Here is a 57,671-nt window from a genome sequence, read left to right as displayed (position 1 = left end):
TTGCCCCTTATTTCTGTTATTAGTCACAAATTGTCAGAATCCTTTATTTTTTTAGTGGATTTGATATTCAAGGAAATAATAATTTTTTTAAATCCCTATATCCTTCTATAATGAAAATATGGATAATAATATATAGGTAGTACTTATATTACTTATAAAAAGGGGGAAAGAAGAGATGGAAAAAGAAAGGAAGGCATTTTCCTTTGGCTTACGTACACAACTTATGCTATTCACTACAGTTTTAGCTTTAATTACATATTCAACAAGTATATTTTTTATTTATGTGATATATGATTATTTTCAAAGTTATGTAAGTCAAACTGCATATAATATTATCGTTATGTTATTAGGGGTAGTATGGTCTGGAATTTTAGCATATGGAGCAGCGGTATTTTTAATTAAACCGCTTCGAAAGTTAGAGGAGGCGGCGAGAAAAGCAGCTGAAGGAGATATTCGTGAAGATGTTCCATTACCAAAGACTGATGATGAAATTAAATCTTTAAGTGTTGCATTTAATATGATGCTAGGGAACTTAAGGGGCATGGTAAAAAATATTGATACAACATTTTCGTATACAAATAATCAAGTACAGCAAATTAGAAAACAAACAGGCGAAGCAACGAAACAAGCACAAGGTGTTTCTGAAACACTTGCAGAGATTTCTTCTGGAGCTGAGCAATCAGCGGCGTCCATTCAGGCAATTGTTTCTGCTGTTGATACCACAACTTCTATTGCAAGTGAAGTAGAAGAGAAAGCGAAACAGTCTGATGAGTTGTCTTCAGAAATGGTTCAAGCTTTAGGGCATAGTACGCGTGTCTTTACGTCTTTAATTCAAGGTATTCAAACATTGGCGAAAGAAAATGAAGATTCAATGCAAAATGTACAGAAGTTAGAGGAAAGAATGAAACAAGTAGAACATATTGTATCTGTTGTGAGTGAGATTGCTAGCCAAACGAATTTATTAGCACTTAATGCTTCTATTGAGGCTGCTCGTGCTGGAGAGCATGGACGGGGCTTTGCCGTTGTAGCTGAAGAAGTACGTAAACTTGCAGATGAAAGTGACCATTCTGCAAGAAATATATCGCAGTTATTACGAAATATGCAAGAGGAAGTGCAACAAGTTGCAACGAAAATGACAGAACAAGTGAAAATAGCTAAAGAAGAGGCGAAACGTGGGGAAGCTACCGAATTAATTTTAAAAGAAATGTCATCAAGTGTTATGGAAGTAGCGGATGCAACGAAGCAAATTAGTAGCTATATGAATGAACAAGTGAGTCACATTCATCAAACAGGTGCACAGACGAAGGCTGTAGCAGCAATTGCTGAGGAAACATCAGCTGGTTCACAAGAAGTGGCGCGTGTGACGTTGCAACAATCTAAAAATATGGTAGTAATTGATCAATTATTAAAGGATTTAGAGCAACAAGCAGAGAACTTGAAACAAACAATTGAACGATTTTCAATGTAAAAAGGAAGAACAGCATTTTGTTCTTCCTTTTTCGTATTTATTTAACCTACCTAAGTATTAAATAAATTAGTGTGTGTAACGTGCGTGGACAAGAGCCGTTGAGGAATGAGATTTGCCTTTGCGAGAAATAAATAAAGCATAAGAATGAAGAAACTACATAGAGTTCAATGAAAACAGTTGCAAACTATTCATATTTTGTTATGATAGTGTTACGAAAACGTTTGCATAAAATTATGATGAGATGCAAAAGGAGAGAATGACTATGAATAAGACATGGTGGAAAGAAGCGGTTGCTTATCAAATTTATCCACGTAGCTTTATGGATTCAAATGGCGATGGTATTGGAGATTTACAAGGTATTATTGCGAAACTGGATTATTTAAAAGATTTAGGAATAGATGTAATTTGGATTTGTCCAATGTATAAGTCACCTAATGATGATAATGGTTATGACATTAGTGATTATCAAGATATTATGGATGAGTTTGGTACGATGGAAGACTTTGATGCTTTACTAGATGAAGTTCATAAACGTGATATGAAGCTTATTATTGATTTAGTTATTAATCATACAAGTGATGAACATCCATGGTTTATTGAGTCTCGTTCATCTAAAGACAATCCGAAGCGTGATTGGTATATTTGGCATGATGGTAAAGATGGTGCGGAACCAAACAACTGGGAAAGTATTTTTAATGGTTCGGCATGGGAATATGATGAAGTAACAGGACAATATTATTTACACTTATTCTCGCGTAAACAACCAGATTTAAACTGGGAGAATAAAGAAGTTCGCGAAGTGTTATACGACACAGTTAATTGGTGGCTTGATAAAGGAATTGATGGTTTCCGTGTGGATGCGATCAGTCATATAAAAAAAGAAGACGGCTTTAAAGATATGCCAAATCCAAAAGAACTAAAGTATGTACCATCTTTTGATAAACATATGAATGTGGATGGTATTCAACCGTTATTAGAAGAGTTAAAAGAAAATACATTTTCTAAGTACGATATTATGACTGTTGGTGAAGCGAATGGCGTTAAGATTGAAGATGCTGAGCTTTGGGTTGGAGAAGAGCAAGGTAAGTTCAATATGGTATTCCAATTCGAACATTTAAGCTTATGGGATGCTGAAAAGAAGAAAGACCTTGATGTTGTAGGACTGAAAAAGGTATTAACGAAATGGCAAAAAGGGTTAGAAAATAAAGGGTGGAATGCTTTATATATTGAGAATCACGATAAACCACGTATCGTTTCAACTTGGGGGGATGATAAACAATATTGGCGTGAAAGTGCAACGGCTCTAGGCGCAATGTACTTCTTTATGCATGGTACACCGTTTATTTATCAAGGGCAAGAAATTGGGATGACAAATGTCCAATTACCAAAAGTTGAAGATTACGATGATGTTGCAACTAAAAATTTATATCGTGAGAAAATTGCAGAGGGCGTATCACATCAAGATATGATGGAAATTATATGGGCTTCTTGCCGCGATAATTCACGTACACCTATGCAGTGGAACGATGAGATGAATGCTGGCTTCACAACAGGTGCACCTTGGTTTAGTATAAATCAAAACTACAAAGAGATTAATGTTGAAAAGCAGAAAAATGAAGAAAACTCTATTTTCAATTTCTATAAGAAAATGATTGCCTTGAAAAAAGAGCACGATGTACTGAATTACGGTACGTACGATTTACTTTTAGAAGATGATTTGCAAATTTATGCATATACTCGTACATTAAGCGATGAAAAAATCGTTGTAATTAGTAATATCTCAAAAGAGGAAGCTGTATATAATGAGGGTTCATTCGCACTAGAACGCAAACGTTTGCTTTTAAATAACTACGAAGTTGCGGAACATGAACCAGTAACTACAATCACGTTAAAGCCTTATGAAACAAGGGTTTATCGCATTTCATAATAAAAAAGGATGCTCCTAGAGCATCTTTTTTTATGAAAAAAAATAAATTTCTATTGCAAAGTGAAAACGCTTTTATTAAAATAGATTTATGAAAACGGTTGCGTAAAGGATAAAAACAAATTAAAATGAGGAATCGTTTTCATAAAGGGAACAGAAATTATAATTTAAATCATTATGTTGTTATAAATAAAGGGGAGGAAGAACAGATGAAAATTACGTCTTTTGATTTTTGGCAAAAGTTCGGGAAAGCGTTATTAGTTGTTGTAGCTGTAATGCCAGCAGCTGGTTTAATGATTTCTATCGGTAAGTTAATTGGAATGTCTGCTGGGGATATTAACGCAGTTCATACAATCGCTCGCGTAATGGAAGACATCGGTTGGGCAATTATTACTAATCTACACATCTTATTCGCAGTAGCAATTGGGGGATCTTGGGCGAAAGATCGCGCAGGTGGTGCATTTGCAGCGCTATTAGCATTCGTCTTAACAAACAGAATTACAGGAGCTATATTTGGCGTAAACGCTGAAATGTTAGCGGATTCAAAAGCGAAAGTTTCTTCAGTATTAGCAGGGGACTTAATTGTAAAAGATTACTTTACTTCTGTACTTGGTGCACCAGCATTAAACATGGGGGTTTTCGTAGGGATTATCACAGGTTTCTTAGGAGCTACTTTATATAACAAATATTATAACTATAACAAACTGCCACAAGCATTAGCATTCTTTAACGGAAAACGATTCGTACCATTCGTTGTAATTGTTTGGTCTACAGTAACTGCAATTGTATTATCACTTTTATGGCCATTCATCCAAAGTGGATTAAATGAATTTGGTCGCTGGATTGCAGCTTCAAAAGATAGTGCACCAATTGTTGCACCATTTGTATATGGAACGTTAGAACGTTTACTATTACCATTCGGTTTACACCATATGTTAACAATTCCGATGAACTATACTGAGCTAGGTGGAACATATACGATGTTAACTGGTTCGAAAATTGGACAAGTTGTAGCAGGACAAGATCCTTTATGGCTTGCATGGATTACAGATTTAAATAACTTATTAGCAAATGGAGATACAAAAGCATATAACGATTTATTAAATAATGTTGTACCAGCCCGATTCAAAGCTGGACAAGTTATCGGTTCATCAGCAGCGTTAATGGGTATTGCTTTCGCAATGTTCCGTAATGTTGATAAAGAAAAACGTGCAAAATATAAACCAATGTTCTTATCAGCAGCGTTAGCAGTATTCTTAACAGGTGTAACAGAACCAATTGAATTCATGTTCATGTTTATTGCTCCAGTATTATATGTTGTATATGCAATTACAACAGGACTTGCATTCGCATTAGCAGATTTAATTAACTTACGTGTTCACGCATTTGGATTTATTGAATTAATTACTCGTACACCGATGATGGTTAATGCAGGACTAACAAGAGATTTAATCAATTTCGTTATCGTTTCATTAGTATTCTTCGGTCTGAACTTTACATTATTCAATTTCTTAATTAAAAAGTTCAACTTACCAACACCAGGACGTGCAGGTAACTACATTGATAATGAAGATGAGTCATCAGAGGGAACAGGAAATGTACAAGATGGTTCATTAGCAACAAAAGTTATTGATTTATTAGGTGGAAAAGAAAATATTGCTGACGTAGATGCTTGTATGACTCGTTTACGTGTAACAGTAAAAGATTTAGATGTTGTTGCACCAGAAGCGCAATGGAAACAAAATGGTGCTTTAGGACTGATCGTAAAAGATAAAGGTGTACAAGCGGTATATGGCCCGAAAGCTGACGTATTAAAGTCAGACATTCAAGATATGTTAGGTGCGTAATAATATGAAATTGCTAACTTTAAACTGTCACTCTTGGCAAGAAGAAAATCAAATAGAAAAGATAAAATATCTTGCTAAAGTCATTCAAGAAGAAGAGTACGATGTTATCGCATTGCAAGAAGTAAGTCAGTCGATAGGAGCTAAAAATGTATGCGGTAACAAGAAAGAAGATAATTTTGGACTTTTACTATTAGAAGAGTTAAAAGCGTTACATGTAAAAGATTACAATATTACTTGGGATTTCTCTCATATTGGTTATGATGTGTATGAAGAAGGATTAGCGATTATAACGAAGCATAATGTTGTAAAAGAAGATACGTTCTTTATTTCAGAAAATAAGGATACAACGTATTGGAAAACACGCAAAATTGTAAGTGCAACAATTGCTTACAATGGTAAGAACATCACGTTTTACTCTTGCCACCTCGGTTGGTGGAATGATGAAGAAGAATCATTTAAAAATCAAGTGAATCGTTTGATGGAGCGTGTAGATAGCAATGAACTTTCCTTCTTAATGGGTGATTTTAATAATAACGCTCGTTTGCAAGGGGAGGGTTATGAATATATGATGCAAAAAGGTTTGTACGACACATATGAACTAGCAATAGAGAAGGATGAGGGAACAACTGTCCAAGGTGAGATTGCTGGTTGGGATGGAAATAAACATAATTTACGAATCGATCTAATATTGTGTAACCGAAGTGAAAAAGTTCGTTCTTCAAAAGTTATTTTTAATGGTACAAACCGAAATGTAATTTCAGATCATTTCGGTGTAGAAGTACAAGTAGATATATAATAGAAGAAATCCTCACAGATGATAAAAAGCTGTGAGGATTTTTTTGAGGAATACAAGTATTTCCAAGAGAAAATACTTGTATTTTTTATGACATTTCCTATATATTTGTTATTATTGAATGTAAAACCGATTTGGTCATTTTGTATTCATACTTTGACTTACTTCGTTATATAATGTAGTAAGTCAAAGTTAATGGGAAAAAATAGTTCGTTTTTGGTTAATCCACGATGTAGAAAGTGATATAATTGCAAAATGTATGTATCATTTTCTAAAGAAGGAAAAATATATAATTAGGTGATAACTTCTATGAAACAAATTTGGCGTATTTATAAGACAGATTTACGGAATGTAGCAAAACATTGGGCTGCAATTGTTATTGTTGTAGGGTTAATGATTTTACCATCGTTATATGCATGGTTTAACATTAAAGCTTCTTGGGATCCGTATGGAAATACAAAAGAGGTTCCCATTGCAGTTTCTAACCAAGATGCAGGCTCTAATTTAAGAGGGAAAGATATTAATATCGGGGACGAGATTGTAGATTCCCTTAAGAAAAACAAAAATCTTGGCTGGAAATTTGTAGATGAAAAACAAGCAATTTACGGAGTTGAACGTGGGGATTACTATGCAAGCATTACAATCCCAAAAGACTTCTCTGAAAAGATTGCAACTGTTCTGGATGAAAATCCACAGAAACCAGAACTTGATTACTATGTAAATGAAAAGGTAAACGCGATTGCACCGAAAATTACAGCAAAAGGTGCATCAGGTATTACAGAAGAAATTAGTAAAAACTTTGTTAAAACAGCGAACGGTGAGATTTTTAAAATCTTCAATGACCTTGGAATCGATTTAGAAACAAACTTACCAAGTATTGAGAAAGTAAAAGATCTTGTATTTAAGTTAGAAGCGCAGTTCCCAGAAATGAATACACTGATGGATAAGGCGTTAGATGATGCGACTCGAGCAGAGGATGTTGTGAAAGTAGCACAGAAAGAATTGCCGGTTGTGGAAAGTGTTATTAATGATGGGCAGGATACACTTAAGAGTTTAGATGCGTTCTTTGCGAGAAATGATGAAACATTGAATCGTGCTCCGGGAACTATTAAGAATAATTTAATTGTAACGAAGCAGGGCTTGGATGCTGCAGCGAAAATTACGGATTACTTAAAAAATCCTTCATTTGATTTTAATCTGACACTTCCAGATCCAGCTAAATTCCCAGTGTTACCTAATATAACTCTTCCACAAATACCGCAAATACCAGAAATTCCAGCGTTACCGCAAGTGAATGGTGATGGGTATAAGAATATTGCTAAAAATATTGATCAAACTGTAAATAATGTTTTCAGCTCAATACGTGTTGGAACAACTTATGCACAAGGTGTTGTAAACGGGTTACAAAATGGTAATTTTGATCCAGAAAAAGCGAAACAAGATCTTAATAATGTTTCTGAGACGCTGCAAGGACGTGCGGATAGTGTTTCATATGTAATTGATGTCTTTACTAAATTTAAAGAGTCGGCATCAACTGATTTTGGAAAAGAATTCTTCCAAAAGAGAATAGAAAGATTAACAAACCTTAAATCAGCTATCGAAAATGCAAATGGTGGCGTTAAAGATATTGCTAATATTATTGGTACAGGGCAAGAAGTGAAAAAAGATGTAAGAGATGCTACTAATAAAAAGTTAGATGCAATAAATAACTTGGTAAATCAAGCAGAAGCAGATTATAATGCAACATTCGTAACTGATTTTGAAAAAGCAGTAAGTACAGCCGAGCAATTGAAAGATAAGGCTGAAGGTGTAAAAGAAGATGCGCAACAACTTAGAGGTAATTTAAATCAAGATATAAAAAAAGCGAATGAGTTAGTAAATCAAACAAATGAGGCATTAGACAGTGGTAGAGAAAAGTACGATAAGGCTGTAAGTGATTACAGCAGAGTAAAAACAGAACTTGGAAAAGCAAGAGAAGACTTAAGCAACGCAGGTGTTAATGGATTAGACTCTACAAAAGTAGCCTTAAATGATTTAAATGGACAGTTCAAAGCAGCATGGAATTTAGTTAATGATATGATTCCAGTTCTGGAAAATACAAATAAAGTTTTAGCAGATGTAAATAGTGATAAGAACACGAATAACACTATTTCTAAATTAAATAAAGTAAAAGATGGTCTTCAAAAAGGAATCAATTTAACTGATAAAGGAATTGACTCTATTAATAAAGGGCAAAAACCAGCAGCAGATGTTATTGAGAGTATTAATGAAGTATCTAAGAGTGTTTCGGGTCAAATTGGTGACATTTTAGCTAAATATGATTCAGAAATCACTCCAAATTTCAATGCGGCTATTGCTCGTACGAAAGAGATGTCTAAAAACACATCTCAAATTTTAAAAGAAGCAGACAAAAAGCTTCCAGATGTTAAAAAAATACTAGAAGATTCATCAAAAGGCTTAGTAGATGGTAAAAAGAAATTAGCAGACATTAAAGCTGAAATGCCAGCTACTGAGAAAAAGATTAAAGAATTGGCAGATAAAATTCGTGATTTTGAATCTGAAGAGGATTTAAAAGATATCATACGCTTATTGAAAAACGATGTTGAGAAGCAAAGTGATTATTTTGCGAATCCAGTAAATTTAAAAGAGAATAAATTATTTGCAATGCCGAACTATGGTTCAGCAATGTCACCATTCTATACAGTGCTTGCATTATGGGTAGGCGCATTATTAATGGTTTCATTATTAACAGTAGAAGTACATGAAGAGGGCGCGAATTATAAGAGCCATGAAATTTACTTCGGACGTTTATTAACATTCTTAACGATAGGTCTTTCACAAGCGTTTATCGTATCAATGGGAGATATATTCTTACTCGGTACGTACGTAGTCGATAAGTTCTGGTTTGTATTATTTAGTTTATTTATTGGTGGAGTCTTCGTTTGTATCGTATACTCACTCGTTTCTATTTTCGGAAACGTAGGGAAATCGATGGCGATCATTTTACTTGTACTACAAGTAGCAGGGTCGGGCGGAACATTCCCAATTCAAATGACACCGAAATTCTTCCAAGCAATTTATCCGTTCTTACCGTTCACATATGCAATTAGTGCAATTCGTGAAACAGTAGGCGGAATGCTGTGGGATATTGTAACGCGAGATTTACTTGTATTAAGTGCTTTCGTAGTAGTTATGATTGTTGCTGCGTTATTACTGAAAACACCAATTAACAAATCAAGCGAAAAATTCGTTGAGAACGCAAAAGGAAGTAAAATCATTCACTAACATAAAAGGTTCCTACCGATAGAGGTAGGAACCTTTTTGTTTAATCAAATTTTAATTTCTTTAATGCTTCTGCAAATGGGTTATTTAATGGTTCTTCTTCTTTTTTCTGTTGTTTCATATATTTTTGAACGTCACGCTTATCAGCTTTGTTTCCAGATTCTTTTTTACGTCTTTCTTGGAATGTGGATAATTTTTCGCGATAGCCACATTTACATGCAAAGATTTGTCCTGCACCTTCACCACGTAATTCTAACTTCTTCTTACACTGAGGGCAACGAGCGTTTGTTGTACGAGATACATTTTTACGATGACCACATTCACGGTCTTGGCAAACGAGCATTTTTCCTTTTTTGCCGTTTACCTCTAGCATTGGTTTACCGCAATCTGGACAAGACTTCGTTGAAATATTGTCATGTTTATATTTTTTATCACTCGATTTAATTTCAGAAACAATTTCTTTCGTATAGTTCTTCATTTCGGAAATGAATACTTCTTTTTTCAGTTTACCCTTTGCAATTGCCTCTAGCTTTTGTTCCCACTCACCAGTTAGTGTAGGTGATTTTAACTCTTCTGGTACTAAATCAAGTAACTGACGGCCTTTTGAAGTAATGTGAATATCTTTACCACGTTTTTCAATTAAGAATGAATTGAATAGCTTGTCGATAATATCAGCACGCGTTGCTACAGTACCTAATCCACCAGTTGATTTTAACGTATCAGCAAGTTGTTTATTTTGCGTATCCATATATTTTGTAGGGTTTTCCATTGCTGAAAGTAAAGTCGCTTCGTTAAAACGTGCCGGTGCTTTCGTTTGACCTGATGTTTGCATAATTAACTTTACAGTCAATGTATCGCCTTTTTCAATGCGAGGTAAAAGTTGCTCTTTTACGTCATCAGTTACATCATCATCTTCAAAGCGATTTTCATATACTTCCTTCCAACCTGCATGTAAAATTGTTTTTCCGCGTGCAATGAACGTTTCATTGCCGACTTTTGTGCGTAACGTTAGTTGTTCGTATTCGAATGCTGGGAATAAAACAGCTAAGAAACGTTTTACAACTAAATCATAAATTTTACGTTCTTTATCTGTGAAGGCGGAGAAGTTAACGTATCCTTCTGTCGGAATAATTGCGTGATGATCACTTACTTTACTATCATCAACAAATGATTTATTAGCCTTGATAGGCTTTTGTAATACTTTATGTGCTAAGGAACGGTACTCTCCAACACCACATGCTTTTAGACGTTCTGGAAGTGTTCCAACGATATCAGATGAAATATAGCGTGAATCTGTACGAGGGTATGTTAGGACTTTATGTTGCTCATACAATTTCTGCATAATGTTCAATGTTTCTTTCGCAGAGTAACCGAACTTTTTATTGGCATCACGTTGTAATTCAGTTAAATCGTAAAGACCAGGAGAGAATGATTTCTTCTGTTTTTTATCAATTTCCACAACAGTAGCATTATGCTTATCTAAACCTTTTACAATACCATCAATTTTTTCTTTATTGAAGCTGCGGCTATTGCCGTTTGCATCTTGCCAAGTTAGTTTTAACTGATTTGTCGTTTGAGCCTCGATGCCGTAGTAAGTTTGAGCTTTGAAATTCTTTATTTCATCTTCACGATTAGCGATCATTGCGACAGTAGGTGTTTGCACACGGCCGCAATTCAGTTGGGCATTAAAGCGAGTCGTTAAAGCTCGAGTCGCGTTAAGACCGATATACCAGTCAGCTTCTGAACGTGCGACAGCTGAAGCGTATAAATTGTCATATGCTTTACCTGGTTTTAAATTTGCGAAACCATCTTTAATTGCTTTATCAGTAACAGATGAAATCCATAGACGTTTGATTGGTTTATTAACTCGAACTTTATCAATAATCCAGCGAGCAACTAATTCTCCTTCACGTCCAGCGTCTGTCGCTACAATAATTTCATTTACATCTTTTCTAAGAAGCTGACTTTTTACAGCATTAAATTGTTTCCCAGTTTGTTTAATAACTGTTAATTTCAAACGCTCAGGTAGCATCGGTAAATCTTCTAAATTCCACTTTTTATATTTCACATCATAGCTTTCTGGATCTGCTAATGTAACAAGATGACCTAAAGCCCAAGTTACAATATATTTACTACCTTCAAGGTAGCCATTTCCTTTTTTATCGCACTTCAGTACACGTGCAATATCTCGTGCAACGGAAGGCTTTTCAGCGATTACAACGCTTTTTGACATATTTAAAACATCCTTTCAAATTTCCATACGTTAACTATAGCATACATCTTCTTGAGATTCAGTTTCGCTCCATATTTGAACGGTTTTTAATGGGATAACATCTGTTTGAAATTGAATGATCGTGACAGAACATAATATGCACCATGATGAGACTGTGAGAAATAGATAGTTATTATGCGTATTGTTTTATTAGTTGCTTCTATATTAAATAGAAAAGTAAAGAACTTGTTATTTTACTAGAATAAGAGTAGACTTTGAAGTAGAAGAATACTAAACACATGGGAGTTTGTGGATACAAACTGAGAGTATGGCTAGTCTGTCATTGACCATTTGAACCTGTTGGATAATGCCAGCGTAGGGAGAGTGTAAAAGCACATGTTCAGGCACTTTGCGTACGCGCAAAGTGCCTTTTTGTGTATCTCCCATAACTATAGTTAGGAGATGAGAAGGATGAATAGGAAAGAAATTAGTAAAGTAGTGGATTTGGTGAGAGAATCTAGTCCGCTCGTTCATAATATTACAAATGTTGTTGTAACAAATTTTACAGCTAACGGTTTGTTAGCGTTAGGGGCATCGCCTGTAATGGCGTATGCAAAAGAAGAAGTGGCAGAAATGGCTAGCATTGCTGGAGCGTTAGTATTAAATATGGGAACACTTCGTCCGGAAGAAGTAGAAGCGATGTTACTTGCCGGTAAATCAGCAAATGTGAACAATGTACCAGTACTGTTTGATCCAGTTGGTGCAGGAGCAACATCGTATCGAACAGAAGTTGCGAGACATATTCCGGCTGAAATTGAATTAGCGATTATTCGCGGAAATGCAGCTGAAATAGCGAACGTTATTAATGAGAGATGGGAAATTAAAGGGGTAGACGCTGGTGCTGGAAATGGTAATGTCGTAAGTATTGCAAAACAGGCAGCGGATGAATTGAATACAGTTGCGGTGATTACTGGAAAAGAAGATGTTGTTACAGATGGAGAGCGAACTGTTCTCATTCGAAACGGTCATCCTATTTTAACGAAAGTTACGGGAACAGGTTGTTTACTAACTTCTGTAATAGGAGCATTTGTAGCGGTAGAAAAGGATTATGTAAAGGCAGCGGTAGCGGCATTAACGTTTTATGGGGTAGCTGCGGAACTGGCAGCTGCCAAGACGGTGGAAAAAGGACCTGGTAGTTTTCAAATTGAATTTTTGAATCAATTAGCGAATACGACTTCAGGTGATATAGAGAAGTATGGGAAAATTGAGGTTATATAGTAAGGAGGGAAAATAAATGTCACGTATTTCAAAGGCAGAAATGTCTAAGTTATTATCAGTATATTTTATTATGGGAAGTAACAATTGTACGAAGGATCCACTACAAATATTGAAAGATGCACTTGAAGGTGGTATAACAATTTTTCAATTTCGTGAAAAGGGGGAAGGCGCTTTAACGGAAGAGAAACGCATTTGTTTTGCAAAAGAACTACAAGCAATTTGTAAGGAGTACGGTGTACCGTTCATTGTAAATGATGATGTGGAACTAGCTCTCAAGTTAGATGCAGATGGCGTGCATGTTGGGCAAGATGATGAAGGAATTACCTCTGTTCGTGAAAAAATGGGTGATAAGATTGTTGGTGTATCTACACATACAATTGAAGAAGCACGCTGGGCAATTGAAAATGGGGCTGACTATTTAGGTGTAGGACCTATCTTTCCAACGAGTACGAAAAAAGATACGAAAGCAGTGCAAGGAACGAAAGGGTTAGCTCATTTTAGAGAACAAGGAATTACAATACCGATTGTCGGAATTGGAGGCATTTCAATTGAAAATACCGCTTCGGTTATAGAAGCAGGTGCGGACGGTGTTTCAGTTATTTCAGCGATTAGTTTAGCTGAATCTGCGTATGAAAGTACGAAGAGGCTAGTAGAGGAAGTGAGTAACAGTTTGTAGAAGAAGGCTATGTAGTATTAAAACGCTACATAGCTTTTTATGTTTTGATATCGATAGTTAGAAAAAGGGGGAGGATTGTTTGAAAAGGAAACAGTTTATAGAGTTGCAAAATGAGTTGTTTCGTTTATTCGAAAAAAGAGAATTCGAAGCGATTTATAGATGCATAGATAAAGCAAAAAGGGAGTTTCCTGAAAGAATAGAAAAAACTAGTTTCTGGGAAGTGTGTGCACTTTCGGCAGAAGGTAAGTATGAGGAAGCGATTGTTAGTTTAAACGAAGCTTTAGAAAAGGGGATTTGGTGGAATCCACATACACTTATGGGGGATGAAGATTTAAAGGGATTACGAGAGAATGCAGCTTTTAAAATGATAGTGAAAAAGTGTGAAGAAATCTTTAAGAAACAGCAGCTAACAGCCGAACCGAAATTATTTACTTATGGAAATAAAGAGGCGAAGATAGGGTTATTTTCTTTGCATTGGAGAGGATCAAATATAAATGATTTTGCACCATATTGGTGTGAAGAAGAAATACTAAATGAGTATATATTAGGTTTTCCCCGGTCCTCACAAATACATGGAATGAAGTCGTATAGCTGGGATAATCATGAAATAGCTATAAAAGACGTTATGAAAACTTTTAATGATTTTGTAAATAAATATAACTTGGAGGACATAATCATCGCGGGAGCTTCTCAAGGGGGAAATATAGCGATAGAGTTAGCGTTAAAGAATATGTCAGCGACTCAAAAATTTATTGCAGTTATACCTGCTATTCGAGATGTTAAGGAAATTGAAAGTATAGTTGTATCAAATGATATAACGAATGTAGAAGGATATATTGTTACGGGAGACAAAGATCCATTTTATGAAAACACACTTCAATTAATGTCTATGTTTGAGGAATATAATGTGGACTGTAAATTAATTGTGAGAGAAGGTTTGGGGCATCTTTTCCCAGCGGATTTTACACAAATATTAAAGAACATAATGGAAGAATGGACAGTTAAAAATATTTAAACAAACGTTTGATTAAAAAAGCACAAACCCTTTAAAACTTTGGGTTTGTGCTTTTTCTTTAAAACATAATTGAAATTAAGAGCATTCCAATTCCGATAGAAGTGAATGTTGCGATTAGGCCTGGAATCATAAAGCTATGATTTAAAACATATTTACCAATGCCAGTTGTACCAGTACGATCAAAGTTAATGGCAGCAACGATTGTTCCGTAGTTTGGAATGAAGAAATATCCATTTACTGCAGGGAACATCGCGATCAGTAGTGCTGGTGGAATACCGAGTGATAATCCAAGAGGCATTAAAGCACGTACTGTTGCGGCTTGGCTATATAGTAAAATAGATAGAATGAATAATGCGATGGCAAATAGCCATGGCGCACTTGTTACTAGATGCTGAATTGATCCTTGAATCATATTTAAGTTTCCGTTAAAGAAAGTATCTCCCATCCAAGCGATACCGAAAATAGCAACAACTGCTGTTGCCCCCGCTTTAAAGACGTTACCAGACACGATGCTTTCTACATTTGGTTTACAGAAAATAATAATAAGAGCTGCAATCGTTAACATAACCATTTCAATTGTGTTTGGCATGGAAAGACGGGCTAACTTCCCATCAACTATCCATCCTGGACGAAGTACTTCAAATGAACCGAGAAGTACGACAAGAAAAGTTCCTACTAGGAAAAGGATAACTGATAATTTAGCGCCTTTTACACCAACAAATTCTTTTTTCTCTTCAATCTTAGGAATCATTCCTTCTTTTAATCGTTTTAAGTATTCAGGGTCTTCATTTAATTCTTTCCCCATTTTGCTAGCAACAAATGCAGCTACCATACAAGCGATGAAAGTAGAAGGGATACTTACTTTTAAAATATCTAATAAAGTGATTTTATAGTCAGCTAACATTGCTAAAAGTGCAACTGTTGCAGCTGATATAGGACTAGCTGTAATTGCTTGTTGGGAAGCAATTACGGCAATTGACATTGGTCGTTCTGGTCTAATTCCGGATTCGCGAGAGACTTCTGCGATAACAGGAAGTACAGAATAAGCAACGTGACCAGTTCCCGCACAAAGTGTGAATAAATAAGTAACAATTGGAGCAAAGAATGTAATGCGTTTTGGATTTTTTCGTAATGCTTTCTCAGCCAGATGAACAAGGTATTCCATTCCTCCAGCGGCTTGGAGTGCACCAGCAGCTGTAATTACTGCTAAAATCATAAGCATTACATCAATAGGAGGAGCTGTAGGTTGTAAGTGGAAGACGAAAACAAGTATTGCCATACCAACGCCACCCATTACCCCTAGACCAACTCCGCCTAGGCGTGCGCCAATAAAGATGCAGAGTAGTAACGTAAGAAATTGTAGCCAAAACATGATAAACTACCTCCGAAATTCATTAGTTAAGATATATTCGAATAATTTAATTTAAATGAAAATTAAAATAAATACTCAAAACAATCCTTGTGTTATATACATTTTTTATTATATAACACAAGAAATGTAACATTCACGTACTTTGTTAAATTATTTCGAAAAAATAATACATTAAAACTTTGCATTTGCATCTCTAAATAGGTAGACATTTTAATTTTTATGTTGTAATCTTTGATAGAGAATAATGTAATTCTCATAGAACTCCCATATCGTTCAACTCGTTCAGCGAGAAAGGCAAACTGGTGGAAACATTAGGACGCAAAACTACAGGAGCTAAGGCCGAAAGGCTACGCTAGCCAGTTACCGGACGGATAGGGTTGGTCTTGACCAATGCTTTTTCATTGGTCTTTTTTTATTTGCAAACAAATGAGAAACCTTATCAGTTGTTGATAAGGTTTTTATTTTAATAGTTTTCCTTTATATTAAGTTAATTAAGAAAGGTGATGTTGATGAAAAAATATTGGCACAAGCTATCATTTCTTCAAAAGAATGTATTGTTAACTGTGTTAGTTATTTTGACGCTTGTTGGTACTATGGGAGCGTTAAGTTTTAACATGTTTCAAAATAGCATGATGTCTATATTTGAAAGGCATTCTTTTGAAACAGGAGATACGGTATTACATAAATTAGACGAAGAAATAGTGAGAGATGTTACAAAGGATCCAGTGGCACAAAGAGAAAAGAGAGAGAAGTTAACAGAGAAATTAGATGAAGCAACGGAAGAATTGAATAGCGTTGGACAAATCTATATTGTTGGAGCAAAAGAAAATGAAAAAGGTGAGTTACTAATCGTCGACTTGTCTACAGAGTTAGCAAATGTTGTTGAAGTAAGGCCGGGAGAATATTATAAACAACCAGATCTTTGGATGAAAGCATACGATAAGGTAATGAGCACGAAAAAAGCAAACATGACAGTAGTATATGAAGATCTATTAGGATCATGGGTAACGATATTAGAGCCAATTAAAGATGGAGACGGAAATATTGTGGCAATTGTTGCAGCCGATGTAGATGCTTCTATTGTTCCTATTACAAAGGAAAAATTCATTATACAAGGTTTAATGTTTATTTGTATTTCTGTTTTAATTGCAACTGTTATTCAATTCTTAATCGTACGTAACGCACTTGCTCCATTGCGGGATTTACGTGAAGGATTACGCAGAGTTGGTGAAGGTGATTTAAGTATTAAATTAGAGGAAAGACCAGATGATATTGGTATTATTAATGCGTATTTTAATAATAACATCGAGAAGTTTAAAGGAATTATAGATAAAGTGAAGCAGACAGCAGAACAGGTTTCCTCATCTTCACAAGAATTGTCAGTGAGTACGAAAGAAAATAGCATGGCAGTCCAAGGAATCGTAAGTTCTATAGTTGAGTTAAGGGCTGGCGTTCAATTGCAAGAAACGTCAGTACCAAAGTATTTAGATATTGTATATGAAATGGAAGATAGGATGGAAGAGATAACTAATATTGCAAAACAAATGACGAAAGAGTCTGAAGGTACGAAGCATCATTCAGAAAAAGGAAATGGTATTATTGAACAGACGATGAATCAAATGAACATAATACAAAATGCAGTACAAGATTTATCTTCTATCATTTATTCTTTGGAAGTAAGATCAAAAGAAATTAGTGATATTGTAACTGTAATTACAAGTATTTCAAATCAAGCGAATTCGCTAGCTTTACATGCTACTATTGAAGCTTCACGTGCTGAGGAAACTGGAGAGGAATTTGCCGTTGTTGCTGATGAAGTGCGTAAATTAGCAGAGCAGACGGAAGCATCAGCAAAAGATATAGCAAAATTAATAGGGGAAACACAAGCAGGAACGGAAGAAGCTGTTGTTTTAATGCAAAAAACCTCAAAAGAAGTAGAGTCTGGAATGAAACTTGTTGAAAGTAGTGGTGCTTTCTTTGAAAAAATTTCGAAATCAGCACAAACTGTTACCAATCAAGTTGGAGTTGTTTCTAGCAATTCAAATAATATATTGCAAAATAGCCAAAATATTGTTCGTGTTGTAAATGAACTATCACTTATTGCAAATAAGTATGCGAATAGTAGTAGTAATGTTGAAGAAATCATGAAAGAACAGGAAATGTCTGTACAGGATATTGCTGAATTAGCCAGTTCTTTAAGCTGGCTCTCACAGGAGTTACAAGAGTTAATTGGGGAATTCAAAAGTTAAATGAAATGATTATACATGCTTTTGTTTGTTCAATAAAATAAATCATGCTACAATGAAAACGAATTAAGGACCGGGGAGCCAATTGGCTGAGAGGATGTGAGCAAACATCGACCCTCAACCTGATCTGGATAATGCCAGCGTAGGGAGTTACTTAAAGTGATGTAGCATATGTTATTCTATAATAACTTGCATACAAGGCTTTCCTACGCAGTAGGAAAGCCTTTTCTTGTTTTAAAATTTAATTTCATAAGGGGGATTTTATTATGTCACAACAAGTTACAATTTCGTTTTCAGTAGTACCACAAGCAAAGAACAAAGATGTGTATTCTGTTGTTGATAAAGCGATTGAGGTTGTACAACAATCGGGAGTTCGTTATGAAGTAGGGGCAATGGAAACGACGCTGGAAGGAGAATTAGATGTACTTCTTGATATCATTAAACGTGCACAACAAGCTTGTGTGGACGCTGGAGCAGAAGAAGTGATTACTTCTATTAAAATCCATTATCGTCCAAGCACTGGTGTAACGATAGATGAAAAAGTTTGGAAGTACCGTGATGAATATGCAAAACCAGAAGCAATCTAAAATAATTACAGCAATTTGGCTTATCCTTCTCATTGCGATATGGGAAGGATCTGTTTCATTATTTAAAATTGAACCGTGGATTTTACCGAAGCCTTCTGCCATTGTTCAAGAATTAATTGGAATGAAAGATTTACTATTACCGAATACGATGCAGACGCTGCAAGAGGTTATAATTGGACTGTTCTTTGCGATTTTAATTGGGACAAGCATTGCAATTCTTATGGACGTTATCCCTTTATTTCGTATTTTAATAAATCCGTTGCTTGTTATTTCGCAAACGATTCCAATCGTTGTACTTGCACCGTTATTTATTATTTGGTTTGGATATGGAATGCTACCGAAAGTAATGGTAGTCATACTCGTTTGTTTCTTCCCGATTGCGCTTAGCATTTTAGAAGGTTTTCAAACGGTAGATAAAAATATGTTGAAGTTGTTGCAAACGATGAAGGCAACGAAATGGCAAGTTTACCAGAAAGTAAAGTTTCCAGCAGTGCTTCCATACTTTTTCTCCGGTTTAAAAATTGCAGTTACATATAGCGTAATGGGAGCGATTATTGGAGAATGGCTCGGTGCCAGTGAAGGATTAGGAGTTATGCTTACAAGGGCTACGAAATCCTTTTTAACAGCCCGAGTATTTGGTGTTGCAGCAATTATTGTAATGGTGACATTATGTCTGTATTTTATCGTGGAGTTTATGGCAAGAATAACAGCACCATGGATATATAGAAAGGACGGCAGAAAATGAAAAAAGGTTTAAAAGTTATGTTGGCTGCCTTATTAGCAGTAGGTGTAGCTGGATGTAATCCGGCGAAGAAAGAAGAAAGTGCAAGTAAAGATCAAAAAGTAAAAGTCGTATTAGATTGGTTTCCGAATACGAATCATACTGGCTTATATGTAGCACAAGCGAAAGATTATTATGAAAAACAAGGATTAGATGTAGAAATTATTCAGCCTGGTGATAATGTGACGGCGGAGCAAATGATAGCTTCAGGAAAAGCTGACTTCGCAATAAGCGCACAAGAAAATGTAACGTTGGCTCGTGTGGAAGGTATTCCTGTTGTATCTGTAGGTGCGATTATTCAGCATAACACTTCAGCTTTTGCATCGCTTAAGAAAGATAATATGACGTCACCGAAAGATTTTGAAGGGAAACGTTACGGTGGCTGGGGAGGACCAGCGGAAGAAGCGACATTAAAGACAATTATGGATAAGCACCAAGCCGATTTTAATAAAGTTGAAAAAATCATTTTAGGACAAACAGATTTCTTTAAATCAATTGGTCGTGATGCAGACTTTGAATGGATTTATTACGGATGGGATGGAATTGAAGCGAAGCGCCAAGGAAAAGAGTTAAATACGATTATGGTGAAAGACTTAGATCCAGCACTTGATTTCTATAGTCCTGTTATGATTACGAGTGAAAAACATACGAAGCAAGATAAAGACTTTGTGAAAAAGTTTATGAGTGCAACGGCAGAGGGTTATAATTTTGCAATTAAAGAACCGAAAGAAGCTGCCGATATTTTAATTAAAGCTGTTCCAGATGTAAATAAAGATTTAGTACAAGAAAGTCAAAAATGGCTAAGTACGAAGTATCAAGATGATGCAAAAGCGTGGGGAGTACAGAAGGAAGAAGTTTGGACGAATTACATGAATTTCTTATATGATAACAAAGTTATTAAGAAGAAAATTGATGTGAAAGATGCCTTTACAAATGAGTTCCTTCCAAGTGAAAAATGAGTGGATTACAAATAAAAGATATTGTGAAATCTTTCGATGGCAAGAATGTATTAGCAAATATTAGTGCTTCTATACGAGAGGGAGAGTTCGTTTCCTTTGTAGGACCGAGTGGTTGTGGGAAAAGCACACTATTAAATATGATCGCAAATATTGAAAATCCAACAAGTGGAAGTGTAACGTATAACGATAAGCAAATTCAAGAGCAAGATGTTGTAAGTTATATGCCGCAACAGGATTTATTACTACCGTGGCGATCAGCTTTACAAAATATCGTTCTTCCGTTAGAAATTGAAGGGAAGCCGAAAAAACAAAGGCTGACAGAAGGAATGGAAGCATTAAAGCAGTTTGAACTAGATGAATATGCAGACCATTATCCAGATGAATTGTCTGGAGGGATGCGTCAAAGAATTAGTTTTCTGCGCACATATTTATGTGAAAAGCCAATTATGCTACTTGATGAGCCTTTTGGTAAGTTAGATGCTTTTACAAAAATGGAAGTACATAGCTGGCTTTTAAACTCTTGGCACCAAGAGAAGCAAACAATCGTTATGGTTACACACGACTTAGATGAGGCAATCTTGCTTTCGGATCGCGTATTTATTTTATCTCAAAGACCAGCATCAATAGTTGGCGAGGTACAAGTGAAATTACCTAGACCGAGAACGATGGATATGTTAACATCACTTGAGTTAAAGAAGGATAAGGAAGAAATTTTGAGAGTATTAGCTCCTTATATGAAAAAATAGAAAAAGTCTTTTAACAGTTTTTGGTATAATTACTGTTAAGAGGCTTTTTTTTAGGGGGAGAAAGATGAAATCTATAGAGCAAATAGTTGATTCGTTAACAGCTGATAATCTTGAAGAAGGAAAGTCCTTATTAAAAAATTATATTTTATTAATGAAGTATGGTATGGAACATCATGAATTAAAAGAAGAAGAAATGATAGAAGTTTTAAAGTGGGTTCAAGGCCGGGATCAATTGAGAAAAGGTGTACCAGAATTATGTGATTTACATTTAGTTAAAAAGTTTCAAGCATTATTAGATGAATTTATTCATTCTATAATTACAAATGGTTATGTGGAAGATGCGGTAGAAATTCTAGAGAGTGTATTAAAAAGTATGGGAGCAGTCGCTCATATTGTAAAAATTATGTTTGTTGGCAAAAGGAAAGTTAATAGAAATTCTTTAGAAATGGTAGAAGAGTTAAAACGAGAGTGCTACAACTTAATGGAAAAGCGTGCTGCTGTCGGGTTGCATGCTCAAATCTTTCACGTTTTAGGTTTCGTTCATTCGATTCAGTTTGATTTAGAAGAAAGGTCACAGGAACATGGGCGAAGTGTAATAGGATTTTTAACAGATTTTAAAACGAATGAATTGAAGTCTGTGCAACAATTTCAAACTGAAGATCATATCCCAGAAGTGAAAAATATAGTGAGTAAAGAGTATGGGATAGAATTACAAAGAAGAATTTATATGTGGAAATCGTTAACAATTATCTTTACAAGTCCATATGCATTAGAAAAGATGTATAAAGAAATTTATGCAGAGAACGATAAAACGGAGAAGGAACAAAAAGAACAATAGAGAATAGAATATAAAAGAGTAGTTTATACTCTTAATATAACAAATGTTAAAGGAGTGAAAGGATAAAATGACTTTATCAACTGTTCTTCAAATGGTTTTAGCTTGATATGGGAGAAGTCTGCCCATTTTTATCGATTAAGCTAAATTGAAGACAGCAGGTAAAGAACCTTAATCCTTTCTTACGATAATATGTAATGGGTAAGGTGTATTCACCTTACCCATTTTTTATATGCACAATTAAATAAGGCTTTATACTGTTGCTCTCTCTATTTAGCTTATGAATCATAAGTAAAGGAGAGAAAATAATGAGTATATTAACGGTAGAAAATTTAAGTCATTCGTATGGTGAGAAAACCATTTTATATAATGCATGTTTTCGAATATTGAAGGGCGAGCATGTTGGGGTAGTAGGGCAAAATGGAATTGGAAAATCAACATTGCTAAGGATTTTAACAGGAGAACTTATACATGATGATGGGAACATTGAATGGTTTCCGCATGTGAAGGTAGGTTTCTTGCAGCAGCATATGGATTTACAAGAAGGGATGACAATTGAGGGATACTTGCAAAGTGCATTTGCTGATTTGTATGCGATTGAATACGAAATGTTAAAAATTGCTGAAGAAATGAATGGAGCAGGAGAAGTAGAAAAACTGTTAGTAAAGTATGGAGAATTACAAACTATATTGGAAAGCTCTAATTTCTATCACATTCATACAGAAGTTGAAGAAGTAGCAATCGGTTTAGGATTATTTGAAATAGGGCTTAAAAAGGATGTTTCAAAGTTAAGTGGAGGGCAGCGAACAAAGTTATTACTTGGGAAGCTCCTTTTAGAAAAAGCTGATGTTTTATTGTTAGATGAGCCAACAAACTATTTAGATACAGCTCATATAGAATGGCTGCAATCGTATTTGAGACTGTATGAAAAAGCTTATGTAATCATTTCGCATGATGAACTATTTTTGAACAGTATTACAAATGTTATTTTTCATCTAGAAGGAGGAAAAGTGCAGCGATACGTAGGAAACTATGAAAAGTTTGTGCAAAGTTACCAATTGCAAAAGAAACAATTACAATCGGCGTATGCGAAACAACAAAAAGAAATCTCTCAGTTAGAAATATTTATTCAAAAAAATAAAATTCGAAAAGCGAAACAGGCTAAAAGTCGAGAGAAAGTATTAGAGAAAATGCAAAGGATTGAAAAGATTCATTCTGTAACTCGATCCCGTTTTGATTTCAATGTTTATGAGGAGCCGGTGAGTCGTATATTGCAAGCTGAGAAACTAAGGATAGGTTATAGTGATCCTTTATGTCCAGAGTTGAATTTACAAGTGAAAAAAGGAGAAAAGATAGCGATTATTGGTCATAATGGAATTGGAAAAACGACGATGTTAAAAACATTATTAGGTCAAATTAAGCCGCTAAGCGGTTCAATTTCTGTTGGAGAACGAGTAAATCCTGCGTATTTTGCCCAGGAAGAGTTTGCTTCAGAAACAACACCCTTAGAGAAAGTTTGGGCAGAACGACCAGATATGACAAAGAAAGAAGTGCGCCAAGCATTAGCAAAGTGTGGATTGCAAGAAGAACATGTATTAAAACCTATTCGTTTATTAAGCGGAGGAGAACAAACGAAAGTACGTTTATGTGAACTTATCGTAAAGAAAAGTAATGTTTTAATTTTAGATGAACCAACTAATCATTTGGATCTAGAAACAAAGAAGGCGTTGCAGGAAGCGCTACAACGATATAAAGGAACCGTTTTACTTGTATCACATGAGCCTTCTTTTTATGAAGCATGGATAACAAAAGTGTGGAATATAGAAGAATGGAACGCTGAACAATATGAATAAAGAAAAGGCATTAGCTTGTATAAGCTAATGCCTTTTCTTTGTGATTAACATGATTTTCGAGAACTCTTACATGAGAATTGTATGAAGAAGCACTCTTATGGTGCGCTTATAAGCGTGCTTTTTCTTTTGTTATGTTTATATTTATAATAATACTAGATGCCTTTCCCTAATAGGCGACTATCCTTCTTTATGTATATATAGATAGTTTGAAATGGAATGAAAATAATTCCTATATGTAAAGGATAATGTGATTAGTATAGGAAGACAATAGAGCTTAAAGGAAATTCATGTAAAATTCAGGTGAACTTCACACGAACTTCATATTGTAAACTAAATATAGTTATAATAGGTTATTATAATGTTGATTTGTGATTTTTCATAAAATTAAAAGTTTGAATTTAGGAGAGAGGAATCAAACCTAAATTCAAACTTTAGTGAAATAATTATTGGAAGTTACGTTTAGTTTTCGCTAATGGATGGATTTACAAGTTCAGCAGGAGTGCCTGTTCCTGCTCCTCCGATTGTAATCGATCCACCAGGAGGAATTTCACCATTCCATCCTGCATTCGTAATTACGTAATGATTATTTATTTTACTACTAATTTTAGAATCCCAAACTTGTGTTAAATTGCCGTTATAATCAAATTCTAATTTCCAGTTTTTAATAGAGGTCGTTCCACTATTTTTAATTACAATCGAGAAGTTGTAACCACTTCCCCAATTTGAAGTGACTGAAAAGGTAGCATTGCTATTTCCACCAGGAGGTGTTGTGTTAGCATCATCTGTTTTTACAATAATAGAAGTAGGCTGTGATTTATTCCCAGCAGCATCTTTTGCTAGTATTGAAAATGTGTATTCTGTATTAGGTTTTAAGTTTTTAATTGCAATGCTATTTGTTGTTGTACTCCACTTCTCTTCTCCAGCAGTAATTTCATATTCCGTAACTCCTACGTTATCAGTAGATGCCGTCCAGTTTAATTGAACTGAGTTTGAATTTTTATTTGTTACAGCAATATTTTTTACGTTTGTTGGTGGCTCAATATCTTTTTGAGTAATAGGTCCACCTAGTAATTCTTTTACTAACGTATCAAGTAATTTTGGTCCACTACAACTATATTTTGGACTTGTGCGACAGTCACCACTAAGCTCCCAAAACATTGCACCACTTAAACCTTTTGTCTTTATATAGTCTGTTTTATATTTCATAGATTCGTTGTCATCATAGCTAATAAACGTGCCCGTAGTCGCATTATATAAATAAGGTACTTTTGCTACATCGTTCCAATAGCGAACAAAACCATTTTTATTAACATAATTAGCTGCTAAATCACCATAATCGTACACACCTGTGTCACCGGTAGAATAATCATCCCAAGTTCCTTTAGAAGCGAGCTTTCCATCACTACCTGGTTTACAAGGTTGGTATTGTCCGTTATTTTCTTTTCCACAACTTTTCCACCCGCGTCCGTAAAATGGTACACCTAATACGAGTTTATCTGCTGGAACCCCTTCATTTGTATAAATGTCTATCGCACCATCTACGTAAAAATTCGTATCCGCTGCTGGGTCATTTGGATCTTTGTATAGAGCTGCATTATGATTAGAAGTAGCTTCCCATCCACCGTGGAAATCATATGTCATAATATTAATCCAATCCAGTATTTGGGAGATTTTCTTTAGCTCTGTATGATCAGCATAACGTTGGCTTGCACCTGATGCAATTGTTAGTAAATATTGTTTACCATCTTCTGCACCAGCTTTCGTTAATGCATTTCGAACATCTTGAAGGAGTAGGGTGAAGTTTTGCTTATCTTCAGGGCGATAACTACCACCAGGAATCGTTTCTACGCCTGGATATTCCCAATCTAAATCAACGCCGTCAAATCCATATTCGCGTAGGAAATCGACTGTAGAATCAGCGAATACTTTTCTTGTTTTTTCATCAGCGGCCATGTCAGAAAAGCGGTTAGACCAAGTCCAGCCACCAACGGAAATAATTGTTTTTAGGTGAGGATACTTAGCTTTTAATCGTTTCAGTTCGCCGAAATTTCCGCAGCGTGCGTATTTATCACAATCTTCCCAAGTTGTACCTGAGCCAGGATAAGATTTTGTGACATCAGCCCATGGCTCACCGAGTACGAGAGTACCATTAGGGACCTCTTTATTTTGCAGTGGTACACCAGATTCTTTACAGTTCCACGTTTGTTTATTTGGATTATCGGGGTGAGTAGAAGGGTTTCCATGTTTTCCATTCCAGCAAATATCAGCGAAAGCATAGTTTAAATGAGTTAGCTTTGATGCATCAATATCTGCAACTTGATAATTACGTCCGTAAATGCCCCATGAAGGAAAATACCCAACAATTTTTTGACTTTGCTTTTGTGAATCTGCTAATGCGACATTGGGAGTAATAAAGTTTGTGAGAAAAAGAGGTAAGAAGAGTAGTAGGGATAGTAATAGCAGTGTGAATTTTTTTGATTTCATAGCCATTTCTCCTTTCAAAATAAAAGATATATTTAAAGGCATGCGCCAATAAATCAAAATGAATCTAGATGAAAATGATCAGACATCACGAAGTCTATACAAGGAGCTGAAGCTGATTAAATCGTAGCAAATGTAAGATTTGGTGTAAACGCTTTATTGAATTCGAAAAGACTTTCTCAATATGAAATGGCTCTAATACAGATTACACATGAAAATAAAATATCGATTAGAGAGGAAAGGGCTTCTTGGAGTTAAATTTGAGAAAAAATTGTATGAGGTCAATTTGTAATAGCGTAGCAAGATAATGAAATTTCATGTAAAATAATAGTAAAAATATGTAAGGGAGGGAGTAATGTGGATGTCTTTTTGAACATTGCTGAAGAAAAAATTCGACAAGCAATACGGAATGGAGACCTTGATCATATTCCGGGAAAAGGAAAACCACTACAATTAGAAGACCTTTCAACGGTACCTCCAGAACTGAGAATGAGTTATAAAATTTTAAAAAATGCGGGCATGATTCCACCAGAAATGGAACTACAAAAAGATATATTAAAAATAGAAGACTTAATTGCGTGCTGTTATGATGAAGCGGAGAGAAAAAAATTACAAGAAGAGTTAACAACAAAAACGCTGCGTTTTCAGCAGGTAATGGAAAAGAGGAAAATGAAAGATAGTTCAGCTTTTCGTATGTACCAAGATAAGGTATTTCGTAAATTACGCTAAGAGGGATAAGATGAATACATTTGAAACGATAGAAGAATTAGCAACATATGTTGAAGAACAACAATTAGTACTGCTCTTTATTAAAACGGAAAATTGTGGTGTCTGTGATGTTATGCTAAGAAAAGTAAATGGTCTATTAGAGAATTATGATTACGTAGAGAAAGTAGAAATATTACTACAAGACATGCAAGAAATTGCAGGGCGATATGCAGTATTTACAGGGCCAACAGTTTTATTATTTTATAATGGAAAAGAGATCCTTCGTGAATCGCGCTTTATTTCACTTGAAAATCTAGAGAGAACTATTCAATTATTCGAAGATTAAGGGAGGTTTTTATATGGAATTTATTATTTTCATACTATTATTTGTTGTAGTTGTAACAATCTTAACAGCAGTTCGATCAAACAAAAAGAAGGTAAATCTTACAAAACAAAATAACATTCATAACTCATCTAACAACTCATCACCATTATTTTTCTTTGCGGGATCTGATAATGATAGCTCGCATGGAGTTTCACATGATTGTGGAGGGTCTTCTGGTGGAGATAGCGGAGGCAGCTGCGATGGTGGCGGAGGTGGCGGTGATTGATGAAAATGCGCCTTATATAGGCGTATTTCTTTTTAAAACAAACGTTTGATTAGTTGGCTTACATATGCATAAAAACAGTTAAACAAACGTTTGATTAATATTTTTAACGTACTAAGGGGAATAGAAATGAAAAGGGAACCGAAAGTGAAAAACAAGGGGAAAGTAATGTTATTTTTATTAGCTGCGGGAGGCGTATTTCTTGTTAAATTAGGATTTAAAATTGGAATCATACATATGATTCGAACATGGTTTGAAAGTACGTTTTCTTAAATAAGGAATATAGCCTCTTGCGATAGAGGTTTTTGATTTGTTATTATTAGACTGAACGGTCGGTTTAAAGAGGTGTGAATATGAGAAGAAGTGCAGAAGAGATAAAGAAAGAAATTGCATATAAAGCAGAAAGTTTGTTTTCACAGAAGGGCTATGCAGCTACATCTATGGAAGAGATTTGTGAAATTACAGAGCGAAGTAAAGGAAGCATTTATTATCACTTTAAAAGTAAAGAAGAATTATTTTTATTTGTAGTAAAGCAGCATACGTATGATTGGCTTGAAAAATGGAATGAAAAAGAGAAGTTGTATAGTACGAATACTGAAAAACTATATGGTCTCGCGCAATATCATGTCGAGGACATACAGCAACCAATTTCAAATGCAATAGAGGAATTCTCTATGAGCCAAGTTGTAAGTAAAGAGATTTTGGATGAACTATTAGCTTTAACTAGAGAATCGTATGTTATGTTTGAGAAACTAATTGAAGCAGGCATACAGTCTGGAGAGTTTCGTGAAGATAATACACGTGATCTTATGTATATTGTGAATGGATTATTATCAGGGCTTGGAGTACTTTATTATGAGTTAGATTATAAAGAGCTACAACGTATTTATAAAAAGGCAATAGATGTATTGTTAAAAGGAATGGCAGCTGAATAATAAGTCAGTTGCTTTTCTATAAAATAAATTAGACCGAACGGTCGGTTTATGAAAGGGGAATGAAAATGAACGCTTTATTTAAAAACCGAGCATTTATGCTCGTTATGGCGTCTGATATTTTACAACAATTTGCAATTTGGATCAGAAATATGGCCCTTCTATATTTCATAATGGAGCGAACGAATAATGATCCAGTTTCCGTTTCATTGTTATCGGTTATGGAATATGCACCTATTTTTATTTTCTCGTTTATCGGTGGTGCGCTAGCTGATCGCTGGAATCCGAAAAGAACAATGGTCGCTGGAGATGTGTTAAGTGTACTATCTATTATAGGTATTGTCTTGTTGTTAAAGCTGGATTATTGGCAGGCTATATTTTTTGCAACACTCATTTCCGCAATTGTAGGTCAGTTCTCTCAGCCATCATCTTCGCGTATATTTAAGCGCTACGTGAAAGAAGAACAGATAGCAAATGCGATTGCATTTAACCAAACATTACAGTCATTATTTCTGATTTTTGGACCAGTGGTAGGATCGCTTGTGTATACACAACTTGGTTTATTTACGTCACTATATAGTTTAATCATTTTATTTTTGTTATCTGCTATCGCCCTTTCGTTCTTACCAAAATGGGTTGAAAAAGAGCAAGTGGCGAGGGATTCATTAAAAAATGATATAAAAGAAGGGTGGAAATACGTTCTTCATACAAAAAATTTACGTATGATTACGATTACTTTCACCATTATAGGCTTAGCTGTTGGACTAACGAATCCATTAGAAGTGTTTCTTGTAATAGAACGGCTTGGAATGGAAAAGGAAGCAGTTCAATATTTAGCCGCAGCTGATGGGATAGGTATGTTAATCGGTGGTATTGTTGCTGCAGTTTTCGCTTCAAAAGTGAATCCGAAAAAGATGTTTATATTCGGTATGAGCATATTAGCGATGTCATTTTTAGTAGAAGGGATATCTACATCATTTTGGATTACTAGTTTCATGAGATTTGGAACAGGTATTTGTTTAGCTTGTGTTAATATCGTTGTCGGTACGCTTATGATTCAACTTGTACCAGAAAATATGGTCGGGAGAGTAAATGGAACAATTTTACCGCTGTTTATGGGGGCAATGTTAATCGGAACTTCACTAGCTGGAGGATTGAAGGAGATGACCTCACTAGTTACTGTATTTTGTATAGCGATGGCACTTATTTTATTTGCTATAGGACCAGTTCTACGCATGCAAATAAATAAAGAAGATGTCGCGAATAAAGAGGAACTAACAAGTTCGTTAGCCTCGAAATAACTATTGTAAGGGAGCAAAACTGCTCCCTTTTTTGTGGTAGTCTTTTGACAATGAAATGTACCGATTATATACTAATGTTGTAAAAACGATTTTACATGTTAGGAGAAAAGATGTGAAAAATCAAATTTATGAATTACGCACTGAAAATAATATTTCACAAGGTGCATTAGCTGATAAATGTAAAGTTTCAAGACAAACGATAAATGCAATTGAGAATAATAAATATGATCCAAGCTTAGCATTAGCTTTTCGTTTAGCGGAAGTATTAGGAACAACTGTTGATAAACTATTTTTGTATAAGATGTAGCGTCTTTCATTGTGGGACGTTATTAATAAAAGTATAGAAAAGATCCTCTTCTTATGTGAAGAGGATCTTTTTCTTATAGTGTTTTAGTCTTTGGATTAGGTGGTGTAACGGATGTATGATTTTCTGGAACTCTAGTTAGTAAGAATCCCCCGATAAGGAATAGTACAATAATGCTAAGGACACCAGCGTTTGTTTTTCCGGTTAATTGCGTTGTAACACCGACTAATATTGGACCCATAATCGCGGCAAACTTGCCAAATATGTTATAAAATCCGAAGAATTCATTTGCCGATTCTTTAGGTACTAGTTTTGCAAAATAGGAACGACTAAGTGCTTGAATCCCGCCCTGAGAAGTAGCAACTAGCATTGCTAAAATCCAGAAATCGAGTGTCGTTTTTAAGAAATAAGCATATATGCAGATAATGATGTAAATAATAATACCGACATATAGCATTTTTTTACCGGTAAATGTCTCCGATAGTTTTCCGTACAATAAAGCGAATGGACAAGCTACAATTTGTGTGACGAATAATATGATTAATAGATTTGTCGCACTAATACCGAGGTCTGTTCCGTAAGCGGTGGACATAGTAATAATTGTATCGACCCCATCAATATAGAAAAAGTAAGCAATTAAGAACATAAAGACCGTTTTATATTCTTTAATATTTTTAAAAGTATCAGCAAGGCGTTTGAAGCTCATTGTAATTGGTCTTGGGTGACGTTCAATATAGTGCGTTTGTTCTACGTTTTTTAGCATTGGAATTGTAAATAATCCCCACCAAAGAGCTGTGATCGCAAATGAAATTTGACTAGCAATGCCGACTGATAAAGGGATAGTTCCTTTTTGAGCAAGAATGATAAGAGCGATACAACCGATAAATGGAATAGTACTCCCAATATAGCCTGAGGCGAAACCTCTCGTAGAAATTCGATCCATTCTATCTTCAGAAGTGACATCTACTAAAAATGCATCATAAAAAATATTTGCTCCAGCAAAACCGACTAATGCGAGCATATAGCATCCTAGTAATAAGTACCACTGAGATGTTGGGACGACTGCTAGCATACTTGTAAATACGATACCGAGTCCAAAGAAGAATGTGAAAAATCGTTTTTTAAATCCTTTATAATCAGCAACTGTGCCGAGAATAGGAGCAAGTATAGAAATTAAAAGTGTTGCGAACGAGTTTGCATATCCCCAATATGCTGTTGAAGTTGCCCCAGATAGTCCAGCTTCTTTTGCAGCTGCTTTAAAGTAAATTGGAAATAATGCAGTTGTAATGACGAGCGAATATACGGAGTTCGCCCAATCGTATAATATCCAGCTTTTTTCTTGTCTGGACATTTTTTTCATATAATGTTCCCCCTTAAATTTGTTCTACTAACAGTGTACAAAAATAAAAATTATAAAAAGAGAAACAGTGATGATTTTTACATAACTTTTACATATATACACAGTTCTTTACAATTGGAGTAAATCCTCTACAATTGATCCGTCTGTTTCACCTAAGTGTAAACCGAGTAGTCTAGCGATAGTTGGGCCTTCATCAATAAGTCTCATATACGGTATGGTAATGCCGCTTTTTATTCCTTTCCCGGCAGCTATAAAAATTGTTTCATAGTTAGGTTTTGTTGGAGAGTATCCATGCGTACCAAATGTATATTTTTTACTAGGCGTAACATCTTTTTCAGTAATTTCTTTTATAAAATCTCCTGTATAGTTTTCAGTAAAATAATACCCTTCTCGTGCTTCTAACATAAATAAACAATTGCCATCTGCACCGCATTCCTTCGCATCCTCATCATGAAGTATAAATTCAATACCGTTTTGTTTATTTTGAAGCAGTTCTTCAAGGAGTAGTTGTACTTCTCGAATTGTATCGGTATCGTTTTTGTCTTTCACATATACATAGGCGGACCCATCGCAACTTTGGCAATAAGCATTCCAGTCTACTAATTTTCCTTTTGAATTTATAGAGATAAGCCCTTTTTGATGAAATAATACATTTAATTGAATGGCTTTGTTTTCACTTAAAGCGCTATGATCACCAAGAGCGATAATGGTGCTCTCTTCGTATAGTCCACTGTCTTTTAAAGCTTGAATAATTTTCCCTAGTCGCTCATCATGTCTATGAATTGCGGCTATTGTTTCTTTTGATTCAAAGCCGTGATAGTGTCTTTGGGTGTCTAAATCGGTGAAATGTACAAACATGACATTAGGCTTTTTCGTCTGGATTGTATGCACAGCAGAAGCAAGTACGAAATCATCAAGTTCAGGTTGTGACAGTCCATTTCGTATATGACCGAAACGACGATTTAAATCTAATTGATATAGCGGGCTACCGCTAAATAATGAAACTAAAACTTGATTTTGCCACGGTCTATTTGGAAAGATTTCTGGTAAATTGTAATCAATATTTGCTCTGCCGGTAACAGGCCATAGAAGGGCAGCTGTCGTTAAATTTGCTTTATGTGCTTCATCATATAACGTTGTTCCTTGTATTGATTTTCGGTACCAATGCCAATCGGGTGATTCACGTCCAGGTTGAAGTAACGTATTGTTAACAACACCATGTTTATTAGGGTAATTACCAGTTACGATTGTTGAGTGACTTGGGTATGTTACAGAAGGATAAATTGGTTCTACTTTTTCGACAACCGTGCCCTTTTTGATTAGAGATTGGAAGTGAGGTAATTTTTGTAGTATAGGAAAATCTAAAGCTGATAAACAGTCAAATGATAAAATGATGACACGATTCGTTAATGCTTTATCCATAAAGTAATCCTCCTAATTATATAAAACCTATTACTATATACTACTATTAATACCTAGTAATAAAAATATGTTTTTAAATAAAATTTATTATTTATTTTCAGAAAAGTTGAACATATAATAAGTATAAGGGAATCTATGGAAGGAGGGAATAGTATGGACTGGTTAGATGGATTTGGTATATTTTACATCATTGGCGGAATCACGATTATCCTTGTATTTGCTATTTCGTATTTACTAAAGAAACGGTTTCCAGACAAGCAGTTCGATATTATATTTGCACTTAGTTTAATACTTCTTTGTTTAGCATCCTTTCCTGTTACAATGATGGTTATTGGTGGATGGGAAGGAATGGGGTATGGGTTTATTGGTTTCTTCGTCCTACTTGGTACACTTATTGGTATGATTGCACATCAACTTTTAAAAATATCACGAAAAAGCTACGTATAAAACTGTAAAAAATGAAAAGAATATATAAAAATAAGAAAATTCACTCTTGTTTTGAAGTGAAATTTATATTATGATATTCAACAAATTTATTTTGTTATAACGATGAAAAAGGACTAGTATATGTTCAACCTTTTTAGCAGAGAGAGAATCCGTCAGGCTGAAAGATTCTTAAAAAGACAACATGGAACCTACCTTTGCGTTCTGCATATGCAGCGGGAATTTCCCGTTATCAAAAAGAGAGCATGCGCAATTTTTGTGCATGAATCAGGGTGGTAACGCCGGCAAAGCTCGGTCCCTATTTAGGGACGCGGGCTTTTTTGTATTTTCTAGAAGGAGGAAAACTGACTATGGCAAAAGAACAAGTACAAGCGATTACGAAGATGGAAGAGGACTTTGCACAGTGGTACACAGATATTGTAAAAAAAGCAGAACTTGTTGATTATTCAAGTGTAAAAGGATGTATGATTCTACGTCCGTACGGCTATGCCTTATGGGAAAATATGCAGAAAGTTATGGATGAGAAGTTAAAAGCAACTGGTCATGAAAATGTGTATATGCCAATGTTTATCCCAGAGAGCTTATTACAAAAAGAGAAGGATCATGTAGAAGGATTTGCTCCTGAAGTAGCATGGGTGACACATGGGGGGGATGAAAAATTAGCAGAAAGACTTTGTATACGCCCTACATCTGAAACTTTATTCTGTGAGCACTTTTCAAAAATTGTGCAATCCTATAATGATTTGCCAAAGTTATATAATCAGTGGTGTTCAGTAGTTCGTTGGGAAAAGACAACGAGGCCATTTCTTCGCACAACGGAATTCTTATGGCAAGAGGGACATACAATTCATGAAACAGCAGAAGAATCTCAAGCTGAAACGTTAAATATTTTAAATCTATATGCTTCTTTCTGTGAAGACTATTTAGCGATACCAGTAATTAAAGGACAAAAAACAGAAAAAGAAAAATTTGCGGGTGCAAAGGCAACTTATACGATTGAAAGCTTAATGCATGATGGGAAAGCACTTCAAACAGGAACATCCCATAACTTTGGAACGAATTTCTCTGAAGCATTTGATATTAAATTTTTAGATCGTACCGGTAAGTGGCAATATGTACACCAAACATCTTGGGGCGTATCAACGAGAATGATAGGTGGACTGATTATGGTTCATAGTGATAATAATGGGCTTGTAATGCCTCCTAAAGTCGCACCAGTGCAAGTTGTTATTGTACCGATTGCGCAGCATAAAGAAGGAGTTTTGGCGAAAGCGATAGAGTTACAAGGACATATTCAAAAGGTTGCACGAGTAAAAATAGATGCTAGTAATAAAACACCAGGTTGGAAATTTAATGAGTATGAAATGAAAGGTATTCCAATTCGATTAGAAGTTGGTCCTAAAGATATTGAAAAGAATCAAGTTGTACTCGTAAGAAGAGATACGAAAGAAAAAGAGTTTATATCAATGGATCAATTAGAAGAACGCATTCCAGCACTACTTGAGGAAATTCATAACTCTTTATTTAATAAAGCAAAAGTATTTCGTGATGAAAATACGTATAGTGTGACGAAGTTTGAAGAGATGAAAAAAGTAGCTGATGAAAAGCAAGGATTTATTAAGGCAATGTGGTGCGGGGAACTAGCTTGTGAAGAGAAATTAAAAGAAGAAGTCGGAGTATCTTCTCGCTGTATGCCTTTTGAGCAAGAGCATTTAGCTGACGAATGTATTTGTTGTGGTAAAGAAGCGAAACAAATGGTGTATTGGGGAAAAGCGTATTAATGCTCTTTTGGATAGGAAGGATGAAAAGGACTTTAGGCTGCATAATAAAATGCAATCCAAAGTCCTTTTTAGTTTTACAATTTGTTTCATGTATTTTTAAGATGGAAGGATATGTTTTTATTTTGCGTTTTTACGGCGAATGAATAGTAACATACCAATTAGGAATGTTGAAAATCCCATTAAAATAGATGCAGGATAATGTGTTGCAGTATTCGGTAACTTATCGCCTTGTTTTTTCGCGTTATCTTTTACGTTACCACCTTGAGAGTCAGTTTCTCCTTGAGAACTGCTATCGCCTTTAACGCGGTTTCCGCCTTGAGAGCCACTGCCTCCTTGAGAACTGCTATCGCCTTTAACACGATTTCCGCCTTGAGAGCCACTGCCGCCAGAACCGTTGCCACCAGAGCCACTGCCATCAGAACCGTTGCCGTCAGAGCCATTACCACCAGAGCTATTGCCGCCAGAACCGTTGCCACCAGAGCCATTGCCATCAGAACCGTTGCCGCCAGAACCGTTGCCACCAGAGCCATTGCCATCAGAACCGTTGCCGCCAGAACCGTTGCCACCAGAGCCACTGCCACCCGAGCCATTGCCACCCGAGCCATTGCCGCCAGAACCACTGCCATCAGAGCCATTGCCACCAGAACCGTTACCACCAGAACCATTGCTACCAGCGCCGTTACCACTAGAACCGCTACCGCCAGAACCGTTGCCACCCGAGCCATTGCCGCCAGAACCACTGCCATCAGAGCCATTGCCATCAGAACCGTTGCCACCCGAGCCGCTACCGCCGGAACCATTGCCGCCAGAACCATTGCCATCAGAACCGTTGCCACCCGAGCCGTTACCGCCAGAACCATTGCCGCCGGAACCACTGCCATCAGAGCCGTTACCGTCAGAACCATTGCCACCAGAACCACTATCGTCCTGAGAACCACCGTTTCCAGGTGGTTTATTATTATCTTTTGAGTTACCTTCTGCGAGATGATCGTTATTTTGTACAATCGCGTTTGTTATTGGAGAGAAGTTTTCTGTTGCTGTATTACCGATATTTAAACCACTAAAAAAAGATAAAGAAAGAGTTGATGCTAAAATAAAAATTTTCGTCATTGATTTCCTCCTGAAAAATTAATATTCCATCTAAAATACATCCCTTTGTAATATTTCATAGGAAAAAGAGTTTTATGCAAAAAAAACTATATATAGAAAAAGGTGGTGTATTTCTCAAGAGAGAAAAGAGTTAGTGTAAATTCTTTATAGTAGTAGAGTAGTGGGAATTTCACACCCATTACAGTAGAGGAAGTGACAGCAGATGAAAGAGTATATTGCATTTGATATTGGTGGTACACACATTAAATATGGAATTGTTTCAGAAATAGGAACAGTACTAAAGCATAAAACAGTTCCAACAGAAATTCATTTGGGCGGAGAACAAATCATTCAAAAACTCATTCTTTTATCAAAAAAATTAATGGGGGAACATAAGGTTTGGGGAATTGGTATTAGTACGGCAGGAATTGTTGACGTTAATAAAGGGATTGTGACGGGAGGTGTGGATCATATTCCGGGCTATAGTATGATTCCTATTATGAATAGATTGCAAGATGTATTAAAAGTTCCTGTATCCATTGATAATGATGTGAATTGTGCAGCGTTTGGAGAAAAGTGGAATGGTAGTGGAAGAGAGAAAGGAAACTTTATTATGCTCACCCTTGGAACTGGTATTGGAGGAGCGATTTTTATAGATGGAGAGTTATATAGAGGGCATTCGTTTAGTGCTGGTGAGTGGGGAAATATGTTAATAGAAGGAAAAGCGTTTGAAGAGGTCGCTTCCGTTTCAGGGTTAATTCATCTTGTCCGAAAATATAAAGGAGAAGGTGATTGGAATGGGAAAACGATTTTCGAACTGTATGATAAAGGAGATAGGGAAGTTACGCAAGTAGTTGAGGTGTTCTTTAAACATTTAGCGATTGGAATTAGTAATCTTGCTTATATTTTTAATCCAGAAACAATTATTATTGGTGGAGGAATTACAGCTAGAGGAAATGAGTTTTTAAAAGAAGTAAAAGAAGAGGTTAGTAAATACTTAAATAAAGAGATTTATAGTAATTGTGAGATTGAACTTGCGCAAAACGGTAATTGTGCAGGAATGGTTGGTGCTATTTACCACTTCTTACATCATCATAAGTAAATTATATGAATGTTTTCATATAACTGAGAATTTATCCTTTTTATCACTAGGTAAATAATGCTACAATATAAGGGAAGAATACAATATTTTCCGATTTGGAAAATGCTTTGTAGAAAGGGAGAAACTGCATGCCTATTATTTTAGAAAAAGGTCAAAAGATCGATTTAACGAAAGGACAACCAAAAGTAGCAAAACTACAGGTTGGCTTAGGCTGGGATCCAATTGGGCAATCAGGTGGATTTCTGTCTTCATTATTTGGAAGTAAACCAAATGTAGATTGTGATGCATCTGTTGTTATGTTAGAAGGGGATCGTTTTTTAAATAAAAACGATTTAGTTTACTTCGGAAACAAGCTTTCTACTTGTGGTAGTATTATTCATTCAGGAGATAATTTAACAGGTGAAGGCGCTGGTGATGACGAAACAATTTTCGTAGAATTACATAAAGTTCCAAGCCGTATTAATCGTTTAGTATTCGTTGTAAATATTTATGACTGTGTAAATCGTCGTCAAGATTTCGGGATGATTCGTAATGCATATATTCGTATTCAAAACCCGCAAACTGGTGAAGAATTCGCACGCTATAATTTATCTGATAATTATGCTGGCAAAACGACTCTAATTGCAGGTGAAATGTATCGCCACGGAAGTGAATGGAAGTTTTCAGCTGTTGGAGAAGGCACACAAGATAAAAACTTAAGTGAGATTGTATCACGTTATCAATAAAATAAACCGAGGAGGAATTGTGTATGGCATCAATTTCATTGAAAAAAGGACAAAAGGTAGACTTAACAAAAACGAATCCAGGTCTTTCAAAAGTTCTTGTAGGACTTGGTTGGGATACAAATCGTTATGATGGACAAGCTGATTTTGATTTAGATGTTAGTATTTTCTTAGTAGGTGCGAACGGTAAAGTTTCAGGTGCAGAGGATTTCGTTTTCTATAATAATCCAAAAGGCGCAAATGGTGCTGTAGAGCATCTAGGAGATAACCGAACTGGCGAAGGTGAAGGCGATGATGAATCTATCAAAGTAGATTTGAAAAATGTACCTGCACATATCGAACGTATTTGCTTCACAATCACAATTTACGATGGAGAAGGACGCAGCCAAAACTTTGGACAAGTTTCTAACTCTTTCGTACGTATTTTAGATGAAGAAAAGAATGCAGAGTTAATTCGTTACGATTTAGGAGAAGATTTCTCTATTGAAACAGCGGTTGTAGTAGGTGAATTATACCGTCATGCAGGTGAATGGAAGTTCAATGCAATCGGAAGTGGATTCCAAGGTGGATTAGCGTCTCTATGTAATAACTTTGGTTTAGACGTAGAGTAATAGAGTTATATATCCATCCGTAAATATATATTTGCGGATGGATACATTCTTTAAGATTAAAATATAGAGGTGAATATAAATGGCTATTCAGTTACAAAAAGGACAAAAGATTGATTTAGGTAAGACAAGTCCTGGTTTAACAAAAGCGGTAATTGGTCTTGGCTGGGATATTAAATCTTACGACGGTGGATCAGATTTCGATTTAGATGCATCAGCATTCCTATTAGATGCGAACGGAAAATGTACGAAGGAAACTGATTTTATTTTCTATAACAATTTACAGTCTCCTTGCGGATCCGTTCTACATACAGGTGATAACCGTACAGGTGAAGGTGAAGGCGACGATGAGCAACTTGTTGTGGACTTAAAGAAAGTTCCAGCAGATGTGCACAAAATTGCTATTACAGTTACAATTTATGATGCAGAAGGCCGTAGTCAAAACTTTGGACAAGTAGGAAATGCGTTCGTTCGTTTAGCGAATGAAGAAACGAATGAAGAAGTTCTTCGTTTTGATTTAGGCGAAGATTTCTCCATTGAAACAGCAGTTGTCTTTTGTGAATTATACCGTCATAATGGACAGTGGAAGTTTAATGCAGTAGGAAGTGGATTCCAAGGTGGTTTAGGTGCTCTTGTAAGAGCGTATGGCTTGGATGCATAGAAGGGAAACGATATTCGTTTCCTTTTTTTGACCTTTCTATAAATCTAGCAAAGAATAGGGGATATAGGTAAGATGAGTATTTTGCAAGGAATCCTTGATACGTATGCTCAGTTTTTCGACTTGGACATGTGGATTAAAGTGTTGCAGGATCCAGTATCTTGGGGATTAATAGGTACACTTGTTGTACTTGAAGGATTGTTATCTGCTGATAACGCACTTGTATTAGCGGTAATGGTAAAACACCTTCCGGAAGAAAAACGTAAAAAAGCATTATTCTATGGACTTATTGGAGCTTATGTATTTCGATTTATCGCAATTGGAATTGGAATGTTCTTAATTAAATTAGCGTGGGTAAAAGTGTTAGGTGCACTTTACTTAGCATGGCTTTCAGTTAAATACTTTATTGATAAACGAAAAGGTAATGCAGAAGAAGAGGAAGCTCATGGTATGAACCAAAACAGTATTCTCTTCAGAATGTTTGGTGTCTTCTGGGGAACAGTTGCGATGGTTGAATTAATGGATATCGCATTCTCTGTAGATAGCGTACTTGCTGCATTTGGTGTATCAAATGAAGTTTGGATTCTATTATTAGGTGGAATGCTTGGTATTTTAATGATGCGTGGTATCGCTGGTGTATTCTTAAAATTGTTAGAGCGTATTCCAGAACTTGAAACGACAGCATATATTTTAATCTTAATTATCGCAGCAAAAATGTTACTGTCTGTTATTCATATTGAAATAAGCCATACAGTGTTCTTCATTATTTTAGTTGTAGCATTTGGAGCAACATTTATACTTCACTACATGAAGAATTCTGGACAAGCTAAAGAAGAAGTTGCAGCTACTAAAGAAGACAATAAATAATTGAAATGGGTTTGCTCGTTTTACGAGCGCCCATTTTTTATAACCAAAAATAGTTTATAATAGAAGAAAGACTTAGAAAAAACGTAAATGTTTTTGGAGGTGAACTGTTGTGTTTTCACGTTTTACACTTCAACCATATGCATTAAAAGATGAATCAGATTTAAAGCAATTTGAAACACTTTTAGAAAAACGTCCACAATATGAGCTGACAGAGAATGAGATGAAATTTAGTTATATAGCATGTCGAATCCTTGGCGTTCCTAATGATGTAGATGAATATTTTAATGAATTATTTGATTATAGTGAAGCGAAAGGAATCGAAGTTTTACACGAACAAAATTTAAACAAAGTGATCGATTCGGAAAAACTTCGTCATATTCAAGAAGTGTTCGGATTACATCAAGAAGCACCAAATGGTCTAACAGTAAATAGGCTAGTGGCGCACTTATCTGGGAAACAACTTTTGCCAAAAGTAGACAATCCTGATTTACAGCATTATATACATACGACGTTTATTTCAGTATTGAAATTATATGAGAAACAACATAATCAATCTTTAAAGACAGAAGGCTTCCGTCGTTTCTTAATCGACATAATTAAATTAAGCGAAAATTATGTAGCGAAGTGGTTCTCTACGATTAACTATAAGAAACAAATGCCGCGTATCGTTTGGTACGGTGATGCACAGGAAAGCCGTATATATTTCTTATACTTTCTTATTATGCTCGGCTGCGATGTACTTTATTATCACCCAGAAGGAAAAGATGGATTTGAGAATGTTGATGAGGAAGGAAGAAGTTTTATTGTGTCTCATCTAAGTCGCATTTCTCTTGAGCCATTTCCAGATCGCCGCCGCGAGCGTGTTGCAACAGTAGCGTATCAAGCTTCAAAAGAAATTGAACAAGTACTTCACCACGATAATTCACTGCTGTACAAGCCGTGGCAATTTCGTTCCTATACGCCTGTAGCTCGTACATTAAAAACAACATACGATGAACTCTTTTTAATTACGAAGGAAAAGGCGTTCGTACGCCCGACATTCTTTGTTGAAAATAAACACATTTATATTCCTTCTTTATTTGCGAAAATATCAGGTGTTTCAAAAAATGATAAAGAATATTTTCAACGATTAAAGGCTGTTACATCATTTGATAATAGTTTATTAATTAATGCATTTCCGTTTACGAAAGAACAGAAAGCAAATTTCCAATACCATTATCGAGATGCATTAGACCGCGGGGGAAAATTGCATCCAGATTTAATTATGAACAGTCATTGGTGGCCGCATAAACGATTGCCAGAAGGATTACAACATGGTATTGCAGAGGCAATCATCCATACGTGTGAAAGTGAAATGTGTAAACCAATTGCAAAAGAAACGAAACAAGATGTGGCACTATATGTTTTCGCGCAACTTTCTCAAATACCACCAAATATTTTAGAACAGCTTGAGAAATTTGATTATTCACAAGATGTACCGAAAATTGTTATATTTAATAATGAGAAGAGTGGAGAATTAACTCGTTCTGATGCTGTTTTATTACTATTTTTAAATCAAATAGGAGTAGATGTATTCCACTTCAATCCAACAGGAAGAAACGACATTGAACCGTATATTGAAGCGGAGGCATTTGATTCACATTGGCTTGAAGAAGTTAATTTCGATCTTGAGTTTCATGGTTCATCAGCCTATAAAAATTTATCACAAACAATAAAAGGACTATTTCGTCCATTTTTATAAGGAAAGGGAGAATACCATATGAATAACCCAGTCGTACTAGATTCGAAAACAGAATTAAATGAGCAAACAGCACAAGATGTTCGCTTGCAGCTTAGACAAGATGCAGATGTACAACGTATTTATAATGCGGTAGATATTAAAGATCAATTAGAATTAATCGAACTTGGAAAAGAACCTTCTATGGAAATTTCACGTTTCGCTGATCAAATTTTACATACAATGTCATTATCAAAAATAGAAGATTCGGGTGAATTATTAAAACAACTTGGTAAAATTATGGACCGATTCGATAGCAAAGACTTTGCGGAAGAGAAAAGTGGTTTCTTCTCACGTATGTTCAAAAAAGCGGATAAAATGATTGAACAAATCTTTAGCAAGTATCAAACGATGGGCCGTGAAATTGATAAGGTGTATGTGGAAATTACGAAGTATCAAGATGAAATGAAAAAATCAATTGGTACGTTAGATGGTTTATATGAGCAAAACTTAAAATATTATTTAGACTTAGAAAAATACGTAGTAGCAGGAGAAATGTTATTAGAGCGTTTAAATACAGAGTTAGTTCCGATGTATGAAGAGCGTGTACGTAATAATGATCAATTAGCAGGTATTGAATTAGAGTCGCTTAAAAACTCTGTTGAAATTTTAGAACAACGTATCGATGATTTAGAAAAAGCACGTATGGTCGCGTTACTGACAGCACCACAAATTCGTATGATTCAACGTGGTAATAATAAATTAATTGGTAAAATCAATACAGCATTTATTACGACGATTCCTATCTTTAAAAATGGTATCATTCAAGCAGTAAATGCGAAGCGTCAAAAGCTTGTTGCAGATTCTATGGCTGAACTTGATCGCCGTACAAATGAATTACTGAAGAAAAATGCACAAAATATCGCGACGCAAAGTGTGGAAGTAGCGAGGTTATCAGGTTCTTCTAGTATTAAGATGGAAACGCTTGAGGAAACTTGGAACATTATTTCAAGAGGCATGCAAGAAACACAACAAATTGAAGAGCAAAACAAACGTGAGCGTGAAGAAAGTCGCAAACGTATGGCTACATTAACTGAGAACATTAAAAAAGAATTACAAGGATAAAGTGAAACTTTAATCAGTGGGGTTTTTTTCATTCCCGCTGATTATTAGCCTTCACCGATCGGATGTTTACTGCCCGGTGAATAGTGGGATAAATGAAAAGGCAATGAGGAATAGTCCTCATTGCCTTTTAGTTTTTCTTCGCTAATTTAATGATTTCATTCACAACAAGCGGAATGATACTTAATAAGAGAACAAATCCCCAATCTCGCAGCGTTAATGCATGCACACCAAATATATTTGCAAGGGGCGGGATGGAGATGATACAAACTTGCATAAGAACACCGATAAGAAGGGAGAAGACTAAATATTTATTTGTAAAAATCCCAATTGAAAAAATCGATTTCGTTCTTGAACGTAAGTTAAATGAATGAACGAGCTGAGAAAAACTAAGAACGACAAATGCCATCGTTTGAGCGTGTAATAGAGCGTCCTCATCAATTCGCTCTGGGAAAAGAGGGAATAAATTTGTATCTCCAGTATAGAACTTTGCTCCGGCAATAAAGGCTATTAGCGTTAAAAGTCCAATGACAACCCCATTGAAAATAAGGAAAGGAACGCTACCACTAAATAAGCTTTCTTTCGCATGTCGCGGTTTTTCCTTCATCACATCAGGATCTTCAGGATCAACCCCAAGTGATAATGCGGGCAGCGTATCTGTAATTAAATTTACCCACAAAATGTGAATAGGTCGTAGTGGTGTTGCCCAGCCGAGTAAAATGGCTAAAAATAAAGTGATAATTTCTCCGAAGTTACAAGAGAGTAGGAAGAGAATTGATTTTTTTATGTTACGATAAATGTTTCTACCTTCCTCAACAGCTTTCACGATAGATGAGAAATTATCATCTGTTAATACGACATCCGCTGCCCCTTTTGCAACGTCTGTTCCTGTAATGCCCATCGCTACGCCAACATCTGCTTGTTTTAAAGATGGAGCGTCATTGACGCCATCACCAGTCATAGAAACGATATTGCCTTTTGCACGTAATGCTTTTACGATCTTTACTTTATGTTCTGGAGAGACTCTAGCGAATACATGTAAGTGATCAATTTTGCTTGCTAGTTCTGTATCTGAAATGTTATCTAATTCAGTTCCAATCATAATTTCAGATATTTCTTCAGCAATGCCAAGTTCTTTAGCAATTGCAAAGGCGGTATCTTTATGGTCACCAGTAATCATAACTGTGCGAATACCGGCTTTTTTACATTCTGTAATTGAATCTTTTACTTCAGTTCGCGGTGGATCGATCATACCGACAAGACCAATAAAGATGAGGTTTTCTTCGAGATGATCTATATCCACATCGTTTGAATTGTATTGTTTAAATGCGAATGAAAGTACTCTTAAAGCTTCTTGAGACATTGACCTAGCGGCTTCTAATATTTGATCTTTATCAGCATCTGTTAGAACCTCGATTTTACCGTTTTTAAATATGTGGGTACATCGAGGTAAGAGTTTGTCGATAGCACCTTTCGTCATGCTATAGTAGCTTTCATCATATGTATGCACGGTTGACATCATTTTACGATCTGAATCGAAAGGCAGCTCATTTACACGTTCATGTATTTTTTTTAAATGATCTTTTTGCATATTAAAGGTGCTGCCGGCAACGAGAAGAGCAATTTCAGTCGGGTCTCCCGTTTGTGATTCATTGTTGTAAGACGCATCGTTACATAGCACCATATTTTCTAACAATAGACGTTGCACATCATTATTTACATTTAAATTTTCTAATTGATCGTATGTGTTATCACTATAAAAGTGAGTAACGGTCATTTTATTTTGTGTTAACGTACCTGTTTTATCTGAACAAATAATTGTGACAGAACCGAGAGCTTCAACAGCTGGTAGTTTCCGAATGATAACATTTTGTTTAATCATACGCTGCACACCAATTGCAAGAACGATGGAAACGATAGCTGGCAAACCTTCTGGAATAGCTGCAACGGCTAAACTAATAGCAGTCATAAACATTTCTAGTGTATCTCGTCCTTGTAAAAAGCCGATGAGAAACATAACGATACAAATCACTACAGCAACAAAGCCTAAATACTTTCCGACTTGTGCTAAGCTTTTTTGAAGTGGTGTCATATCATCGTCTGCTTCATGCAACAGGGTAGCAATCTTACCAATTTGTGAGTTCATTCCAGTTTCAGCAGCAACACCGACGCCTCTTCCATATGTTACAAGGGTAGACATGAAGGCCATATTTTTTTGATCACCGAGTGGTACTTGTTCATCACTTTGCATGGAAGGGTGGTAGATTGCCTCTTTATCAACAGGGACAGATTCACCAGTTAGAGCAGATTCTTCAACTTTTAAATTTGCGGTTTCGATCAGGCGTAAATCGCATGGGATATATCGTCCGGCGTCGAGCATAACGATATCACCTGGAACGACGTGCTCAGATGGAATTTCTTTTAGTTCACCATCTCGCTTGACGATAGCTTTAGGTGTCGCCATCTTTTTCAATGCCTCTAAAGCTTGTTCTGCTTTCGATTCTTGGACGACACCGATAACAGCATTTAAAACTACAACGAGTGCAATAATACTTGCATCAGCCCATTCACCTACAAAGGCAGAAATAAGAGCAGCAATAATAAGGACATATACGAGGACGTCATTAATTTGGGCGAAAATACGCTGCAATAAAGTGCGTTTTTGTTTTGTAGCTAATTCATTAAAACCATATTGCTTTAAACGTCCATTTACAATTTCTTCTGTTAAACCGTGTTGTTCGTTTGTTTCTAAGTCGATTAATGTTTGGTCTTTCGTCTTACTGTACCAATTGCTCATAAGTAAGCACCTCCAGTAAAAACAGTTAGCAATGGTAGTGTTGCTATTATTTGTGAGTAGTATGTATGGAGAAAAAATCTAAGGTGAGGTTCTACTTCTATTGTACAATATTTTACAGTTGCTTGAGGGAAAGAGAAGAGTTGTCATGAATTTGTTGGAAATAAAAAAGAGCCTCATAAACGAGGCTCCTTTACTTTTTAATTAATGTACCTAATTCTTCTGTAATAGCTTGCATTTCACTAATGCTGAATGTTTCACGTTTCATAACATGCTCATAAATGTCACGTAAGTCTTCGTACATTTCTTCATTAAAACTAGCAGCTCTCATCGCTCCAGCATTAACCATACGTAATTTTTCTTTAATAGCTTCGACCATATATTCAACGTTTTCTTCTGACTTTACGGATAAATCCACCGAAGTGTCCCCCTTTAAAATAACATAAGGCTATCTTAACATTTTTTATCATTTTCGTTAATGAATCTTTTCAATCCTATTAAATTAGTAGGGATTTCCTTTATATTTAATAATTGGTTGTTTATACTATAAGTATATATAAAGAAATGCACCAAGAAAGGAAGAAACAAAAATATGGTTCAAGTATTGTTTGTTTGTCTTGGGAACATTTGCCGTTCTCCGATGGCAGAAGCGATTTTTCGAGATCTTGTCGTAAAAGAGGGACTCGAAGAGAAAATTGTCATTGATTCTGCAGGAACTGGAGATTGGCATGTTGGCCATCCGCCACATAAAGGAACACAAAAAATTTTAAAAGAAAATGCAGTCACTTTTGAAGGAATTAAAGCAAGGCAAGTAGAAAAAGAAGACTTAACAAAGTTTGATTATATTATTGCCATGGACAACAAGAATATAGCAGATTTAAAAAGTTTAGGTAAAACTGGAGGCTATATTGGTAGGCTGTCCGATTTTGTTCCAGACGGTGGCTGGACAGACGTTCCCGACCCTTACTATACAGGGAATTTCCAAGAAGTATATGACCTTGTAACAGAAGGGTGTGCAAAGCTATTAGCTTTCATTCGAAAAGAACAAGGAATATGAGGAAGCTTAGAAAGAAATACTTTCTAACATAAGAAATGAAAGGGTGAAGGAATATGGCAAAGAAAAATAATATTGCTCGAAACATTGCGATTGGTGTAGCTGCAGGTGTAGCTGTATCTATGTTGAAGAAAGAAAACCGTGAAAAAGTAAAAAATACTGCAGAAAAAGCAAAAACAAAGATGATTGAAATTGGTGAAAATGCAAAGATTAAAGAAAAAGTGCAAACTGTTACAGATAAAGGACGCGAACTTGCTGATTTAAATGTAGTGAAAGCAAAAGTAGCAGAAATTAAAAAATTGACGCCGTCTGTTGTAGAGACGTTAAAAGAAACGAAAGAAATTTTTAGTAAGAAAAAGGTTGAGCCAGCAGAGAAGCCAGAAACGATTGAAATTCAAGCCGTTTCTCCAAAAGTAGATGAACTGAAAGCAGAAGAAGAGCCGGTAGTTGCTGAAGATGGCGGTATGAAAGAAGCGCGTGAACTATTTATGAAAGACTCCAATGTAGAGGAAAAAAAAACTGAAGCGTACATTGAGTTGAAGCAAGATAAAGAAGAGAAGAAAAGCGTTTAACCATATATGAGAAAAATTTTAGAAAAGGTGAGAAGAAATCGTACTTATTCGTTTGGTAAAGATTTATATGACCGAACGATGCGCGATGATGTAGCGGGCTTGGCAGCACAGCTCGCTTATTTCTTCTTGCTTGCGATTTTTCCTGGGCTTGTTTTCTTAATTACGCTTCTTGGATTCATTGACCTTCAAACAGAAAGTGTGCTCAACTTATTAGAACCGTACGTACCCGAAGATGCAATGTCTTTAATTGAAGTAAACGTTGATAAAGTTGTAAATGAGCAAAATGGTGGTTTATTATCATTTGGTTTATTATCAATGCTATGGTTTGCTTCAAATGGTGTAAATGCGGTGATGAATGCTTTTAACCGTGCGTATGATGTAACAGAAACACGTTCTTTTATTAAAACGAGGGCGTTATCAATTGTATTTACATTAGCGATTATTTTTATGATTGTGTTTGCACTAATTGTTCCAGTGTTTGGACAAGTCATTGGGGCAGCTGTATTTAAAGCAATTGGTTTATCGGATAGTTTTTCTTACGTGTGGAGTATTACGCGTTTAGTAGCGAGTTTCTTCGTGTTATTTGCATTGTTTAGTTTTTTATATACATTTGCACCAGATCGAAAATTAAAAAGAAGAGAAGTCATTTCAGGAGCAACATTTGCTACTGTAGGATGGATTGTGGTATCGTACTCATTTGCTTATTATGTAGATAAGTTTGCGAATTACGCCAATACATATGGTGGTCTCGGTGGTATTATTATTTTAATGTTATGGTTTTACTTAACTGGATGGGTAATTTTACTTGGCGGTGAAATTAATGGTTTACTCCATCATTATAGGACGGGTGACAATAATTCCCGTAATGAAAAGTGAGCTCTTGTTCCATAATAATAGGGAACAGGGGGGATATTTCATGAGTAATAATAAAAAGAATCACAACAATAAAAATAACAATAAACAAAAGAGTAGTTCGCATCCAAAGCATAAGACGAGTGGTAGTGCAAACGGGCATAATAGCTACCATTAGAAAAAACGGGTCCTTTATGAGGGACCCGTTTTAATTGTTTCCTTTTAATAATCGTAAGCCATTTAAAATAACAAGAATCGTACTTCCCTCATGCCCGATAACACCGAATGGAAGAGCTAAAAATTGCATGAAGTTTGAACAAATGAGCATTGCAATTACAGCTAGTGAAAAGATTACGTTTTGCTTTACAATACGGTTCATTCGTTTTGATAAACGAATTGCTTGTGAAAGTCGAGATAACTCGTTCTTCATAAGTACAACGTCTGCCGTTTCTAAAGCTACGTCTGTTCCTTCTCCCATTGCTACACCAATGCTAGCAGTAGCGAGTGCAGGGGCATCATTTATACCATCTCCGACCATTGCTACTGTCCCGTATTTTTCTTTTAGCTTTTTAATCGTTTCCACTTTTGTTTCTGGTAAGCATGATGCGTAATATTCCTTTATATTACTTTCAGAGGCAATTGCTTTTGCTGTTTCTTCATTATCACCAGTAATCATAATTGCTTCGACACCGATACTTTGTAATTCGCGAATAGCAGCTATCGTTTCTGGGCGAAGCGTATCTTTTAAAGCGATAAGGCCAAGAATGCCATCCTTATCACTAATATAAACGACAGTTTTACCTTCTTTTTCAAGTGAGGCAGAAACACCATTATGAAATGTCTTTGTTTCTTCACCAATAAAATCAGCTTTACCTATTTTATAAGCTTTGCTTTCAAATATTCCTTTTAGCCCAAAACCAGTTACATCTTCAACATTTTCTGGTTTTTTTAATGTAATGTCATACGTATGTTGTGCATATTTCACAATAGATTCAGCTAAAGGATGTGTAGAGTGACTTTCAATTGCTGCTGTAATAGAAAGTACTTCTTTTTTTGTCATATTTTCTCGAACATATACATCTGTTACAGTAGGTTTTCCTTCTGTTAATGTTCCTGTTTTATCAAAAGCAATTGCTTTTACTGAAGCGAGACGCTCTAAATGTATGCCACCTTTAAAGAGAATTCCGTTTCTTGCGCCGTTAGAAATAGCAGATAACGTTGCTGGTGTAATGGCAGCAACGAGTGCACAAGGAGATGCTACTACAAGTAAGATCATAGCGCGATAAAACGTTTCATTCCAGCTCCAATCTAGTAAGAAATGAGGGACGAACATCATAAGCGCAACAACGAGTAGTACACCTTTTACATATGTTCCTTCAAACTTTTCGATGAATAGTTGTGATGGTGATTTTTCACTTTGTGCACTTTGAACGAGACGAATAATCTTTTGGAATAATGTTTGATCACTCGGCTTCGTAATTTTAACTTCGATAGCACCGCGTAAATTTACAGTACCAGCAAATACTTCATCACCATGTTTTTTTTCATTTGGAATAGGTTCACCAGTAATCGCTGCCTCATCGATATTTGTTTCACCGCTATGAATCGTACCGTCAGCAGGAACGCGCTCACCTGGCTTAATTAGAATAATGTCGTTAATTTGTAATCGTCCAACAGGAACACGTTCTTCAGTTCCATTTGAAATACGTAATGCTTCTTCCGGTTGTAAATCAAGAAGCGCTGAAATTTCTTTTTGACTTTTACTTAATGTATAAGATTCCATCGCACCGCTTAGTGCGAAGATAAAGATTAAAATGGCACCTTCTGCCCAGTAGCCAATAATTGCAGCACCGATAGCAGCAAAGAGCATAAGCATTTCGACATTTAGCTCTTTCTCCTCAATTGTATCTTCAATACCTTCTTTTGCTTTTGCATATCCACCAACTATATAAGCAAGGATATAGCAAGTAATGCCTACATTCATTACATCGTTCTTTGTGAATAACCAACCAGCTAAAATGAAAATACCAGATGCGATTGCAAATATAAGTTCATAATGTGTCTTTAATGTATCCCATAAAGAGGGATGAGAAATAGACTTTTGTACTTGTAATGTTTTTACTTCTGAGTTCATTACTACTCGCTCCTTCCAAATTCTTATTGAGAAAAATAATCAAAATCGAAACCCCTATAAAACGACGAAAGCTGCCATCCATAATGGATAGCAGCATTTCTGTTGAATCTGTTTTTAACAGTTATTATGTTGTAATTATTCTATAGTATAGCATATGTTTTCGTTAGATGATATGTTTTTGTTTGCATATAAACTGAAAACTTGTGTTTTCACACTTCCTTTGGTATATATGAATATTGTTCGTAAAAAAGATCGGAAAGGAAGACAACAAGTGAAGACAGAGAAATTTTTTACCCATCCGATTGGCGTATTTATTGCTGCAATAGTAGCAACTTTTTTATGGGGAAGCGCATTTCCTTTTATTAAATTAAGTTATGCTGAACTTGGAATTCAGCCACAAGAAGTTGGGGAGCAAATATTATTTGCTGGTTATCGTTTCTTCTTATCTGGGGTTATGCTTTTATTCTTCTTTAAAGCGTTAGGAAAAGATATGAGCTTCAAAAAAGGAACGGGGAAGCAGTTAGTACAAATTGGCTTATTTCAAACATTTCTTCAATATATATGTTTTTATATTGGAATGAGTTATAGTTCTGGCATTGAAGGAGCTATCATTTCAGGAACATCATCATTCTTTCAAATTTTACTTGCGCACTTCTTATATAAAGACGATGCGCTCAATATGAAAAAAATAATTGGAGTCTCTATCGGATTTTGTGGTGTCGTTTTAGTAAATGTACCGAGTGATGGTAGTTTGTCATTCCATTTCGGAATTGGTAGTTTATTACTTCTGAGTGCAGCAATGTTGTACTCGTATGGGAATATATTGGCGAAAGAAGGTAGTAAAACATTAGATGTTGGCTATATGACAGCATACCAAATGATTTTTGGTTCTATCGGGCTATTATGTATAGGGGGTTTGCAAGTTGGAGTCATGCCATTTACATTTAGTGTACATGCAATACTTATGCTTATCTACTTATCTTTCTTATCCGCAGCAGGCTTTTGTATTTGGAATACAATTATGAAGTACAACAAAGTTGGAAAAGTATCAATGTACATGTTCTTTATACCCGTATTTGGTGTGTTATTATCGAGCATGATTTTAGGAGAAGCAATTCATTCATTTGTATTATTTGGTTTAGCATGTGTAGCCGTGGGAATTATCGTGGTGAATCGTACGCCAGCTAAGCAGAAAATGGAGCAAGAAAAACAAGTAGCATAAATAACAGAAAACCGATTACAATGGAAGAACAGTACTGTTCTTCTTTTTTTATGTAGAAAAAGGATAATAGACTAGGTATAACGAAAAAAGATACAAAAAGCATTTATTGGGGAGAACGTGTTATGAATCTACTTTACATGGTGTTAATTGCACAAATCATTCTTTTTTTAATTGGTGTAATTTATGCAATAGGACAGACAAAAAAGAAAAGAAATAATATGCCGTTACCTTTAGCTGTGCGTCTTATTCTTAGTTTTTCTTTAACAGCAAGTGCAATTTGGATATGGTTACAAGATCCATCAGTAGATTATAGTACGTGGGTTGCACTAGGTATGACGTTATCAACTGTAGGGGATTTATTTATGGCAGGTTTAATTCCAATTGGTCACAGGCTAATTGGAGGGATGATTACTTTCGCGCTTGCGCATTGTTTTTATGTAAAAGCATTTTTGCAAACAGGCATTTCATGGAATGGTTTTTGGATTGGTTTACTCGTATACGGACTCTTTCTCATTATAGGATGGTTCTTTTTTATTCGAAATGAGAAACAAGATAAATTGTTTACGATAGGGGCGCTAATTTACGGATTGTGGGTTGGAGGAATGGCTTGCTTTGCATTCGCCTTATACTATGAGAATACAGGAATATGGTGGATACCAGCTTTTGGTGGTTTACTATTTGTGATTTCTGATTTTATTATTGGCGTGACAGATATTGGAGGGAGCAAATTAAAGTATGAACCACTTTGGATTTGGTTTACATATGTAGCGGCTCAAATGTGTATTGTATATGTGGGAATATAAAAAGATACTCTTCGAATAGTGGATAGACTATTTGAAGAGTATCTTTTTTGTTACTATGCTACAATGTTTTTTTGTTGTAGAGCAGAAAGGCTGTATTCATCTGCTGCTTTATAACCTTGGGATAATAAATCATTGATGTAAAGCTTGTTGTAAATAAAGCAGAAGACTAAGTTAGAGAATCCGAATGTAAACATACTAGCGACTAAAATAATTAAAAACCATTTCCAGTCTCCACGGAATATAGCAGGGAAGAAACCAAAGAAAAATACAGTCCAACTAAAACCAATTTTTGCTTGTTTAATTTGACCGGTATTTTCATTTTTAAGCATAACTTTCATAGAAAAAGTCCTCCTAAGTAACTAAAAATATAATGATAAATGCAAGGTATAGTATATCAAAATAATACATTCTTGAATATTATTATTTGTATTTTTGTAATATTGTAATTTCGCAATTCAGAATCTTGTGGAAAATATACAGTTGAAGTCTTTATAATAAAAGTAAAAAAACGATGAGATGGTGGAATGATGCAAAAGAAAAAACGTTTGCGTGAATTCTTTGGAACAATTGCAATTGCTTGTTTGCTCGTGCTTTTGGCGAAAATTTTCGTATTTTTTCCTACGACTGTAAAAGGGGCGTCTATGAAGCCAACGTTACAAGATGGGGATAAGGTGATTGTGAATAAGTTGGCAAAGAAATTTGAAAGTTATGGGAGAGAAGATATTATTGTTGTAAAGACAGATAATTTTTATGTGAAAAGGGTTATTGGTTTGCCTGGCGATGTTATTGAGGTGAGAAATGATCAATTATATGTGAATTATGAAGTGATAGAGGAATCGTATTTGTATAGTAATAAAAAACAAGCTGAAAAAAAACTTATGAATTTAACGGAGGACTTTGGACCGATTACAGTTCCTAAAAATAAGATTTTTGTTATGGGAGATAATCGCTTAATAAGCAGAGATAGTAGAAATGGTTTAGGACTCATTGATAAAGCTGATGTATTAGGAGAATTAGCAGCAATTTATTATCCATTTGAACATATGAAAATAATGAATTAAAGTAAAAAACCAAGCAAATTTCAGTTTGCTTGGTTTTTTATGTTAAATCGTAGGAGACTCATTAAATTCATAGACGTCTTCATTGTTTTTGTGCGTACTTAAAACGAATTTGTGCTGTAATAGTTGCAGTTTAAAGAATGCTAACGGATCGTGATAAGTTTCTGGATTGCTTCTTAACGTTGCTAATGTTTGCTCGTCTTCCTGTATTTCAAGTTGAGCGGCTTCTACATTTTGTTTCAATATGCTAAGTGGATCTTTAAAGAACATCATGATATCTCGTTCTAATGCGCCTTCAAATACTTCAAATTGAAGGAAGAATTGTTTTGAGATTGTTTGAGCAATTTCCGTATAGTCTTCCGTTTCAATGTATTGTTTATATTTGTTTGCAAGCATAGATTGATTCTTTTGCATGTTACCAAATAGTTTTCCTGCACTCTTTAAGAAAAATTGTGTCGGTGTAAAGCGTAATAAAATATTGATGTTCGATACTGTAATTCTATTTGTCATACGTACAACATCTCGATGCCAATCATCTAGTAATTTGAAATCGCAAGGAAGTTTCATACGTTCTTCTTTATATAATTTATTAAACGTTTCACTCATTTCATCTAAATAAGATTGAGCTTGAATAAATTCATTATGCGCTGTTTCAATCCACTCTTGAATAAACCCAGTAAATTTAGGGAGAAGCACTTGCTGTACATGTTTTTGAATTCGTTCGTTCATCGCAGTATTTAATTCTTCATGAACTAATTTGAAATCACTATCTTCTTGAACAAGGTCAGAGCAGCTCTGTAATAATTCAGGAATTTGAGAATGGATATCTCTTGTGATTTCTTCTTTCGTTAAAAGATAAGATTCTGTAATAGAACGAATTTTATCTTTTTCAAGAGCAGTAAGATTGTTAATAAATCCGTTTAGTTTTACTGAGATATGTTTATTCCAGCGTACTGATTTGACTAATGTATTTTCTAATTCCACACGTTCATTTACAAGGTATGCGATTGTCTTTTGAGTAAACCATATTAGCTTTTCGATACGTTCTTGTTCTATATCTCGTTCTGCTAGATTAGAAAGAATAGACTCTGTCACGTCCCCAAGTTGCTGGCTTCCCTCTTGTGAAGGAGAGTATGGGAAGAACTGCGCATTTGGGAAATGGACTTTCATCTTACTCATTAGTTTTTCATTCGTACCCGCACTATTTGTATGTAATACGAAATGAATTTGTAAGTTTGGTACTTGTTCACGTAAATAAAGTAATGTATCAAGTTCTTCACCATGTAACGATGAAGCAGAATTTAATACGTAAATAAGGCTATCTGCGGCTTGTAAGTATTCAAAATATGAGCTGTTTTTATCCACTTGTCCTCGAACAGATGGTGTAACAAGAAATGCAAATTTATTCTTTCTCAAAAATCTACTTGGTAATTTAATTTCTATACATTTGTTCTCAAGTTCTGATTGTTCAGGTGTAGCCATTATTTGATGGAATTCATCAAAGTTCGGTATATTGTGCACATCTAACGCAGTGAATTCTGTTATTTCAGTTTGGCTATCATCTTTAAATAGAATAGGAGTTGTTATAGTTTCAGTTAAGATGTTCTCTCCTAATATTGAATTGACGAATGATAATTTATCATGGTCACTAGTTCCCGAAATTAGTAATTTTGTAACATTTAAATCACATAGTTCATGAACGAGTAACGTAAATTGATGACTTAAATCTACATCATTTTTTTCAGCCCATACAGCAATTGTTTCGAATAAATGAGAAACAGTTTCCATATTCACATTTGTTTCAGCTGTTGAATTAGAGAGTAGGGCTCCCGCACTTTTTACGAGTAATGACTCTAAAGTTGTAGGTGAAACTTCATTCCACGCTAACACTGCAGCAGAGACGAATAGGGCGTCTTTTGCTCTCGTTAAACTAAACCAATTTGTTAATAAGTCAGGTACAAGTCCTTGCATTTCATGCATGAAATGTTCACCAGTAATTAATTCAAAGTACGTATCTTGATAGCGTTCAACAATTTCATGCCAATCGTCATTGTTGTCTGTCTCAATATGTAAGAATAAATGATTGATTGTTTGAATCCAAGGTAGATGTGACTTTTCATTTTGATAGCTGTTCCAAAGAGTGATAACAAGTTCCTTAAATTGGACTTGATCAATTGCATATAAAGCTTTTAAAGATTCATAGAAATATTCTGGTTTGATTTGTTTCGTAAATCCTTGATTCACATAATTAATTAAAGTATCGAACCAGTGTAATGATTTTGTTCGAATTCCTTCTTGAACGGCAAGTTCGATGGCATTATTCCAATCTTCTTGTTTTTCATAGAACGAGCGAGCAATTGAAGTAATATTTGGATAGTCAGGTTGAAATGCAACAGCTTCACTAATCGTCTTAAATGCTAGACCTAAACGATCTTGTTCGATATAAAGAGAAAGAAGTTGTAAGGAAACTTCCATTGTAAGAGTTGTATCTTCCGTTTGGATAGATTGATACATTTCTTCTGCTTTTGGTAAGAATCCTAGTTCAAAATAAGCATCTGCAATATTTTTGGTTGCCCAAAGTGCAAGCTCGTTATTTACTTTCTCCCATTTAAATATCGCTGCTTCAAAGTCTTTATTTTGGTAATAAAATTCACCTTGAGCAAAGCGAATATTAGAAATGTTGGAGAATTCATTTGTAGATTCATTTATATATGCTTCACCGAGTACTTCTGATACTGGAGTAGAAGTTTCTTCTGTTAAAAATGTTTTATAGTAAACCTTTTGGATAAATTGATTTTCAATGGTCATGTTCGTTCCCCCTGTATAATTTAGAAAAATGATGTTGTATGTAAAGGGTGCATGTTCTTTTAATAGGTAGAAGTTGCATTATATCGACCAAACTGTGTTTTTGCTATGTATATCATTTTTCCTGAGAGTTAAACCGTTGCGAAAAGTAACTTTCCTTTATTGTAACAAAAAAACAAGCATATGAATTTTTATTTTTTAATCATGGTATTTGTGGATAGTAAGATTAGTCCTTCAAGAGGAGATGGATATAAGGAAAGAAGGCGGGAGTCTAGCACATGATTGATGTGTACTAAGAATGAGCGAGGTCACTGATTAATAGTTCAATTTCTGCCTGCTAAAGGAATGGATAGAAGTAGAGTTCATTATAAAAACAATGTATAGTGAATATGTATACCATGTTTGTCTGAAAGATAGAAAGGGCACAATGTGGAATAACGATCGTGTATAGGATGTGTCTTCCGAATGGAACAACATATTGGCGAGTTAATCGCACATTATGGGTATTTTGGAATTATTATAGCTTTAGCTGGCGGGATTGTTGGATTACCGATACCAGACGAGTTTTTATTGACCTTCGTTGGTTATAACGTTTCAAAAGGCGTTATGTCAGGAACTGCTGCGTTTTTAAGTGGGATGGCTGGTGCGATGTTAGGCATTACATTAAGCTACATATTAGGTTTAAAACTTGGACTCCCTGTTTTAAAAAAATATGGACCGAAAATTAGAATTAAAGAACATCACATTGAAAAAACACATATTTTATTTGAAAAATATGGCCCATTTCTTTTAATAGTTGGTTATTTTATCCCAGGAGTACGTCATTTAACAGCGTATTTTGCTGGGATGTCGAATTTAACACTTTGGCGTTTTTGTTTGTACGCTTACGGTGGTGCACTTATTTGGATAAGTGTTTTTATTGGACTTGGCTGGAAGTTAGGAGAGAAGTGGCGTTTCGTTGAGTATAGTTTGCATCATTATGGAATATGGATTTTATCCATTTCAGTAGTTGTTACATGTGTCGTATGGTTTTACATAAAGAAAAAGAAAAACCGCGAGTAGCGGTTTTTTAGCTGAAAGCGATAAATAGTACACCAGCTGTAATAAAGACAACACCAATACCAGTCATAAAGTTTAATTTTTCGCCGAGTATAATCATAGCGAGAATGATAGAAAATACGACGCTTAATTTATCGACAGGAGCTACTTGTGAAACTTTTCCTGTTTTAAGGGCAAGAAAATAAAATAGCCATGACGAAGCACCTGCAATTCCGCTT

The 57,671-nt window shown here is 35.4% G+C and carries 50 protein-coding genes, 3 riboswitches and 1 other annotated feature (1 of these 54 only partly in view); of the genes, 38 read left to right on the top strand and 12 right to left on the bottom strand.

All coding sequences use genetic code 11. The features are described 5' to 3' along the window. The first annotated feature begins 175 nt into the window (after nt 1-175). From ACTFSI_RS16910 to ACTFSI_RS16890, 5 genes are all read left to right on the top strand, one after another. Nucleotides 176-1,468 (top strand): methyl-accepting chemotaxis protein, encoded by a 1,293-nt coding sequence (locus ACTFSI_RS16910; protein WP_138322527.1) that lies wholly within the window; start codon nt 176-178, stop codon nt 1,466-1,468. A 262-nt stretch (nt 1,469-1,730) separates the two neighbouring features. Further along, the gene (locus ACTFSI_RS16905; protein WP_001044727.1) at nt 1,731-3,395 is read left to right on the top strand and encodes a glycoside hydrolase family 13 protein; all 1,665 of its coding nucleotides are present in this window, start codon (nt 1,731-1,733) and stop codon (nt 3,393-3,395) included. A 206-nt stretch (nt 3,396-3,601) separates the two neighbouring features. After that, nucleotides 3,602-5,239 (top strand): PTS transporter subunit IIBC, encoded by a 1,638-nt coding sequence (locus ACTFSI_RS16900; RefSeq protein ID WP_000705534.1) that lies wholly within the window; start codon nt 3,602-3,604, stop codon nt 5,237-5,239. 4 nt (nt 5,240-5,243) lie between these two features. Further along, on the top strand, nt 5,244-6,035 hold the full coding sequence (locus ACTFSI_RS16895; RefSeq protein ID WP_138322526.1) for an endonuclease/exonuclease/phosphatase family protein: 792 nt from the start codon (nt 5,244-5,246) through the stop codon (nt 6,033-6,035). Between the two features lie 306 nt (nt 6,036-6,341). After that, complete coding sequence (locus ACTFSI_RS16890; RefSeq protein ID WP_138322525.1) at nt 6,342-9,317, top strand: YhgE/Pip domain-containing protein; 2,976 nt, start codon at nt 6,342-6,344, stop codon at nt 9,315-9,317. A 40-nt stretch (nt 9,318-9,357) separates the two neighbouring features. Here ACTFSI_RS16890 and topB read toward each other — a convergent pair whose 3' ends face one another. Further along, a complete protein-coding gene (topB, locus tag ACTFSI_RS16885; RefSeq protein ID WP_138322524.1) occupies nt 9,358-11,547 on the bottom strand; it encodes a DNA topoisomerase III in 2,190 nt (729 codons plus the stop codon). A 268-nt stretch (nt 11,548-11,815) separates the two neighbouring features. After that, nucleotides 11,816-11,925, top strand: a riboswitch (TPP riboswitch). Between the two features lie 72 nt (nt 11,926-11,997). On the opposite strand from topB, the gene thiM reads away from it, so the two are divergent. From thiM to ACTFSI_RS16870, 3 genes are all read left to right on the top strand, one after another. Then, nucleotides 11,998-12,804: a hydroxyethylthiazole kinase gene (gene thiM, locus ACTFSI_RS16880; RefSeq protein ID WP_070805145.1), complete on the top strand. Its 807-nt coding sequence runs from the start codon at nt 11,998-12,000 to the stop codon at nt 12,802-12,804. 16 nt (nt 12,805-12,820) lie between these two features. Further along, entirely contained in the window at nt 12,821-13,480 is a 660-nt protein-coding gene (thiE, locus tag ACTFSI_RS16875; protein ID WP_044790816.1) for a thiamine phosphate synthase, read from the top strand. A 79-nt stretch (nt 13,481-13,559) separates the two neighbouring features. Beyond that, nucleotides 13,560-14,495, top strand: a complete 936-nt coding sequence (locus ACTFSI_RS16870) for an alpha/beta hydrolase (protein ID WP_044790815.1) — start codon at nt 13,560-13,562, stop codon at nt 14,493-14,495. A gap of 58 nt (nt 14,496-14,553) precedes the next feature. Here ACTFSI_RS16870 and ACTFSI_RS16865 read toward each other — a convergent pair whose 3' ends face one another. Next, the gene (locus tag ACTFSI_RS16865; RefSeq protein ID WP_000498726.1) at nt 14,554-15,867 is read right to left on the bottom strand and encodes an anaerobic C4-dicarboxylate transporter family protein; all 1,314 of its coding nucleotides are present in this window, start codon (nt 15,865-15,867) and stop codon (nt 14,554-14,556) included. 283 nt (nt 15,868-16,150) lie between these two features. Further along, nucleotides 16,151-16,235: riboswitch (cyclic di-GMP riboswitch) on the top strand. A 141-nt stretch (nt 16,236-16,376) separates the two neighbouring features. Here ACTFSI_RS16865 and ACTFSI_RS16860 point away from each other — a divergent pair. The 7 genes from ACTFSI_RS16860 to ACTFSI_RS16830 all read left to right on the top strand — a co-directional run bounded on the left by ACTFSI_RS16860 (nt 16,377) and on the right by ACTFSI_RS16830 (nt 23,874). Next, nucleotides 16,377-18,116 carry a methyl-accepting chemotaxis protein gene (locus tag ACTFSI_RS16860; protein ID WP_138322522.1) on the top strand — a complete coding sequence of 580 codons (1,740 nt, stop codon included), beginning with the start codon at nt 16,377-16,379 and terminating at the stop codon, nt 18,114-18,116. Nucleotides 18,117-18,177: 61 nt separating this feature from the next. Then, nucleotides 18,178-18,279, top strand: a riboswitch (TPP riboswitch). 100 nt (nt 18,280-18,379) lie between these two features. Then, on the top strand, nt 18,380-18,700 hold the full coding sequence (locus ACTFSI_RS16855; protein WP_000082897.1) for an MTH1187 family thiamine-binding protein: 321 nt from the start codon (nt 18,380-18,382) through the stop codon (nt 18,698-18,700). Further along, a complete protein-coding gene (locus ACTFSI_RS16850; RefSeq protein WP_001057149.1) occupies nt 18,672-19,445 on the top strand; it encodes an ABC transporter permease in 774 nt (257 codons plus the stop codon). Before ACTFSI_RS16855 ends, ACTFSI_RS16850 begins: the two co-directional genes overlap by 29 nt. Continuing rightward, entirely contained in the window at nt 19,442-20,440 is a 999-nt protein-coding gene (locus tag ACTFSI_RS16845) for an ABC transporter substrate-binding protein (protein WP_074615471.1), read from the top strand. The genes ACTFSI_RS16850 and ACTFSI_RS16845 overlap by 4 nt, the downstream gene beginning before the upstream one ends. Then, the gene (locus ACTFSI_RS16840) at nt 20,437-21,186 is read left to right on the top strand and encodes an ABC transporter ATP-binding protein (protein WP_138322521.1); all 750 of its coding nucleotides are present in this window, start codon (nt 20,437-20,439) and stop codon (nt 21,184-21,186) included. Before ACTFSI_RS16845 ends, ACTFSI_RS16840 begins: the two co-directional genes overlap by 4 nt. A gap of 64 nt (nt 21,187-21,250) precedes the next feature. Further along, the gene (locus ACTFSI_RS16835) at nt 21,251-22,024 is read left to right on the top strand and encodes a hypothetical protein (protein WP_000835397.1); all 774 of its coding nucleotides are present in this window, start codon (nt 21,251-21,253) and stop codon (nt 22,022-22,024) included. Nucleotides 22,025-22,329: 305 nt separating this feature from the next. Further along, nucleotides 22,330-23,874, top strand: coding sequence for an ABC-F family ATP-binding cassette domain-containing protein (locus ACTFSI_RS16830; RefSeq protein ID WP_000025938.1), 1,545 nt, complete (start codon nt 22,330-22,332; stop codon nt 23,872-23,874). Between the two features lie 459 nt (nt 23,875-24,333). Here the strand turns inward: ACTFSI_RS16830 and ACTFSI_RS16825 are convergent, their stop codons facing one another. Continuing rightward, complete coding sequence (locus tag ACTFSI_RS16825; protein WP_138322520.1) at nt 24,334-26,358, bottom strand: glycosyl hydrolase family 18 protein; 2,025 nt, start codon at nt 26,356-26,358, stop codon at nt 24,334-24,336. A gap of 354 nt (nt 26,359-26,712) precedes the next feature. Here ACTFSI_RS16825 and ACTFSI_RS16820 point away from each other — a divergent pair, with 354 nt between their 5' ends. The 7 genes from ACTFSI_RS16820 to ACTFSI_RS16790 all read left to right on the top strand — a co-directional run bounded on the left by ACTFSI_RS16820 (nt 26,713) and on the right by ACTFSI_RS16790 (nt 30,211). Beyond that, nucleotides 26,713-27,084, top strand: coding sequence for a J-domain-containing protein (locus ACTFSI_RS16820; RefSeq protein ID WP_000382360.1), 372 nt, complete (start codon nt 26,713-26,715; stop codon nt 27,082-27,084). Nucleotides 27,085-27,094: 10 nt separating this feature from the next. Continuing rightward, nucleotides 27,095-27,409 carry a thioredoxin family protein gene (locus ACTFSI_RS16815; RefSeq protein ID WP_001091219.1) on the top strand — a complete coding sequence of 105 codons (315 nt, stop codon included), beginning with the start codon at nt 27,095-27,097 and terminating at the stop codon, nt 27,407-27,409. 13 nt (nt 27,410-27,422) lie between these two features. Further along, nucleotides 27,423-27,674, top strand: coding sequence for a hypothetical protein (locus tag ACTFSI_RS16810; protein WP_070805149.1), 252 nt, complete (start codon nt 27,423-27,425; stop codon nt 27,672-27,674). Between the two features lie 126 nt (nt 27,675-27,800). After that, nucleotides 27,801-27,944, top strand: coding sequence for a hypothetical protein (locus ACTFSI_RS16805; protein WP_000817976.1), 144 nt, complete (start codon nt 27,801-27,803; stop codon nt 27,942-27,944). A gap of 80 nt (nt 27,945-28,024) precedes the next feature. Further along, on the top strand, nt 28,025-28,606 hold the full coding sequence (locus ACTFSI_RS16800; RefSeq protein ID WP_440045512.1) for a TetR/AcrR family transcriptional regulator: 582 nt from the start codon (nt 28,025-28,027) through the stop codon (nt 28,604-28,606). 65 nt (nt 28,607-28,671) lie between these two features. Then, nucleotides 28,672-29,904 (top strand): MFS transporter, encoded by a 1,233-nt coding sequence (locus ACTFSI_RS16795; protein WP_138322519.1) that lies wholly within the window; start codon nt 28,672-28,674, stop codon nt 29,902-29,904. A 55-nt stretch (nt 29,905-29,959) separates the two neighbouring features. Further along, the gene (locus ACTFSI_RS16790) at nt 29,960-30,211 is read left to right on the top strand and encodes a helix-turn-helix transcriptional regulator (RefSeq protein ID WP_002078892.1); all 252 of its coding nucleotides are present in this window, start codon (nt 29,960-29,962) and stop codon (nt 30,209-30,211) included. Nucleotides 30,212-30,284: 73 nt separating this feature from the next. Here the strand turns inward: ACTFSI_RS16790 and ACTFSI_RS16785 are convergent, their stop codons facing one another. Then, a complete protein-coding gene (locus ACTFSI_RS16785; RefSeq protein WP_440045511.1) occupies nt 30,285-31,568 on the bottom strand; it encodes an MFS transporter in 1,284 nt (427 codons plus the stop codon). Nucleotides 31,569-31,676: 108 nt separating this feature from the next. Further along, nucleotides 31,677-32,990: an alkaline phosphatase family protein gene (locus tag ACTFSI_RS16780; protein ID WP_270363600.1), complete on the bottom strand. Its 1,314-nt coding sequence runs from the start codon at nt 32,988-32,990 to the stop codon at nt 31,677-31,679. Nucleotides 32,991-33,143: 153 nt separating this feature from the next. Between ACTFSI_RS16780 and ACTFSI_RS16775 the strand changes: the two genes are divergently transcribed. Together ACTFSI_RS16775 and proS are read left to right on the top strand one after the other, a co-directional pair. Beyond that, nucleotides 33,144-33,437 (top strand): YesK-like family protein, encoded by a 294-nt coding sequence (locus ACTFSI_RS16775; RefSeq protein WP_000383851.1) that lies wholly within the window; start codon nt 33,144-33,146, stop codon nt 33,435-33,437. Between the two features lie 93 nt (nt 33,438-33,530). Next, nucleotides 33,531-33,737 (top strand) — a binding site (T-box leader). Between the two features lie 47 nt (nt 33,738-33,784). After that, nucleotides 33,785-35,215, top strand: a complete 1,431-nt coding sequence (gene proS / locus ACTFSI_RS16770) for a proline--tRNA ligase (RefSeq protein WP_001040954.1) — start codon at nt 33,785-33,787, stop codon at nt 35,213-35,215. A 117-nt stretch (nt 35,216-35,332) separates the two neighbouring features. On the opposite strand, the gene ACTFSI_RS16765 is transcribed toward proS, so the two are convergent. Continuing rightward, nucleotides 35,333-36,325, bottom strand: coding sequence for an LPXTG cell wall anchor domain-containing protein (locus ACTFSI_RS16765; protein ID WP_440045510.1), 993 nt, complete (start codon nt 36,323-36,325; stop codon nt 35,333-35,335). A 202-nt stretch (nt 36,326-36,527) separates the two neighbouring features. Between ACTFSI_RS16765 and ACTFSI_RS16760 the strand changes: the two genes are divergently transcribed. From ACTFSI_RS16760 to ACTFSI_RS16730, 7 genes are all read left to right on the top strand, one after another. After that, complete coding sequence (locus ACTFSI_RS16760; RefSeq protein WP_070805151.1) at nt 36,528-37,406, top strand: ROK family protein; 879 nt, start codon at nt 36,528-36,530, stop codon at nt 37,404-37,406. Nucleotides 37,407-37,534: 128 nt separating this feature from the next. Next, nucleotides 37,535-38,131, top strand: a complete 597-nt coding sequence (locus ACTFSI_RS16755; protein ID WP_001121583.1) for a TerD family protein — start codon at nt 37,535-37,537, stop codon at nt 38,129-38,131. A 23-nt stretch (nt 38,132-38,154) separates the two neighbouring features. Then, nucleotides 38,155-38,739, top strand: coding sequence for a TerD family protein (locus tag ACTFSI_RS16750; protein WP_000146723.1), 585 nt, complete (start codon nt 38,155-38,157; stop codon nt 38,737-38,739). Nucleotides 38,740-38,818: 79 nt separating this feature from the next. Further along, a complete protein-coding gene (locus tag ACTFSI_RS16745; RefSeq protein WP_001007533.1) occupies nt 38,819-39,397 on the top strand; it encodes a TerD family protein in 579 nt (192 codons plus the stop codon). A gap of 72 nt (nt 39,398-39,469) precedes the next feature. Beyond that, complete coding sequence (locus ACTFSI_RS16740) at nt 39,470-40,261, top strand: TerC family protein (RefSeq protein WP_000025694.1); 792 nt, start codon at nt 39,470-39,472, stop codon at nt 40,259-40,261. 109 nt (nt 40,262-40,370) lie between these two features. Next, entirely contained in the window at nt 40,371-42,002 is a 1,632-nt protein-coding gene (locus tag ACTFSI_RS16735) for a YceG family protein (protein WP_440045509.1), read from the top strand. A gap of 18 nt (nt 42,003-42,020) precedes the next feature. Then, entirely contained in the window at nt 42,021-43,103 is a 1,083-nt protein-coding gene (locus ACTFSI_RS16730) for a toxic anion resistance protein (RefSeq protein ID WP_001064413.1), read from the top strand. A 127-nt stretch (nt 43,104-43,230) separates the two neighbouring features. On the opposite strand, the gene ACTFSI_RS16725 is transcribed toward ACTFSI_RS16730, so the two are convergent. After that, a complete protein-coding gene (locus ACTFSI_RS16725) occupies nt 43,231-45,897 on the bottom strand; it encodes a cation-translocating P-type ATPase (RefSeq protein ID WP_440045508.1) in 2,667 nt (888 codons plus the stop codon). A 190-nt stretch (nt 45,898-46,087) separates the two neighbouring features. Beyond that, the gene (locus tag ACTFSI_RS16720; RefSeq protein WP_000366197.1) at nt 46,088-46,312 is read right to left on the bottom strand and encodes a DUF1128 domain-containing protein; all 225 of its coding nucleotides are present in this window, start codon (nt 46,310-46,312) and stop codon (nt 46,088-46,090) included. Between the two features lie 174 nt (nt 46,313-46,486). Here ACTFSI_RS16720 and ACTFSI_RS16715 point away from each other — a divergent pair, with 174 nt between their 5' ends. From ACTFSI_RS16715 to ACTFSI_RS16705, 3 genes are read left to right on the top strand one after another with little or no spacing between them, the layout of a single operon-like run. After that, nucleotides 46,487-46,951: a low molecular weight protein-tyrosine-phosphatase gene (locus tag ACTFSI_RS16715; protein WP_000250909.1), complete on the top strand. Its 465-nt coding sequence runs from the start codon at nt 46,487-46,489 to the stop codon at nt 46,949-46,951. 53 nt (nt 46,952-47,004) lie between these two features. Continuing rightward, a complete protein-coding gene (locus ACTFSI_RS16710; RefSeq protein ID WP_001085393.1) occupies nt 47,005-47,520 on the top strand; it encodes a DUF4075 domain-containing protein in 516 nt (171 codons plus the stop codon). Nucleotides 47,521-47,526: 6 nt separating this feature from the next. Further along, a complete protein-coding gene (locus tag ACTFSI_RS16705; RefSeq protein ID WP_001226530.1) occupies nt 47,527-48,396 on the top strand; it encodes a YihY/virulence factor BrkB family protein in 870 nt (289 codons plus the stop codon). A gap of 184 nt (nt 48,397-48,580) precedes the next feature. Here the strand turns inward: ACTFSI_RS16705 and ACTFSI_RS16700 are convergent, their stop codons facing one another. After that, on the bottom strand, nt 48,581-50,506 hold the full coding sequence (locus ACTFSI_RS16700; RefSeq protein WP_440045507.1) for a heavy metal translocating P-type ATPase: 1,926 nt from the start codon (nt 50,504-50,506) through the stop codon (nt 48,581-48,583). A gap of 271 nt (nt 50,507-50,777) precedes the next feature. On the opposite strand from ACTFSI_RS16700, the gene ACTFSI_RS16695 reads away from it, so the two are divergent. Together ACTFSI_RS16695 and ACTFSI_RS16690 are read left to right on the top strand one after the other, a co-directional pair. After that, nucleotides 50,778-51,728: a DMT family transporter gene (locus tag ACTFSI_RS16695; protein WP_070807270.1), complete on the top strand. Its 951-nt coding sequence runs from the start codon at nt 50,778-50,780 to the stop codon at nt 51,726-51,728. A 122-nt stretch (nt 51,729-51,850) separates the two neighbouring features. After that, nucleotides 51,851-52,531, top strand: a complete 681-nt coding sequence (locus ACTFSI_RS16690; RefSeq protein ID WP_440045506.1) for a lysoplasmalogenase — start codon at nt 51,851-51,853, stop codon at nt 52,529-52,531. A gap of 53 nt (nt 52,532-52,584) precedes the next feature. Here ACTFSI_RS16690 and ACTFSI_RS16685 read toward each other — a convergent pair whose 3' ends face one another. After that, nucleotides 52,585-52,869, bottom strand: a complete 285-nt coding sequence (locus tag ACTFSI_RS16685) for a hypothetical protein (RefSeq protein ID WP_000867043.1) — start codon at nt 52,867-52,869, stop codon at nt 52,585-52,587. A 186-nt stretch (nt 52,870-53,055) separates the two neighbouring features. Here ACTFSI_RS16685 and lepB point away from each other — a divergent pair, with 186 nt between their 5' ends. Beyond that, complete coding sequence (lepB, locus tag ACTFSI_RS16680; RefSeq protein ID WP_070805155.1) at nt 53,056-53,592, top strand: signal peptidase I; 537 nt, start codon at nt 53,056-53,058, stop codon at nt 53,590-53,592. Nucleotides 53,593-53,634: 42 nt separating this feature from the next. On the opposite strand, the gene ACTFSI_RS16675 is transcribed toward lepB, so the two are convergent. After that, on the bottom strand, nt 53,635-56,397 hold the full coding sequence (locus ACTFSI_RS16675) for a tetratricopeptide repeat protein (RefSeq protein WP_440045505.1): 2,763 nt from the start codon (nt 56,395-56,397) through the stop codon (nt 53,635-53,637). A 462-nt stretch (nt 56,398-56,859) separates the two neighbouring features. Between ACTFSI_RS16675 and ACTFSI_RS16670 the strand changes: the two genes are divergently transcribed. After that, the gene (locus ACTFSI_RS16670; protein ID WP_000434856.1) at nt 56,860-57,456 is read left to right on the top strand and encodes a DedA family protein; all 597 of its coding nucleotides are present in this window, start codon (nt 56,860-56,862) and stop codon (nt 57,454-57,456) included. Nucleotides 57,457-57,463: 7 nt separating this feature from the next. Here the strand turns inward: ACTFSI_RS16670 and ACTFSI_RS16665 are convergent, their stop codons facing one another. Next, nucleotides 57,464-57,671, bottom strand: the final stretch of a protein-coding gene (locus ACTFSI_RS16665) for an EamA family transporter (protein ID WP_000100304.1). Its footprint extends 221 nt past the window's final position; 208 of the gene's 429 nt are visible here — the last part of the coding sequence; the start codon falls outside the window, past its right edge; the stop codon is at nt 57,464-57,466.

It is taken from the genome of Bacillus cereus group sp. MYBK101-2, from assembly GCF_051918845.1.
Taxonomy (GTDB): domain Bacteria; phylum Bacillota; class Bacilli; order Bacillales; family Bacillaceae_G; genus Bacillus_A; species Bacillus_A paranthracis.
Note: the sequence above shows the minus strand (reverse complement) of the source record. Positions and strands in the feature narration are given on the sequence as shown.

Bases quoted from the DNA above. Each gene is read 5' to 3' on its own strand.
- ACTFSI_RS16840 (WP_138322521.1), top strand. From the start codon at position 20,437: ATGAGTGGATTACAAATAAAAGATATTGTGAAATCTTTCGATGGCAAG.
- ACTFSI_RS16805 (WP_000817976.1), top strand. From the start codon at position 27,801: ATGAAAAGGGAACCGAAAGTGAAAAACAAGGGGAAAGTAATGTTATTT.
- lepB (WP_070805155.1), top strand. From the start codon at position 53,056: ATGATGCAAAAGAAAAAACGTTTGCGTGAATTCTTTGGAACAATTGCA.
- ACTFSI_RS16845 (WP_074615471.1), top strand. From the start codon at position 19,442: ATGAAAAAAGGTTTAAAAGTTATGTTGGCTGCCTTATTAGCAGTAGGT.
- ACTFSI_RS16895 (WP_138322526.1), top strand. From the start codon at position 5,244: ATGAAATTGCTAACTTTAAACTGTCACTCTTGGCAAGAAGAAAATCAA.
- ACTFSI_RS16855 (WP_000082897.1), top strand. From the start codon at position 18,380: ATGTCACAACAAGTTACAATTTCGTTTTCAGTAGTACCACAAGCAAAG.
- ACTFSI_RS16835 (WP_000835397.1), top strand. From the start codon at position 21,251: ATGAAATCTATAGAGCAAATAGTTGATTCGTTAACAGCTGATAATCTT.
- ACTFSI_RS16675 (WP_440045505.1), bottom strand. From the start codon at position 56,397: ATGACCATTGAAAATCAATTTATCCAAAAGGTTTACTATAAAACATTT.
- ACTFSI_RS16750 (WP_000146723.1), top strand. From the start codon at position 38,155: ATGGCATCAATTTCATTGAAAAAAGGACAAAAGGTAGACTTAACAAAA.
- ACTFSI_RS16670 (WP_000434856.1), top strand. From the start codon at position 56,860: ATGGAACAACATATTGGCGAGTTAATCGCACATTATGGGTATTTTGGA.
- ACTFSI_RS16705 (WP_001226530.1), top strand. From the start codon at position 47,527: ATGAGAAAAATTTTAGAAAAGGTGAGAAGAAATCGTACTTATTCGTTT.
- ACTFSI_RS16795 (WP_138322519.1), top strand. From the start codon at position 28,672: ATGAACGCTTTATTTAAAAACCGAGCATTTATGCTCGTTATGGCGTCT.
- ACTFSI_RS16740 (WP_000025694.1), top strand. From the start codon at position 39,470: ATGAGTATTTTGCAAGGAATCCTTGATACGTATGCTCAGTTTTTCGAC.
- ACTFSI_RS16765 (WP_440045510.1), bottom strand. From the start codon at position 36,325: ATGACGAAAATTTTTATTTTAGCATCAACTCTTTCTTTATCTTTTTTT.
- ACTFSI_RS16745 (WP_001007533.1), top strand. From the start codon at position 38,819: ATGGCTATTCAGTTACAAAAAGGACAAAAGATTGATTTAGGTAAGACA.
- thiM (WP_070805145.1), top strand. From the start codon at position 11,998: ATGAATAGGAAAGAAATTAGTAAAGTAGTGGATTTGGTGAGAGAATCT.
- ACTFSI_RS16700 (WP_440045507.1), bottom strand. From the start codon at position 50,506: ATGAACTCAGAAGTAAAAACATTACAAGTACAAAAGTCTATTTCTCAT.
- ACTFSI_RS16690 (WP_440045506.1), top strand. From the start codon at position 51,851: ATGAATCTACTTTACATGGTGTTAATTGCACAAATCATTCTTTTTTTA.
- ACTFSI_RS16780 (WP_270363600.1), bottom strand. From the start codon at position 32,990: ATGGATAAAGCATTAACGAATCGTGTCATCATTTTATCATTTGACTGT.
- ACTFSI_RS16825 (WP_138322520.1), bottom strand. From the start codon at position 26,358: ATGAAATCAAAAAAATTCACACTGCTATTACTATCCCTACTACTCTTC.
- ACTFSI_RS16815 (WP_001091219.1), top strand. From the start codon at position 27,095: ATGAATACATTTGAAACGATAGAAGAATTAGCAACATATGTTGAAGAA.
- ACTFSI_RS16890 (WP_138322525.1), top strand. From the start codon at position 6,342: ATGAAACAAATTTGGCGTATTTATAAGACAGATTTACGGAATGTAGCA.
- ACTFSI_RS16860 (WP_138322522.1), top strand. From the start codon at position 16,377: ATGAAAAAATATTGGCACAAGCTATCATTTCTTCAAAAGAATGTATTG.
- ACTFSI_RS16730 (WP_001064413.1), top strand. From the start codon at position 42,021: ATGAATAACCCAGTCGTACTAGATTCGAAAACAGAATTAAATGAGCAA.
- ACTFSI_RS16715 (WP_000250909.1), top strand. From the start codon at position 46,487: ATGGTTCAAGTATTGTTTGTTTGTCTTGGGAACATTTGCCGTTCTCCG.
- ACTFSI_RS16850 (WP_001057149.1), top strand. From the start codon at position 18,672: ATGAATATGCAAAACCAGAAGCAATCTAAAATAATTACAGCAATTTGG.
- ACTFSI_RS16910 (WP_138322527.1), top strand. From the start codon at position 176: ATGGAAAAAGAAAGGAAGGCATTTTCCTTTGGCTTACGTACACAACTT.
- ACTFSI_RS16830 (WP_000025938.1), top strand. From the start codon at position 22,330: ATGAGTATATTAACGGTAGAAAATTTAAGTCATTCGTATGGTGAGAAA.
- thiE (WP_044790816.1), top strand. From the start codon at position 12,821: ATGTCACGTATTTCAAAGGCAGAAATGTCTAAGTTATTATCAGTATAT.
- ACTFSI_RS16710 (WP_001085393.1), top strand. From the start codon at position 47,005: ATGGCAAAGAAAAATAATATTGCTCGAAACATTGCGATTGGTGTAGCT.
- ACTFSI_RS16760 (WP_070805151.1), top strand. From the start codon at position 36,528: ATGAAAGAGTATATTGCATTTGATATTGGTGGTACACACATTAAATAT.
- ACTFSI_RS16800 (WP_440045512.1), top strand. From the start codon at position 28,025: ATGAGAAGAAGTGCAGAAGAGATAAAGAAAGAAATTGCATATAAAGCA.
- ACTFSI_RS16785 (WP_440045511.1), bottom strand. From the start codon at position 31,568: ATGAAAAAAATGTCCAGACAAGAAAAAAGCTGGATATTATACGATTGG.
- ACTFSI_RS16775 (WP_000383851.1), top strand. From the start codon at position 33,144: ATGGACTGGTTAGATGGATTTGGTATATTTTACATCATTGGCGGAATC.
- ACTFSI_RS16900 (WP_000705534.1), top strand. From the start codon at position 3,602: ATGAAAATTACGTCTTTTGATTTTTGGCAAAAGTTCGGGAAAGCGTTA.
- ACTFSI_RS16685 (WP_000867043.1), bottom strand. From the start codon at position 52,869: ATGAAAGTTATGCTTAAAAATGAAAATACCGGTCAAATTAAACAAGCA.
- ACTFSI_RS16810 (WP_070805149.1), top strand. From the start codon at position 27,423: ATGGAATTTATTATTTTCATACTATTATTTGTTGTAGTTGTAACAATC.
- ACTFSI_RS16790 (WP_002078892.1), top strand. From the start codon at position 29,960: ATGTACCGATTATATACTAATGTTGTAAAAACGATTTTACATGTTAGG.
- proS (WP_001040954.1), top strand. From the start codon at position 33,785: ATGGCAAAAGAACAAGTACAAGCGATTACGAAGATGGAAGAGGACTTT.
- ACTFSI_RS16725 (WP_440045508.1), bottom strand. From the start codon at position 45,897: ATGAGCAATTGGTACAGTAAGACGAAAGACCAAACATTAATCGACTTA.
- topB (WP_138322524.1), bottom strand. From the start codon at position 11,547: ATGTCAAAAAGCGTTGTAATCGCTGAAAAGCCTTCCGTTGCACGAGAT.
- ACTFSI_RS16905 (WP_001044727.1), top strand. From the start codon at position 1,731: ATGAATAAGACATGGTGGAAAGAAGCGGTTGCTTATCAAATTTATCCA.
- ACTFSI_RS16755 (WP_001121583.1), top strand. From the start codon at position 37,535: ATGCCTATTATTTTAGAAAAAGGTCAAAAGATCGATTTAACGAAAGGA.
- ACTFSI_RS16865 (WP_000498726.1), bottom strand. From the start codon at position 15,867: ATGTTTTGGCTACAATTTCTTACGTTACTACTCTGCATCTTTATTGGC.